General features: G+C 69.8%; 56 protein-coding genes, 2 tRNA genes and 3 pseudogenes. 37 read left to right on the top strand and 24 right to left on the bottom strand.

What is annotated here, in order from left to right:
* Positions 1–13 precede the first annotated feature (13 nt).
* Positions 14–88 (bottom strand) — tRNA-Cys (locus LJ657_RS34240).
* Positions 89–527: 439 nt separating this feature from the next.
* Between LJ657_RS34240 and LJ657_RS34245 the strand changes: the two are divergent.
* The 3 genes and pseudogenes from LJ657_RS34245 to LJ657_RS34255 form a co-directional block, all read left to right on the top strand.
* Positions 528–836 (top strand): annotated as a pseudogene (locus tag LJ657_RS34245) (type II toxin-antitoxin system death-on-curing family toxin); the annotation flags it as partial.
* Positions 837–960: 124 nt separating this feature from the next.
* On the top strand, positions 961–2,766 hold the full coding sequence (locus LJ657_RS34250; RefSeq protein WP_232652798.1) for a DEAD/DEAH box helicase: 1,806 nt from the start codon (positions 961–963) through the stop codon (positions 2,764–2,766).
* Between the two features lie 299 nt (positions 2,767–3,065).
* Positions 3,066–3,707: an IclR family transcriptional regulator gene (locus tag LJ657_RS34255; protein WP_232652799.1), complete on the top strand. Its 642-nt coding sequence runs from the start codon at positions 3,066–3,068 to the stop codon at positions 3,705–3,707.
* 152 nt (positions 3,708–3,859) lie between these two features.
* On the opposite strand, the gene LJ657_RS34260 is transcribed toward LJ657_RS34255, so the two are convergent.
* Positions 3,860–5,401, bottom strand: a complete 1,542-nt coding sequence (locus tag LJ657_RS34260) for a PucR family transcriptional regulator (RefSeq protein ID WP_232652800.1) — start codon at positions 5,399–5,401, stop codon at positions 3,860–3,862.
* A gap of 140 nt (positions 5,402–5,541) precedes the next feature.
* Here LJ657_RS34260 and LJ657_RS34265 point away from each other — a divergent pair, with 140 nt between their 5' ends.
* Genes LJ657_RS34265 through LJ657_RS34275 form a run of 3 tightly spaced genes read left to right on the top strand, consistent with a single transcriptional unit; the run spans position 5,542 to position 8,252 of the window.
* Positions 5,542–6,312, top strand: a complete 771-nt coding sequence (locus LJ657_RS34265) for a chorismate synthase (protein WP_232652801.1) — start codon at positions 5,542–5,544, stop codon at positions 6,310–6,312.
* Positions 6,309–7,439 (top strand): o-succinylbenzoate synthase, encoded by a 1,131-nt coding sequence (gene menC / locus LJ657_RS34270; RefSeq protein WP_232652802.1) that lies wholly within the window; start codon positions 6,309–6,311, stop codon positions 7,437–7,439. The genes LJ657_RS34265 and menC overlap by 4 nt, the downstream gene beginning before the upstream one ends.
* A 21-nt stretch (positions 7,440–7,460) precedes the next feature.
* Positions 7,461–8,252, top strand: coding sequence for a YlbL family protein (locus tag LJ657_RS34275; RefSeq protein ID WP_232652803.1), 792 nt, complete (start codon positions 7,461–7,463; stop codon positions 8,250–8,252).
* A 42-nt stretch (positions 8,253–8,294) separates the two neighbouring features.
* On the opposite strand, the gene LJ657_RS34280 is transcribed toward LJ657_RS34275, so the two are convergent.
* From LJ657_RS34280 to LJ657_RS34310, 7 genes are all read right to left on the bottom strand, one after another.
* Positions 8,295–8,732 carry a type II toxin-antitoxin system VapC family toxin gene (locus tag LJ657_RS34280; RefSeq protein ID WP_232652804.1) on the bottom strand — a complete coding sequence of 146 codons (438 nt, stop codon included), beginning with the start codon at positions 8,730–8,732 and terminating at the stop codon, positions 8,295–8,297.
* The gene (locus LJ657_RS34285) at positions 8,729–8,971 is read right to left on the bottom strand and encodes a ribbon-helix-helix domain-containing protein (protein ID WP_232652805.1); all 243 of its coding nucleotides are present in this window, start codon (positions 8,969–8,971) and stop codon (positions 8,729–8,731) included. The genes LJ657_RS34280 and LJ657_RS34285 overlap by 4 nt, the downstream gene beginning before the upstream one ends.
* 92 nt (positions 8,972–9,063) lie before the next feature.
* Positions 9,064–10,041, bottom strand: coding sequence for a glycine betaine ABC transporter substrate-binding protein (locus LJ657_RS34290; RefSeq protein ID WP_505016525.1), 978 nt, complete (start codon positions 10,039–10,041; stop codon positions 9,064–9,066).
* Complete coding sequence (locus LJ657_RS34295; protein ID WP_232652806.1) at positions 10,038–10,886, bottom strand: ABC transporter permease; 849 nt, start codon at positions 10,884–10,886, stop codon at positions 10,038–10,040. Before LJ657_RS34295 ends, LJ657_RS34290 begins: the two co-directional genes overlap by 4 nt.
* The gene (locus LJ657_RS34300; RefSeq protein ID WP_232652807.1) at positions 10,883–12,118 is read right to left on the bottom strand and encodes a betaine/proline/choline family ABC transporter ATP-binding protein; all 1,236 of its coding nucleotides are present in this window, start codon (positions 12,116–12,118) and stop codon (positions 10,883–10,885) included. The genes LJ657_RS34295 and LJ657_RS34300 overlap by 4 nt, the downstream gene beginning before the upstream one ends.
* Complete coding sequence (locus tag LJ657_RS34305) at positions 12,111–12,758, bottom strand: ABC transporter permease (protein WP_232652808.1); 648 nt, start codon at positions 12,756–12,758, stop codon at positions 12,111–12,113. Before LJ657_RS34305 ends, LJ657_RS34300 begins: the two co-directional genes overlap by 8 nt.
* 22 nt (positions 12,759–12,780) lie before the next feature.
* On the bottom strand, positions 12,781–13,260 hold the full coding sequence (locus LJ657_RS34310; protein ID WP_232652809.1) for an Lrp/AsnC family transcriptional regulator: 480 nt from the start codon (positions 13,258–13,260) through the stop codon (positions 12,781–12,783).
* Positions 13,261–13,388: 128 nt separating this feature from the next.
* Here LJ657_RS34310 and hppD point away from each other — a divergent pair, with 128 nt between their 5' ends.
* The 4 genes from hppD to nthA are packed head-to-tail and all read left to right on the top strand — an operon-like array spanning position 13,389 to position 15,705.
* A complete protein-coding gene (gene hppD, locus LJ657_RS34315) occupies positions 13,389–14,534 on the top strand; it encodes a 4-hydroxyphenylpyruvate dioxygenase (protein ID WP_232652810.1) in 1,146 nt (381 codons plus the stop codon).
* A 13-nt stretch (positions 14,535–14,547) separates the two neighbouring features.
* Positions 14,548–14,838: an SH3-like domain-containing protein gene (locus tag LJ657_RS48330; protein ID WP_269787245.1), complete on the top strand. Its 291-nt coding sequence runs from the start codon at positions 14,548–14,550 to the stop codon at positions 14,836–14,838.
* A complete protein-coding gene (locus tag LJ657_RS48335; protein ID WP_269787246.1) occupies positions 14,822–15,127 on the top strand; it encodes an SH3-like domain-containing protein in 306 nt (101 codons plus the stop codon). The genes LJ657_RS48330 and LJ657_RS48335 overlap by 17 nt, the downstream gene beginning before the upstream one ends.
* Positions 15,124–15,705, top strand: a complete 582-nt coding sequence (nthA, locus tag LJ657_RS34325; protein ID WP_232652811.1) for a nitrile hydratase subunit alpha — start codon at positions 15,124–15,126, stop codon at positions 15,703–15,705. The genes LJ657_RS48335 and nthA overlap by 4 nt, the downstream gene beginning before the upstream one ends.
* 163 nt (positions 15,706–15,868) lie before the next feature.
* Here nthA and LJ657_RS34330 read toward each other — a convergent pair whose 3' ends face one another.
* Positions 15,869–17,302, bottom strand: a complete 1,434-nt coding sequence (locus LJ657_RS34330; RefSeq protein WP_232652812.1) for a tetratricopeptide repeat protein — start codon at positions 17,300–17,302, stop codon at positions 15,869–15,871.
* Between the two features lie 101 nt (positions 17,303–17,403).
* Here LJ657_RS34330 and LJ657_RS34335 point away from each other — a divergent pair, with 101 nt between their 5' ends.
* Positions 17,404–18,819, top strand: coding sequence for an FAD-binding oxidoreductase (locus tag LJ657_RS34335; RefSeq protein ID WP_232652813.1), 1,416 nt, complete (start codon positions 17,404–17,406; stop codon positions 18,817–18,819).
* Positions 18,820–18,835: 16 nt separating this feature from the next.
* Here LJ657_RS34335 and LJ657_RS34340 read toward each other — a convergent pair whose 3' ends face one another.
* Entirely contained in the window at positions 18,836–19,249 is a 414-nt protein-coding gene (locus LJ657_RS34340; protein WP_232652814.1) for an SsgA family sporulation/cell division regulator, read from the bottom strand.
* 242 nt (positions 19,250–19,491) lie between these two features.
* Between LJ657_RS34340 and LJ657_RS34345 the strand changes: the two genes are divergently transcribed.
* Together LJ657_RS34345 and LJ657_RS34350 are read left to right on the top strand one after the other, a co-directional pair.
* The gene (locus tag LJ657_RS34345; protein ID WP_232652815.1) at positions 19,492–20,970 is read left to right on the top strand and encodes an RDD family protein; all 1,479 of its coding nucleotides are present in this window, start codon (positions 19,492–19,494) and stop codon (positions 20,968–20,970) included.
* Positions 20,971–21,059: 89 nt separating this feature from the next.
* Entirely contained in the window at positions 21,060–21,692 is a 633-nt protein-coding gene (locus LJ657_RS34350) for an RDD family protein (RefSeq protein ID WP_232652816.1), read from the top strand.
* A 158-nt stretch (positions 21,693–21,850) separates the two neighbouring features.
* Here LJ657_RS34350 and LJ657_RS34355 read toward each other — a convergent pair whose 3' ends face one another.
* The gene (locus LJ657_RS34355) at positions 21,851–22,135 is read right to left on the bottom strand and encodes a hypothetical protein (RefSeq protein ID WP_232652817.1); all 285 of its coding nucleotides are present in this window, start codon (positions 22,133–22,135) and stop codon (positions 21,851–21,853) included.
* A 333-nt stretch (positions 22,136–22,468) separates the two neighbouring features.
* Between LJ657_RS34355 and LJ657_RS34360 the strand changes: the two genes are divergently transcribed.
* The gene (locus LJ657_RS34360) at positions 22,469–24,820 is read left to right on the top strand and encodes an immune inhibitor A domain-containing protein (protein WP_232652818.1); all 2,352 of its coding nucleotides are present in this window, start codon (positions 22,469–22,471) and stop codon (positions 24,818–24,820) included.
* A 145-nt stretch (positions 24,821–24,965) separates the two neighbouring features.
* Positions 24,966–25,295, top strand: a pseudogene (locus LJ657_RS34365) (hypothetical protein); the annotation flags it as partial.
* Between the two features lie 111 nt (positions 25,296–25,406).
* Here LJ657_RS34365 and LJ657_RS34370 read toward each other — a convergent pair.
* Positions 25,407–25,997 (bottom strand): isochorismatase family protein, encoded by a 591-nt coding sequence (locus LJ657_RS34370; RefSeq protein ID WP_232652819.1) that lies wholly within the window; start codon positions 25,995–25,997, stop codon positions 25,407–25,409.
* A 126-nt stretch (positions 25,998–26,123) separates the two neighbouring features.
* Complete coding sequence (locus LJ657_RS34375; protein WP_232652820.1) at positions 26,124–27,470, bottom strand: nicotinate phosphoribosyltransferase; 1,347 nt, start codon at positions 27,468–27,470, stop codon at positions 26,124–26,126.
* 139 nt (positions 27,471–27,609) lie between these two features.
* Here LJ657_RS34375 and clpS point away from each other — a divergent pair, with 139 nt between their 5' ends.
* The 7 genes from clpS (at position 27,610) to LJ657_RS34405 (ending at position 32,345) form a co-directional block, all read left to right on the top strand.
* Complete coding sequence (clpS, locus tag LJ657_RS34380; RefSeq protein ID WP_030943626.1) at positions 27,610–27,927, top strand: ATP-dependent Clp protease adapter ClpS; 318 nt, start codon at positions 27,610–27,612, stop codon at positions 27,925–27,927.
* A gap of 12 nt (positions 27,928–27,939) precedes the next feature.
* Positions 27,940–28,542 (top strand): DUF2017 domain-containing protein, encoded by a 603-nt coding sequence (locus tag LJ657_RS34385; protein WP_232652821.1) that lies wholly within the window; start codon positions 27,940–27,942, stop codon positions 28,540–28,542.
* 345 nt (positions 28,543–28,887) lie between these two features.
* The gene (locus LJ657_RS34390; protein WP_232652822.1) at positions 28,888–30,321 is read left to right on the top strand and encodes an amino acid permease; all 1,434 of its coding nucleotides are present in this window, start codon (positions 28,888–28,890) and stop codon (positions 30,319–30,321) included.
* Between the two features lie 80 nt (positions 30,322–30,401).
* A complete protein-coding gene (locus tag LJ657_RS34395) occupies positions 30,402–30,824 on the top strand; it encodes a M67 family metallopeptidase (protein WP_232652823.1) in 423 nt (140 codons plus the stop codon).
* A gap of 79 nt (positions 30,825–30,903) precedes the next feature.
* Positions 30,904–31,005: a putative leader peptide gene (locus tag LJ657_RS49140; protein ID WP_313904860.1), complete on the top strand. Its 102-nt coding sequence runs from the start codon at positions 30,904–30,906 to the stop codon at positions 31,003–31,005.
* A 105-nt stretch (positions 31,006–31,110) separates the two neighbouring features.
* Positions 31,111–31,389 (top strand): MoaD/ThiS family protein, encoded by a 279-nt coding sequence (locus tag LJ657_RS34400; RefSeq protein WP_232652824.1) that lies wholly within the window; start codon positions 31,111–31,113, stop codon positions 31,387–31,389.
* Positions 31,390–31,394: 5 nt separating this feature from the next.
* Positions 31,395–32,345, top strand: coding sequence for a PLP-dependent cysteine synthase family protein (locus LJ657_RS34405; RefSeq protein ID WP_232652825.1), 951 nt, complete (start codon positions 31,395–31,397; stop codon positions 32,343–32,345).
* A gap of 34 nt (positions 32,346–32,379) precedes the next feature.
* Here the strand turns inward: LJ657_RS34405 and LJ657_RS34410 are convergent, their stop codons facing one another.
* The gene (locus LJ657_RS34410) at positions 32,380–32,835 is read right to left on the bottom strand and encodes a type II toxin-antitoxin system PemK/MazF family toxin (RefSeq protein ID WP_232652826.1); all 456 of its coding nucleotides are present in this window, start codon (positions 32,833–32,835) and stop codon (positions 32,380–32,382) included.
* Positions 32,836–33,068: 233 nt separating this feature from the next.
* On the opposite strand from LJ657_RS34410, the gene LJ657_RS34415 reads away from it, so the two are divergent.
* Positions 33,069–33,821 (top strand): MBL fold metallo-hydrolase, encoded by a 753-nt coding sequence (locus tag LJ657_RS34415; protein ID WP_232652827.1) that lies wholly within the window; start codon positions 33,069–33,071, stop codon positions 33,819–33,821.
* Positions 33,822–33,923: 102 nt separating this feature from the next.
* Here LJ657_RS34415 and LJ657_RS34420 read toward each other — a convergent pair whose 3' ends face one another.
* Positions 33,924–35,189, bottom strand: coding sequence for a PTS transporter subunit EIIC (locus tag LJ657_RS34420; RefSeq protein WP_232652828.1), 1,266 nt, complete (start codon positions 35,187–35,189; stop codon positions 33,924–33,926).
* Positions 35,190–35,451: 262 nt separating this feature from the next.
* On the opposite strand from LJ657_RS34420, the gene LJ657_RS34425 reads away from it, so the two are divergent.
* From LJ657_RS34425 to rdgB, 4 genes are all read left to right on the top strand, one after another.
* Complete coding sequence (locus LJ657_RS34425) at positions 35,452–35,685, top strand: PTS sugar transporter subunit IIB (RefSeq protein WP_030943649.1); 234 nt, start codon at positions 35,452–35,454, stop codon at positions 35,683–35,685.
* Between the two features lie 104 nt (positions 35,686–35,789).
* Positions 35,790–36,527, top strand: a complete 738-nt coding sequence (gene rph / locus LJ657_RS34430; RefSeq protein WP_232652829.1) for a ribonuclease PH — start codon at positions 35,790–35,792, stop codon at positions 36,525–36,527.
* Positions 36,528–36,669: 142 nt separating this feature from the next.
* Positions 36,670–37,068, top strand: a complete 399-nt coding sequence (locus tag LJ657_RS34435; protein ID WP_232652830.1) for a hypothetical protein — start codon at positions 36,670–36,672, stop codon at positions 37,066–37,068.
* Positions 37,069–37,103: 35 nt separating this feature from the next.
* Positions 37,104–37,706, top strand: a complete 603-nt coding sequence (rdgB, locus tag LJ657_RS34440; protein ID WP_232652831.1) for an RdgB/HAM1 family non-canonical purine NTP pyrophosphatase — start codon at positions 37,104–37,106, stop codon at positions 37,704–37,706.
* A gap of 53 nt (positions 37,707–37,759) precedes the next feature.
* On the opposite strand, the gene LJ657_RS34445 is transcribed toward rdgB, so the two are convergent.
* From LJ657_RS34445 to bcp, 4 genes are all read right to left on the bottom strand, one after another.
* Positions 37,760–37,834, bottom strand: a tRNA-Leu gene (locus tag LJ657_RS34445).
* 15 nt (positions 37,835–37,849) lie between these two features.
* Positions 37,850–38,530, bottom strand: coding sequence for an HNH endonuclease (locus LJ657_RS34450; protein ID WP_232652832.1), 681 nt, complete (start codon positions 38,528–38,530; stop codon positions 37,850–37,852).
* Positions 38,527–39,168, bottom strand: coding sequence for an HNH endonuclease signature motif containing protein (locus LJ657_RS34455; protein ID WP_232652833.1), 642 nt, complete (start codon positions 39,166–39,168; stop codon positions 38,527–38,529). Before LJ657_RS34455 ends, LJ657_RS34450 begins: the two co-directional genes overlap by 4 nt.
* A gap of 147 nt (positions 39,169–39,315) precedes the next feature.
* Positions 39,316–39,783, bottom strand: coding sequence for a thioredoxin-dependent thiol peroxidase (bcp, locus tag LJ657_RS34460; protein WP_232652834.1), 468 nt, complete (start codon positions 39,781–39,783; stop codon positions 39,316–39,318).
* A 133-nt stretch (positions 39,784–39,916) separates the two neighbouring features.
* On the opposite strand from bcp, the gene LJ657_RS34465 reads away from it, so the two are divergent.
* Together LJ657_RS34465 and LJ657_RS34470 are read left to right on the top strand one after the other, a co-directional pair.
* Entirely contained in the window at positions 39,917–40,246 is a 330-nt protein-coding gene (locus LJ657_RS34465) for a DUF3618 domain-containing protein (protein ID WP_030943668.1), read from the top strand.
* 54 nt (positions 40,247–40,300) lie between these two features.
* Positions 40,301–40,657 (top strand): GroES family chaperonin, encoded by a 357-nt coding sequence (locus tag LJ657_RS34470; RefSeq protein WP_030943670.1) that lies wholly within the window; start codon positions 40,301–40,303, stop codon positions 40,655–40,657.
* A 131-nt stretch (positions 40,658–40,788) separates the two neighbouring features.
* Here LJ657_RS34470 and LJ657_RS34475 read toward each other — a convergent pair whose 3' ends face one another.
* Positions 40,789–43,254: a transglycosylase domain-containing protein gene (locus LJ657_RS34475; protein WP_232652835.1), complete on the bottom strand. Its 2,466-nt coding sequence runs from the start codon at positions 43,252–43,254 to the stop codon at positions 40,789–40,791.
* Positions 43,255–43,457: 203 nt separating this feature from the next.
* On the opposite strand from LJ657_RS34475, the gene LJ657_RS34480 reads away from it, so the two are divergent.
* From LJ657_RS34480 to LJ657_RS34495, 4 genes are read left to right on the top strand one after another with little or no spacing between them, the layout of a single operon-like run.
* Positions 43,458–44,258: an ABC transporter permease gene (locus LJ657_RS34480; protein WP_232652836.1), complete on the top strand. Its 801-nt coding sequence runs from the start codon at positions 43,458–43,460 to the stop codon at positions 44,256–44,258.
* A gap of 49 nt (positions 44,259–44,307) precedes the next feature.
* Positions 44,308–45,072, top strand: coding sequence for an ABC transporter permease (locus LJ657_RS34485; protein ID WP_232652861.1), 765 nt, complete (start codon positions 44,308–44,310; stop codon positions 45,070–45,072).
* A 21-nt stretch (positions 45,073–45,093) separates the two neighbouring features.
* Positions 45,094–46,077 carry an ABC transporter ATP-binding protein gene (locus LJ657_RS34490; protein WP_232652837.1) on the top strand — a complete coding sequence of 328 codons (984 nt, stop codon included), beginning with the start codon at positions 45,094–45,096 and terminating at the stop codon, positions 46,075–46,077.
* 33 nt (positions 46,078–46,110) lie between these two features.
* Positions 46,111–46,926, top strand: coding sequence for a DUF1707 SHOCT-like domain-containing protein (locus tag LJ657_RS34495; protein WP_232652838.1), 816 nt, complete (start codon positions 46,111–46,113; stop codon positions 46,924–46,926).
* A gap of 175 nt (positions 46,927–47,101) precedes the next feature.
* Here LJ657_RS34495 and LJ657_RS34500 read toward each other — a convergent pair whose 3' ends face one another.
* A complete protein-coding gene (locus LJ657_RS34500; RefSeq protein WP_232652839.1) occupies positions 47,102–48,436 on the bottom strand; it encodes an SGNH/GDSL hydrolase family protein in 1,335 nt (444 codons plus the stop codon).
* A gap of 221 nt (positions 48,437–48,657) precedes the next feature.
* On the opposite strand from LJ657_RS34500, the gene LJ657_RS34505 reads away from it, so the two are divergent.
* Both LJ657_RS34505 and LJ657_RS34510 read left to right on the top strand, forming a co-directional pair.
* Positions 48,658–49,965, top strand: a complete 1,308-nt coding sequence (locus LJ657_RS34505; protein ID WP_232652840.1) for a DUF445 domain-containing protein — start codon at positions 48,658–48,660, stop codon at positions 49,963–49,965.
* Positions 49,966–50,246: 281 nt separating this feature from the next.
* Positions 50,247–51,785, top strand: a complete 1,539-nt coding sequence (locus tag LJ657_RS34510; RefSeq protein ID WP_232652841.1) for an MFS transporter — start codon at positions 50,247–50,249, stop codon at positions 51,783–51,785.
* A 24-nt stretch (positions 51,786–51,809) separates the two neighbouring features.
* On the opposite strand, the gene LJ657_RS34515 is transcribed toward LJ657_RS34510, so the two are convergent.
* Positions 51,810–53,264, bottom strand: coding sequence for an alginate lyase family protein (locus LJ657_RS34515; protein WP_232652842.1), 1,455 nt, complete (start codon positions 53,262–53,264; stop codon positions 51,810–51,812).
* A 301-nt stretch (positions 53,265–53,565) separates the two neighbouring features.
* Here LJ657_RS34515 and LJ657_RS34520 point away from each other — a divergent pair, with 301 nt between their 5' ends.
* Positions 53,566–54,291, top strand: coding sequence for an alpha/beta fold hydrolase (locus tag LJ657_RS34520; RefSeq protein ID WP_232652843.1), 726 nt, complete (start codon positions 53,566–53,568; stop codon positions 54,289–54,291).
* Here the strand turns inward: LJ657_RS34520 and LJ657_RS34525 are convergent.
* A pseudogene (locus LJ657_RS34525) lies at positions 54,257–54,995 on the bottom strand (alpha/beta fold hydrolase). The gene LJ657_RS34520 and the pseudogene LJ657_RS34525 overlap by 35 nt on opposite strands.
* 62 nt (positions 54,996–55,057) lie before the next feature.
* Here LJ657_RS34525 and LJ657_RS34530 point away from each other — a divergent pair.
* A complete protein-coding gene (locus LJ657_RS34530) occupies positions 55,058–55,480 on the top strand; it encodes a MarR family winged helix-turn-helix transcriptional regulator (protein ID WP_232652844.1) in 423 nt (140 codons plus the stop codon).
* Positions 55,481–55,514 lie beyond the last annotated feature (34 nt).

Raw genomic sequence — 55,514 nt, forward strand, 5'->3', positions numbered from 1 at the left:
CTCGTCGAGCCCATGGAGGCCGTGGCGGGAATCGAACCCGCGTAACTCGCTTTGCAGGCGAGTCCCTAAGCCACTCGGGCACACGGCCGGGTCGGGGTGGAGCGCTGGGCTCCGTTCCGAACTTGGTGAAACGACCGTACGACGGGGCCGGGTGAGGGCCCAAGGGAAACACGGGGGCTGCAACGGGACTGCCATACGCCGTTCATGAACGGGCGGCGAGTTCAACGGTGGTCTCGGGGGGGGGAGGGGCGGGCGTCGCGTGAGCCGGTTGCCGGACGGTCGCTTCGTCCTGGGCCGGGCGTGTGCCGTCGGCGTTGTACCGCAATTTGCGCGCCGCTCAAAGAGGCAGGCCTCGGGCTGATCGAGGCGGTGCGGATCGAGTGCTGCTGCCGGCGGCCGAGGAGGCCGGGTCACATCCGGCGGCGTTCGCGGCGGTGTTTCTGCCGATGGCGGGGGTGGCGTTGGTGGGGGCTTGGGTGAGTACGCGGCTCAGGGCTGCGCCCGGTGAGGCGGTACCAATCTGACCCGTCGTACGCGATGCCGGGCTGCTGGAGTCGGCCGTGCACCGGCCCTCGGCCTCCATGTTCGGGCAGGAGGCATACACCGACCTTTTCGACAAGGCCGCGGCGCTCCTGCAGTCACTCGCGATCAGTCGCCCCTTTGTCGACGGGAACAAGCGCACGGCGTGGACATCCTGCGTTGTCTTCCTGGCGATGAATGATGTGCGACTGCGTCCGGACATCGATGCCGCCGAGCGTCTGGTCATCGGCGTGGCCACGGGCAGCCTGGACGAGGTCAAGGTCATCGCCGAGGCGCTGCGGAGCTTGGCCGAGTAGCCGATGTGACGTGAGTCCCACCCGCGGGCGGCCCGGCATGGTTCGCGCGTTGGCAGCGTCGGCCCGCCGGTAGGGTGGCCCGGTTGTCATACCCAGCCGAGCCCCCGACCACCCCACGGAGACCGTGACTACCACCGCCGCCGCCAGCTCTGCCTCGCACTCCCACCACCTCTCTCCCGCCTTCCCCGGCCGTGCCCCCTGGGGCACCGCCAGCAAGCTGCGTGCCTGGCAGCAGGGGGCGATGGAGAAGTATGTCCAGGAGCAGCCACGCGACTTCCTCGCCGTAGCCACCCCCGGCGCCGGCAAGACGACCTTCGCGCTGACACTCGCCTCCTGGCTGCTGCACCACCACGTCGTGCAGCAGGTGACCGTGGTCGCGCCGACCGAGCACCTGAAGAAGCAGTGGGCGGAAGCGGCGGCGCGCATAGGCATCAAGCTCGATCCCGAGTACAGTGCGGGGCCGCTCGGCAAGGACTACCAGGGCGTGGCCGTCACGTACGCCGGTGTCGGTGTGCGCCCCATGCTGCACCGCAACCGCGTCGAGCAGCGCAAGACACTCGTCATCCTCGACGAGATCCACCACGCCGGTGACTCCAAGTCGTGGGGCGAGGCCTGCCTTGAGGCCTTCGAGCCGGCCACGCGGAGGCTCGCGCTCACCGGCACGCCGTTCCGCTCCGACACCAACCCCATCCCCTTCGTGACGTACGAGGAGGGAAACGACGGGATCCGGCGGTCCGCCGCCGACTACACGTACGGCTACGGCAACGCGCTCGCCGACCACGTCGTGCGGCCCGTCATCTTCCTCTCCTACAGCGGCAGCATGCGCTGGCGCACCAAGGCGGGCGACGAGATCGCCGCCCGGCTCGGCGAGCCCATGACCAAGGACGCGGTCAGTCAGGCCTGGCGCACCGCCCTCGACCCGCGCGGCGAGTGGATGCCCAGCGTGCTGCGCGCCGCCGACCAGCGGCTGACCGAGGTCAGGAAGGCCATCCCGGACGCGGGCGCCCTCGTCATCGCCTCCGACCAGGACTCCGCGCGGGCCTACGCCAAGCTGATCCGCGAGATCACGGGCAGCAAGGCGACCCTCGTCCTCTCCGACGACACCGGCGCCTCGAAACGGATCGACGACTTCAGCGGGAGCAACGACCGCTGGATGGTCGCGGTGCGGATGGTGTCCGAGGGCGTCGACGTGCCCCGGCTCGCGGTCGGCGTGTACGCCACCACCATCTCCACCCCCCTCTTCTTCGCCCAGGCCGTCGGCCGCTTCGTGCGTTCGCGCCGCCGCGGCGAGACCGCCTCCGTCTTCCTCCCCACCGTCCCCGACCTCCTCACCTTCGCCAACGAGATGGAGGTCGAGCGCGACCACGCCCTCGACAAGCCGAAGAAGGAGGGCGAGGAGGACCCGTACGCCGAGTCCGAGAAGGAGATGGAGGAGGCGAACAAGGAGGAGGACGAGGACACCGGCGAGCAGGAGCAGTTCGCCTTCGAGGCCCTGGAGTCCGATGCCGTCTTCGACCGCGTCCTCTACGACGGTGCCGAGTTCGGTATGCAGGCGCACCCGGGGAGCGAGGAGGAGCAGGACTACCTCGGCATCCCGGGCCTGCTCGAACCCGACCAGGTGCAGCTCCTCCTCCAGAAGCGGCAGGCGCGGCAGATCGCGCACAGCCGCAAGAAGCCGGACACCGAGGCGGACCTGCTGGAGCTGCCCGCCGAGCGGCGGCCCGTCGTCTCGCACAAGGAGATGATGGAGCTGCGCAAGCAGCTGAACACCATGGTCAGCGCGTACGTCCACCAGAGCGGCAAGCCCCACGGTGTCATCCACACCGAGCTGCGCCGCACCTGCGGCGGCCCGCCGAGCGCCGAGGCCACGGCGGGCCAGCTCCGGCAGCGGATCGCCAAGGTGCAGGAGTGGGCCACGCGCATGAAGTGACGGCCGTTGCGCGCCGGACCTTTCACGCCGTACGTATCGGGACATACGGAGGTACTCCCTCCCCGTATGTGCCCGGATTCTGGACGGAGCCTTCCGCTCAGCGAACCCCCTTCGCTACTGTCCGGCTACGCACACGCCCCGTGGCAGCGCCGCCGCGGAGCGCAGCCGTGAAGCGACGCGGCCCGGTACAGGCCGGGCCGCCGGCCGATCGGCGGCCTCTGTTGCGCGTCACTGACGGGACTCGGTGACGCACCGCCGCGCGGAGGTCGCCGACCTCACCACTTGGAGGAGTGGGCGTCGTGACCGCGGAGACTTCTCAGACGCTCGACCGAGGACTACGCGTCCTCAAGCTGCTGGCCGATACCGACCACGGGCTGACCGTCACAGAGCTTTCCAACAAACTGGGCGTGAACCGGACCGTGGTGTACCGGTTGCTCGCCACGCTGGAACAACATGCGCTCGTACGGCGTGACTTGGGCGGTCGCGCCAGGGTCGGGCTCGGGGTGCTCAGGCTGGGCCGGCAGGTGCATCCGCTGGTGCGGGAGGCCGCGTTGCCGGCGCTCCGGTCGCTGGCCGAGGACATAGGGGCGACGGCTCATCTGACGCTGGTGGACGGGGCGGAGGCGCTGGCCGTGGCCGTCGTCGAGCCGACGTGGACGGACTATCACGTGGCGTATCGGGCCGGGTTCAGGCACCCGTTGGACCGGGGGGCCGCGGGCAGGGCGATCCTTGCCGCGCGGGCCAAGCCGGCGGGGGAGTGCGGGTACACGTTGACGCATGGAGAGCTGGAGGCGGGGGCCAGCGGGGCTGCGGCGCCGCTCCTCGGGGTCACGGGGGTCGAGGGCAGTGTGGGGGTTGTGATGCTGGCTGATGCGGTGCCTGAGCGGGTGGGGCCGCGGGTGGTCGATGCGGCTCGGGAGGTTGCCGAAGCCCTTCGCTGAGCTGCCGGCCGGGGTGGTGCGGGCCAGGGGGTGCGCAGCCCGGGGGTGCGGGGTGCCGCCTCTCTTTCGGACGGGAGCCGGCCTTGGCGGCACGATGGCCCGCAGGCTGGGGCGGTGGATGTGCCCGCAGGCCGGGGCGGTCCTGGTCGCAGCTACGTCGTGGGTTCGCTGAGGGCCGCCAGTGTTCTCAGTTGGAGCCACAGGAGCAGGCGTTCGTCGGGGTCGGTGAGGTCGATTCCGATGTGCTGTTGGGCCTGCTTCAGGCGGTAGCGGCAGGTGTTCGGGTGGACGGCGAGCCGTTTTGCCGCGCCCGCCGTGTCGCAGCCCGCGTCGAACCAGCTGACCAGGGTGCGCGCGTAGTCGGTGCCGTGTGCCTCGTCGTACGCCAGCACCCGGCGCCATGACCCGGCGCTCAACTCCCGCCGTTCGCCCAGTACTTCGGCCAGACGCAACAGCGTCACCCGCGGGCGCACCTCGTCCACCGTCGCCACCGGCAGGTCCGGTCCGAGCACGCGCAGCACCAGCTCGGCGTCCTCCCGTGAGCCCACGACCTCCGCCGGACCCGCCACCAGCTCGCCCAGCGCCGCCCGCACGGGCACCCGCAGCGCCTGCCCCGCCCGCGTCACGATGTCCTCGGCGAGCCGCCTGTGGCGTTCCCCGGGCGCCGGAAGGACCGCGTACACCACCCCGTCGACCAGCACGCACGCGTGCCGCCCGTAACGCGCCTCGCACTGCAGTCGTACGACGTCCAGCAGGCGCAGTGCGGTCTGCTCGGCGTCCGGGAGGCTCGCGGCGTCCAGAACGAAGGCGGCCACCCGGACCGCCCCCTCAAGTCCCAGGCGGGCGAAGGCGGTTGACGGGTCCGCCGTGCCGTCGAGAAGACGGCGCAGCAGGTCGCTGTTCTGGTGGCGGGCCAGCTCCTGTGCCGCCCGGGCCCGCAGCAGGAGCAGTGCCGCCGTGGACGCGCCCTGTGCGAGGGTCTCCTCGGCGTCCGGGGCGAGCGTGCCGTCGTCGACCACCCAGACCGAGCCGAGCGTCTCGCCGCCCGCGCGGACGGCGACCGCGAGGCGCGGCAGGTCCCCGTCCCGGACCGCGGGCATCCGTACCGGCCCCGGGGCCGCGAACAGCGCCCGGTACTGCCCGGTGTTGGCCGGGCTGACCGGCACCCGGAGGCCGAGGATGCTCTGCCGCCGGTCCTCGTCGACCGGCTGGCCCGGGACCGTGGAGTAGGCGAGCACCCGCTGGCGGGGGTCCTCCACGGCCGTCGCCCCGCCGGTCGCCGCCGCGACGGCGTCCGCCAGAGCGAACAGGTCCCCGAGGCCGCCTGCCGACGGTGCGGGCCGGGCCGCGATCGCCGAGGACAGCAGCAGGTGCACGTGGTGCCAGGCCGCGTCCTCGTCGACCGACAGCAGCGCCACGCCGTGTGCCTCCGCCGCGCCGACCGGTCCGTCCGGGCCGCGTACGAGAAGCCCGGTCATCCCGGCCTCCGCCGCCGCCCGGACGAGGGGGCCGGCGGCCGCCGCCCGCACGCCCACCGCCAGCAGCAGCGCGCCCGGCGCATGCGGCATCGGGGCATGGGCGTCGTACAGCAGCGCCTCGGTGACCGGGGCGGCGAGCCCGGTGGGGGCCGTCTCCAGACGCAGGGAGGGGCCGCCGACGACGTCCAGGAGGTCGCCGAGGGTGCAGGCATCCATGGGGCTCCTCGATGCGGAATGGCGGATGGCAGATGGCGGATGGCGGACGGCGACATGATTGGCCGATCTCGAAACGAACGTACGCAGCTGTTGTGCGGGCGCACAACCCGGAGCGGCCCCGCAGCTCCGAAACTCGACCCATGACCCTCGACCGCCCGCCCGGAGTGAGCATCCGCACGGTCCACGACGTTGCCGGTCTCGCCGCCGTCAGCGACTACTTCAGCTTCGTCTGGCAGACCCCTCGCAGCGCCCCGCCCTACCCGGCCGAAGTGCTGCACAGCCTCGTCCACGCGGGCGGCGCCGTGCACGCCGCGTACGAAGGGGCCCGGCTCGCCGGGGCGTCGGTCGCGGTGTTCGGGCCGGACGGGGACGCCTACTCCCTGGTCGCCGCCGCCGACCAGGGCCGCGGGTACGCCGTCAAGCAGGCCCAGCGCGCCTGGGCCCGCGGCCTCGGCGCCCGCACCATGCGCTGGACCTTCGACCCGCTGGTCGGCCGCAACGCCCGCTTCAACCTGGTCAAGCTGGGCGCCACCGGCACCGAGTACCTCGTCGACTTCTACGGCCCGATGGCGGACGGTGTGAACGGCGGCGACGAGAGCGACCGGCTGACGGTGACGTGGGAGCTGGCGGCGCCGGCCCCCTCGTACGAGACCACGGACCGGGACACCGCCCCCGTCACCCACACCGCCCCCGACGGCGCGACGCTCGCCTGCCGTGATCTCGCCGGCCGTCACCTCTGGTGCCGCGTACCGGACGACATCGTCAGGCTCCGCGCCGCCGACCCGGAGCTCGCTCTGCGCTGGCGGTACGCCGTCCGTGAGGTGTTCACGGAGGCCTTCGCGCAGGGGTTCAGGGCGACGGGGATGTCCCGTGACGGCTGGTACACCCTTTCGAGAGAGGCGGCGGCATGAAGCTGGAACGCGTGGAGGTCGTCCATGTGGCGATACCGCTGGTCACCCCGTTCCGTACGTCCTTCGGCACGATGACGACGAAGGACACCTTCCTGCTCCATGTCGTGACGGACGCGGCCGAGGGCTGGTCGGAGTTCGCCGCCGACCCCGAACCCCGCTACTGCTCGGAGTTCGTGGCCGGTGCGGAGATCGTGCTGCGCGACTTCCTGCTGCCGCGGGTCGCCGCCCTTCCACGGCTCACCGCTGCCGCGCTCGCCCCCGCCGTGGCGAAGACCAAGGGCCATGAGCTGGCCAAGGCCGCCCTGGAGACGGCCGTCCTGGACGCGGAGCTGCGGTCGTACGGCATGCCGCTCGCCACGTACCTGGGCGCGGTGCGCGACCGCGTGCCCGCGGGGGTGTCCGTCGGCATCAAGGAGTCCGTCCCCGAGCTGCTGGACGACGTGGAGCGCTACCTCGACGAGGGCTATGTGCGCATCAAGCTGAAGATCGAGCCGGGCTGGGACGTGGAACCGGTCCGGGCGATCCGGGAGCGCTTCGGGGACGCGCTGCCCCTCCAGGTCGACGCCAACACGGCGTACACGCTCGCCGACGCCGAGCACCTGCGGCGTCTGGACTCCTTCGGGCTGCTGCTGATCGAGGAGCCGCTGGACGAGAACAACCTGTACGCCCACGCGCAGCTCCAGAGGCGTCTGGGGACCCCCGTCTGCCTCGACGAGTCCCTCCACAACGCCCGTGACACCGCCTCCGCGATCGCGATGGAGGCGTGCCGGGTCGTCAATGTGAAGCCCGCGCGTGTGGGCGGCTATCTGGAGGCCCGCCGCATCCACGATGTGGCGCACGCGCACGGGGTGCCCGTGTGGTGCGGCGGCATGCTGGAGACGGGAATCGGCCGCGCCCCGAACCTCGCCCTGGCCGCCCTGCCGGGATTCACCCTCCCTGGGGACACGTCCGCATCCAGCCGTTACTTCGCCGAGGACATCACTGAGCCGTTCGTCCTCAAGGACGGCCACCTGCCGGTACCGACGGCCCCTGGGATCGGTGTCGAACCGCTGCCGGACGTACTCCGGCGGTTCGCGCGGGAGCGACGAGACCTGTGGGTGAGCCGACCGGCACCTGGCCGGAAGTGACCCTCACGTTAGATTGATCCCGTGCTCTCTCGCCTCACACGCCCCCAGGCCCTCGCCGTCTGCGCCCTGCCCGTCGTGGCGCTGATCGCCACCGCGGTCTTCGCGCCGCTGCCGTTCTCGCTGGCGCAGCCCGGGCTGACAGCGAACGTGCTCGGGAACAACAAGGGCACCCCCGTGATCACGATCTCGGGGGCGAAGACCCGGCAGACGAGCGGGCAGCTGAGGATGACGACGATCGAGGCGACGAGCCCGGACACGCATGTCTCGCTCGGCGATGTGATCAGTGCCTGGTTCGCCACGGACCGGGCGGTCATGCCGCACGACTCGGTGTACCCGAGCGGTCAGTCCACCAAGGAGATCGAGCAGCACAACAGCGCGCAGATGAAGCAGTCCCAGGACGCGGCGACGCGGGCCGCGCTGGACTATCTGCACCTCAGCGACAAGAAGGTCAAGGTCACGCTGAAGCTCGCCGACGTGGGCGGCCCCAGCGCGGGCCTCCTGTTCACCCTCGGCATCATCGACAAGCTGGACGGGAACGGCAGCGGCGGCGACCTCACGGCCGGCCGGCACATCGCGGGTACGGGGACCATCGACGGCGACGGGACGGTCGGTGCCGTGGGCGGTGTGGCGCTGAAGACGCAGGCCGCACGCCGGGACGGGGCGACCGTCTTTCTCGTGCCGAAGGCCGAGTGCTCCGACGCCAAGTCCGAGCTGCCCAAGGGGCTGCGGCTGATTCCGGTGACCACGCTGAAGGGCGCGGTGAACTCGCTGGTGGCGCTGGAGTCGGGGAAGGGTTCCGTACCGAACTGCTGACCCGGCTCCCGTGGCAGCCGCGTCAGCGGGCGAGGCGGTGGTTCAGTCGGTGTCCTCCAGGGGGTGCTGCCAGCGGAGGCCGGGGAAGCGGGCGAAACCGCGGTCGGCGGAGTACAGGGTCGCCCCGTGCTCTGTGGCGAGGGCGGCGAAGTAGGCATCCGGAACGAGATTTCCGCGAGCCCCGGCCTTGAGACACAGGCGCTCGAAGATCTCCCAGTGCCGAGGCCCTTCCTGGGCCAGGGTGGCGACCGGTGCGCTGCGCATGTCCCGGAGGAACTCGAGCGCTCTCTCTGGCTCGCTCGGCGGCTGGTAGATCCGCTGGTGGGTGACGATGCGCAGGAAGCCGCTGTCGATCACACCGTTGTACCCGACGGGTTCGTCGCCCCGCAGCCGCTCGATGAGCCAAGCGTGGTAGCGGTCGTGGTCCTTGGCGTCCTCTCGGAACGCGTACACGAGGACGTTCACATCGCAGATGATCATTCGAAGCCGTCCATGAGGTCGCGCACGGAGGCGTTGTCGTCGAGATTGACGCCGGGGCGCACCCCTCTGCCGCCAGGATCAGTGGTGAGCTTGACGATGTTCTGCGCCGCCGCCACATCCCGCGCGAACGACGCCCTCAGCGCATCCTCTATCACCGCACTGACCGTGACGCGCCTGCGCGCCGCCCGCAGCTTGGCTTGCTGGATCAGGTCCTCGGAGAGGTCGACTGTAGTCCTCATGCACACAAGTGTAGGCACTCTGCATCATGATGCGCCAGGGTGAAGCGATGATGCGCGGAATTGACTCGTCCGTTTCGCCGGTCCGCGGCTCCCTACTTCACGAACCCCTCCGCCTTCATCCACTTCAGCGCCACCTGATGCGGATCCTCCCCGTCCACGTCCACCTTCGCGTTCAGTGTCCGCGCCACCGTGTTGTTCAGCTTCTTCGTCACCGGGTCCAGGACCTCCGCGATGGCCGGCCACTTCTTCAGTGCCTTGGTGTTGATCTCCGGCGCCGCGTTGTAGTTGGGGAAGAACTTCTTGTCGTCCGCCATCACCACCAGGTTCATGGACTTGATGCGGCCGTCGGTGGTGAACACCTCGCCGTAGGTGCAACTCCCCTTCTGCACCTGGGTGTAGATGATCCCGGTGTCCATCTGCGTGATGTTCTTCGCGGGCACGCTCATCCCGTACGCCTTCTCCATGCCCGGCAGTCCGTCGGCCCGGTTGGCGAACTCGCTCTCCACGCACAGCGTCACCGCGCCGGGGGTCTTCGTCGCCAGCGCGGCCACTTCGGACAGGGTCGTCGTGCCGTACTTCTTGAAGTTGGCCTGGTTCACGGCCAGCGCGTAGGTGTTGTTGAGCTGCGAGGGCGGCAGCCAGGTCAGGCCGTTCCCGAGGTCGGCGTCGTGCACCGCCTGCCACTGCTTCTGCGGGTCGGGGATCGGCTCGCTGTTGCCCTGGTACGTGATCCAGGCGGTGCCGGTGTACTCGTACATGCCGTCGGCGTCCCCCTTCTTGACCGCCTCCCGCGCACCGATCGAGCCCTGGATGCCCGTGCGGTCGAGCACGTCCGCGCCGGCCGCCTGGAAGGCGATGCCCATGATCGCGCCGAGGATGAGCTGCTCGGTGAACTCCTTGGAGGTGACGGTGAGATGGGCGCCCTTGAGGGGCTCGCCCTGAGCGATGGAGCCGGGTTTGACGTCGTCGACCATGGGCGAGCCGCTCGTCAGACCGCACCCCGAGGCGCCCACCACCAGGGCCCCGGCCAGCAGTGCGCACGGCAGCGGCAGCCGCGTACGCCCTCTCACGTCCCCACCTCCAGCCCCCGGGGTCTGAGCAGGAGTTCCGCCAGTGAGGCCAGCCAGTCCACCAGCAGCGCCAGGACGACCGTGAGGATGGAGCCCAGCATCAGCACCGGCATCCGCTGGTTGGTGATGCCGGTGGTGATCAGCACGCCCAGGCCGCCGCCTCCGCCGAAGGTCGCCAGGGTCGCCGTGCCGACGTTCAGGACCAGTGCCGTACGGACGCCCGCGAGGATCAGCGGTACGGCCAGCGGGAGTTCGACCCTGGACAGCACCCCCAGCGGGGTCATGCCGATACCACGGGCCGCCTCCAGCAGCGTCGGGTCGTTGGCCTTCAGACCGGCGATCGTGTTGGAGAGGACCGGCAGCACGGCGTAGATGATGATGCCGATCAGGGCCGCCTTCGTGCCGGTGCCGAGCCAGATCACCAGCAGGGCCAGCAGGCCGATCGCCGGGGTCGCCTGGCCCATGTTGGCGATCGTCATCGCGACCGGCGTGGCCTTCCGGAACGCCTTGCGGGTGAGCAGGATGCCCAGCGGGATCGCGATGATCAGCACGAAGAAGGTCGAGATCACCACGAGCTGGATCTGCTGCGAGAGGGCCTTCGACACCTGGCCGCCCGAGAGCGCGTTCTCGGAGATCGGGTCGAGGTCGGCCTGCCGGAACCACAGCCAGGTCGCGAGCAGGACGGCGACGAGCACGGCGGGCAGGAACGTCAGCTTCTGCCAGGTGATGCGTGACTTCCGGGGGCCCGGCGCCGGCGGCGGGGCCTCGGTCTCCTGCAAGGCCTCGGTCTCCTGCGGGGCCTCCTGTTCGGCCGGCCCGGCTTCCTCCAGCTCGGAAGCGGTCATGCCTTCGTCACCCCGCCGGGGCCCTCCTGCTCGGCGTGGGTCTGGGCCGCCCGCAGGTCCTCCAGCTCGTGCTGGGCCTCCAGCGCCTCCAGGCGGTCCGCCTCCAGCAGCTCGTGCACGGAGTTCATCAGTGTCTCCATGTCGACGACGCCCTCGTACTCGCCGCGCCGCCCGGTGACCGGGACCCGCCCCGCGTTGTCGGTCAGGACCGCCTCCAGGGCGTCCCGGAGCGTCGCGTCCCTGGTCACCGTGTCGCTCACCAGCGTGCCCGCCCGGGCGAGCGAGCCCCGCGCGCGCATGAGGTCGCCGCGCCTGAGCCACTTGTAGGGCCGGCCGCGCTTGTCGAGCAGCAGGATCTCGTCGGTCCCGCTGCCCCGGAGCCGGTTGAAGATCTCCTGGAGCGGGTCGTCCAGGGTGACGTTCGGGTAGTCGGTGATCTCCACGTCCCGTACGCGGGTGAGGTTCAGCCGCTTGAGCGCGGCCCCCGCGCCCACGAACCCGGACACGAAGTCGTCCGCGGGGTTGGTGAGGATCGCCTCCGGAGTGTCGAACTGGGCGATGTGCGAGCGTTCCCGCAGCACGGCGATGCGGTCGCCGAGCTTGATCGCCTCGTCGAAGTCGTGCGTGACGAACACGATCGTCTTGTGCAGCTCGTGCTGCAGTCTGATCAGCTCGTCCTGGAGATGGTCGCGGGTGATCGGGTCGACCGCACCGAACGGCTCGTCCATCAGCAGGACCGGCGGATCGGCGGCCAACGCCCTCGCCACGCCCACGCGTTGTTGCTGTCCGCCCGACAGCTGGCGCGGATAGCGGGCGCGGAACTCGCCCGGGTCGAGGCCGACGAGGTCGAGCAGTTCCTCGACCCGTGCCTTGATGCGCGCCTTGGGCCAGCCGATCATCTTCGGTACGAGGGCGATGTTCTGGGCGACGGTCATGTGCGGGAAGAGACCGGCCGACTGGATCGCATAGCCCACCTTGCGGCGCAGCTTGACCGGATCAATGTCGGTCACGTCCTCACCGTTGATCCGGATGCGGCCACCGGTCGGCTCGATCAACCTGTTGATCATCTTGAGTGTCGTCGACTTGCCGCATCCGGACGGGCCGACGAAGATGACCAGCTCGCCCGCCTTGATCTCCATGTTGACGTTGTCGACGGCGGGGCCCGGATTGCCCGGGTACCGCTTGCTGAGGTTCTCCAGCTCGATCGTCGCCCCATGGGTGGCCTCAGGCACGGATCCCCCTCGGGATGGTCAGCCGTCCGATCAGGACGTACGCGGCGTCGAACAGCAGCGCGAGGACGATGATCCCGAGCGTGCCGGCGAGGACCTGGTTGAGCGCGTTCTTGCTGCCCAGTGAGCCGATGCCGCGGAAGATCTCGTTGCCCAGGCCGGGCCCGGAGGCGTAGGCCGCGATCGCGGCGATGCCCATCAGCATCTGCGTCGAGACCCGGATCCCGGTCAGGATCGGCGGCCACGCCAGCGGGAGTTCGACCCGCATCAGCCGCATCAGCCGGGACATCCCGATGCCCCGCGCCGCGTCCACCAGCGACGGGTCCACCCCGCGCAGTCCCACGATCGAGTTCCGCACGATCGGCAGCAGCCCGTACAGCGTCAGCGCGATCACCGTGGGCGGCACGCCCAGGCCCACCATCGGGATGAGCAGACCGATCATGGCCAGCGAGGGAATGGTCAGGATGGTCGAGGTGGTCACGGTCGCGAGGCTGCCCGCCCAGTCGCTGCGGTAGGTGACGATCCCGATCAGTACGCCGATCAGGGTCGCCACGACCATGCACTGGAACACGGCGCTGGCGTGCTGGTAGGCGTCGGTGAGCAGCTGCTGGTGCCGGTTGCCCAGGTACTCCCAGAAGCTCATACGCGCTCACCCCGGCCGTCGGCTAGGTCCTCTCGGCGTCCGCCGCCGCCTGCTCCACCAGCGGGATGATCCGCAGCGGGACGGGGTTCTCCATCACGATCGCGGTGGCGGCCCGGACGATGCCATCAAAACCGACAACCAGGTCGATGACCCGCTGGAGATCGGCGTTGGAGCGGGCCACCAGCCGGCACAGCATGTCCCCGCTGCCGGTGGTGGTGTGCAGCTCCAGCACCTCGGGCACGGTCGCCAAGTGCGCCCGGACGTCGGCTCCTTGGCCCTGCCGGATCTGGAGGGTGGCGAAGGCGGTGACGGGGTACCCGAGGGCGGCAGGGTCCACCTGCGGTCCGAACCCGCGGATGACGCCATTCGACTGAAGGCGGTCCAGCCGCGCCTGCACCGTGCCGCGCGCCACGCCGAGCCGCCGGGACATCTCCAGCACCCCGATCCGCGGCTCCCGCGCCAGCAGCACGATGATCCGGCCGTCCAGATGGTCGATGGCCACAGCAGCCTCCCTGGTGTGGTGGTCATCCTGTACAGAAGCCCGGTGAATCCGGGCCCCCGACTGAACACATTGCTCAGCAAAAAAAGAAACTATTGCGCACCTTGCCGTATGAGGATGAGGCTGCCGCTATGACGCAGACCACACACCACACTCCCGACACCGCCCGGCAGGCCGACCCCTTCCCGGTCAAGGGAATGGACGCGGTCGTCTTCGCCGTGGGCAACGCCAAGCAGGCGGCGCACTACTACTCCACCGCCTTCGGCATGAGGCTGGTCGCCTACTCCGGGCCGGAGAACGGCAGCCGCGAGACCGCGAGCTACGTCCTCGAGAACGGCTCCGCCCGCTTCGTCCTCACCTCCGTCATCAAGCCCGCCACCACCTGGGGCCACTTCCTGGCCCGGCATGTGGCCGAGCACGGCGACGGGGTCGTCGACCTCGCCATCGAGGTCCCGGACGCCCGCCGCGCGTACGCCTACGCGATCGAGCACGGCGCGAAGAGCGTCGCCGAGCCGTACGAGCTGAAGGACGAGCACGGCACGGTCGTCCTCGCCGTGATCGCCACCTACGGCGAGACCCGCCACACCCTCGTCGACCGCTCCGGCTACGACGGCCCCTACCTGCCCGGCTTCGTCACCGCCGCCCCCATGGTCGAACCGCCCGCCCAGCGCACCTTCCAGGCCGTCGACCACTGCGTGGGCAACGTCGAGCTCGGCAGGATGAACGAGTGGGTGGCCTTCTACAACAAGGTCATGGGCTTCACGAACATGAAGGAGTTCGTGGGCGACGACATCGCCACCGAGTACAGCGCGCTGATGTCGAAGGTCGTCGCCGACGGCACGCTCAAGGTCAAGTTCCCGATCAACGAGCCCGCCATCGCCAAGAAGAAGTCCCAGATCGACGAGTACCTGGAGTTCTACGGCGGCGCCGGCGTCCAGCACATCGCGCTCAACACGAACGACATCGTGCAGACGGTACGGACGATGCGCGCGGCGGGCGTGGAGTTCCTGAACACCCCGGACTCGTACTACGACACCCTCGGCGAGTGGGTCGGCGACACCCGCGTACCGATCGACACGCTGCGGGAGCTGAAGATCCTCGCCGACCGCGACGAGGACGGCTATCTGCTGCAGATCTTCACCAAGCCGGTCCAGGACCGTCCGACCGTCTTCTTCGAGATCATCGAGCGGCACGGCTCGATGGGCTTCGGCAAGGGCAACTTCAAGGCGCTGTTCGAGGCGATCGAGCGGGAGCAGGAGAAGCGCGGCAACCTCTGAGTAGTCTGGCCGCATGGCCAGGATCAACGACGTGGGCGGTACGGAGGGCTTCGGCGCCGTCGACATCACCGACGACGCCGAGCCCTTCCACGCGGACTGGGAGGCCCGTGTCGTCGGGCTCCTCGGCGCCCTGCGCGCGCAGGGGATCTTCAACACGAACGAGTTCCGGGACGCGATCGAGTCGATGCCGCCCAGGGAGTACCTGTCGGCGTCGTACTACGAGCGCTGGTTCGAGGCGATCTGCACCCTGCTCGAACGCAAGGGCGTGATCAAGCCGGGTGAGCTGGATGAGCTCGATGGCTGACGGCGACCGCTTCCCGCCGGGCACGCGTGTGCGCACCTTCCACCACGACCCGCCGCACCACACCCGCCTGCCGCGGTACGCGCGCGGCAAGCGGGGCGTCGTCGTCGAGCCGGAGGGGCGGGCGGAACTGGCCGACGTCAGCGCGCAGGGACGCGGGGACGCGCCGGTCGAGCAGGTGTACGCGGTCCGGTTCGCGGCCCGTGACCTGTGGGGCGAGGGCGACCACCACGTCGTACTGGACCTGTGGGAAAGCTACTTGGAAGCGGACGAAGAAGGTGCGGCCCGATGAGCGGTGACCACTCCGACGCGACGATCGCGCGGCGGGTACGACGCCTGGAGACCCTGCTGGAGGACAAGGGCGTCCTGTCCGGTGCCCGGCTGGACGAGATCATCGACGCGTCCCTGACCGGCGCCTCGCCCGCGAACGGCGCGCGGGTCGTCGCGCGCGCCTGGACCGACGCCGACTTCAGGGCGCGGCTGCTGGCGGACGGCACCGCGGCCGTCCGTGAACTCGGCTTCATGGAGGGCTCGTACCAGCGCCTGCGGGTCGTCGAGAACACGGACACGACCCACAACGTCATCGTCTGCACCCTCTGCTCCTGCTACCCGCTGCGCCTGCTCGGCCCGTCCCCCAGCTGGTACAAGTCCGAGGCCTACCGCTCCCGCGTGGTCCGCGAACCCCGGGCCGTACTGGCCGAGTTCGGCCTCGAACTGCCCGCCGGCACAGAGATCACGGTGTGGGACTCCAGCGCGGAGACGCGCTACATGGTCCTGCCCCGCCGCCCGGAGGACACGGACGACCTGGGCGAGGAACAACTCGCGGCCCTCGTCACCCGCAACGCACTGATCGGAACGGCGGCCGTCTGACCGTTCCGGATGTCCTGGCGCCCTCGGTGAAGTCCAGTGCGGCGCGCCGGCCTCCCCCGGGGGCGCGGGCCGAATCGATGTGCGGCTCCGCCGCGTGGGCGCGACCAGCCACAACGACGCCGCAGACGAACGACGACCCAACGCGGCACAACCCGCCAAGCGCCTACTCGTCCCCGGCGCTCGGGCCGCCCGCCGGCAGCGGCTCGTCCGGTGGGTCACCCAGCGCCGCCAGCGCCTGTTTCGCCAGCGGCACCCTGAGCGGCGAGAAGTACGGATTGATCCGCAGCGCCTCCTGCAGATGCCGCCGCGCGGGCCACGCCAGCTCCAGCTCCTGCTCGATCATGCCCCGGTGGTACGCGTACAGCGCACTGCGTACGGCGCCCCCGTGCGCCCTGTCCGTCGCCGCCATGGCGAACTTCAGCGCCCCCTTGTCGTCCCCGGCCATGTGCAGCGCCCACCCCAGCGCATCCGCCACCTCGGTCCCCGGCTGCCGCCCCCACTCGGCGCGCAGCAGCCGCACGGCCACCCGCGGATCCCCGTGGTCCGCCTCGAAGACACCGAGCACCAGGTCGTCGTCCACGCCGCCCGCCACCTCGTCCTGCACCCGGGTGCCCAGCACGTCGTACTCCGCCCGGGCGGCCTCCGCCATCCCCAGCGACTCGTACAACTCGCCCAGTTCCAGGGCGTATTGGGGGCAGGGCTGCTTGTCGAGCGCCACCCGGTAGGCGTTCAGCGCCTCCGTCGTCCGGCCCAGTGCCGTCAGCGTCCGGCCCTCGCCGGCCTGCGCGGCCCGCTGGTCGGGGTCGAGCCGCACCGCCGCCTGGAAGCGCCTGAGCGCCTCCTCCAGATCCCCACGCTCGAAGGCCAGCTGCCCGGACCGCTCCAGCCAGGCCGCCTGCTCGGCCGGTGTGCCCGCTGCCGCCGCCGCGTCGGACAGGGCGGCCGCGGCGTCCTCGCGCCAGCCCCGGTCGCGGTAGAGGGCCGCGGCCCGCGCCCGCACCACGGCCGCCCCGGGGTGCAGCTCCAGCAGCCGGTCCAGCGTCTTCTTGGCCGCCTTGTAGTCGCCGAGCCCGGTGTAGGCGTCCATCAGCAGCGGATACGTCGTCCACCGTTTCGGCCGGAGCTTCAGCGCCGCCTGGCCCCAGGTCCGCGCGGATCGGAAGTCCCGGCGGGCGTCGGCCAGCGCCGCCATGCCGTCCAACGCCGCCGCGTTCCCCTTCTCCCGGACCTTCAGCGAGGTCCGCAGCGCATTCTCGGCCCGCGGATAGTTCGTCGCGTCCGCCGTGCGCCGCCCCTGTTCGACGTAGGCCGTCCCGAGCACCGCCCACGACTGCGCGTCCTCGGGGTGCGCCCGCACCCGGGCCTCACGCCCTGCGATCAGCATCGCCAGGTCGGGCAGCGCGGCCGGCACCCCGGCGGTGACCGCCGTCAGCGCCTGCGCCCCGGGTGCCGGCGCGGGCGCCACCGGCCGGGGTGCCGCCGCCCGCTCCCAGGGCCACACCGCCAGCGCCCCGCCGAGCACGGCGCACCCCGCGACGGCGGTGATCAGCACCCGCCGGACCAGACGCGGGCGGCGGCCCTCCGCTTGCTCATCCATGGCGATCACTGTGCGTCATTGCCGTCAATACGACGAGCACATCCCGGCATACGTCCAGTGCAGTGGACGGGGTTCACACCGATGGCCGCGGGTGCGACGCTGTGATCATGAGCCGTATCGAAGCGCGTCGCGATGAAGACTCCGCAGAGACCGGAAACCTCGTCGACCGGCTCCTGACCGGTCTGCCCGCCGAGGCCGTCCTGACCGACCCGGACGTGACGGCCTCGTACGCCAACGACATGGCCAGCTTCTGCCCGGCCGGCACCCCGGCGGTGGTCGTGCTGCCCCGCACGGTCGAGGAAGTCCAGCACGTCATGCGCATCGCCACCGAGCTGCGCGTCCCGGTCGTCCCGCAGGGCGCCCGCACGGGCCTGTCGGGCGGAGCCAACGCCTCCGACGGCTGCATCGCGCTGTCCCTGACCAAGATGGACCGCATCCTGGAGATCAATCCCGTCGACCGCATCGCCGTGGTCGAGCCGGGCGTCATCAACGCGACGCTCTCCCGCGCGGTCGGCGAACACGGCCTGTACTACCCGCCGGACCCGTCCAGCTGGGAGATGTGCACGATCGGCGGCAACATCGGGACGGCCTCGGGCGGTCTGTGCTGTGTGAAGTACGGGGTCACGGCCGAGTACGTGCTCGGTCTGGAGGTGGTCCTGGCGGACGGGCGGCTCATGTCCACCGGCCGCCGTACGGCCAAGGGCGTCGCCGGTTACGACCTCACCCGGCTCTTCGTCGGCTCCGAGGGCTCGCTCGGCATCGTCGTACGGGCGATCCTGGCGCTCAGGCCGCAGCCGCCTCAGCAGCTGGTGCTGGCGGCCGAGTTCGCGTCCGGCGCCGCCGCCTGCGACGCGGTGTGCCGGATCATGGAGGGCGGCCACGTACCGTCGCTGCTCGAACTCATGGACCGTACGACGGTCAAGGCGGTCAACGACCTGGCGCACATGGGCCTCCCGGAGACCACGGAGGCCCTGCTCCTGGCGGCCTTCGACACCCCTGACCCCGCCTTTGACCTCGCCGCCCTCGGCGCGCTGTGCGAGGCGGCCGGCGCCACCCAGGTGGTACCGGCCGACGACTTCGCCGAGTCCGAACTCCTGCTCCAGGCGCGGCGGTTGTCGCTCACCGCGCTCGAAGCCGTCAGCGGTACGACGATGATCGACGACGTGTGCGTGCCCCGGTCCAGGCTCGGCGAGATGCTCGAAGGCACCGAGCGGATCGCCGAGAAGTACCAGCTCACCATCGGGGTGGTCGCGCACGCCGGTGACGGCAACACCCATCCGACGGTCTGCTTCGACGCCGCCGACCCCGACGAGTCCCGGCGCGCCCGCGAGTCCTTCGACGAGATCATGGCCCTCGGCCTGGAACTCGGCGGCACGATCACCGGCGAGCACGGCGTGGGGGTCCTGAAGAAGGAGTGGCTGGCGCGCGAGATCGGCCCGGTGGGCGTGGAGATGCAGCGGGCGGTCAAGCAGGTCTTCGACCCGCTGGGCATCCTGAACCCGGGCAAGCTGTTCTGATCCGGCCCTGCCGGTGTCACCGGGCGAGCAGCTGGTCGAGCGCGTCGTCGATCCCGAGCTGCTCGCCCTCAGTCCCCGGGGGCACCACCCGCAGCGTCCGCTCCAGCCAGGCCGACACCTGGGCGGCCGGTGCCTCCAGCAGGGCGTCACCGTCGGGTGAACTCAGCGCCATCAGAACGACGCTGCGGCCCTCCGACTTGGTCGGCCACACCCGCACGTCCCCGTGCCCGCAGGCCCGGAACACACCCTCCACCAGGAGGTCGCGGGAGAACGTCCAGTACACGGGGTTCTCGGAGTTGGTGTGGAAGGTGATGTGGACGGCGTACGGGTCGTCGGTGCGGTAGCTCAGCCGGGCCGGCACCGGAATTCTGCGCTCCGGGGACAGGACGAGCTTGAGCTCCAGTTCGCGCTCCACCACGGTGTAGTGCATGTCGTGCGGTTCCTCTCTCGGGCAGGTGTACGGGGCCCTGCGGGTGGGCCCGTACACGTGGAGAGCGGAGAGAGGCGCGAGCATTACGCGGGTTCGGAGAATTTTTTTCGGAACGTGTGTGGACGGTGCACGGCATTGCCCGGAAAGGGGCGGGACCCGCGGGACTGTCGGTGGGGGTTGCGCGGGTCTGATAGATGTGGAGGCCTCTATATTGACCCCCGAGCAGATACGGGACGACGGACATGAGCGCCCCAACCCCGGCCCCCGGTGACAACAGGCCCCGCGAAGGGTATTACCCGGACCCGTCCATTCCTGGATATGTCCGGTACTGGAACGGTGCGTCCTGGGTACCGGGCACCAGCCGTCCGGCCCCGACGGACGGCGAGTCGCTCGCCCCGCCGCCCGGCAGCGACCAGGCTCCGGTCGAGGAGACGGGACCGCACTTCTTCGACGAGGACCCCGCGCAGCAGCCCGCCGCGGGCGCCGTGCAGCACGGCAGCCGTCCCGAACCCGCGACCGCCTGGGGCGCCGACAGCTCCCAGCAGTCCGGCTTCGGCGGCGACCAGGACCGCCGGGTGTCGTGGGGCAACCCGCAGTCCGCGGACCCGCGCCTCGCCGACGGTGCCGCGGCCCGGCAGGACGGCCACGCGTCCCGCACGGACGGCACGGCGACGATCCCGCCGACGGACTCGGACTCGGACTCGGACGACCCGGCCTCCGGCGGCACCTTCGTGTTCCGCAGGCCGCCGGCGCAGACCGGGGAGACACAGCCCCCGGCAGCGGCGGCCGGGCACGGTGTCCCCAGCCCCGGCGGCCCCACCGCCGACGAGGGCACCATGACATTCCGTGCGCTGTCCCAGCGCACGGGGCGGCAGGGTGGGGCGCAGACCGGCGGCACGGGGGCGCCCGGCTTCGGCGCGGGCAAGGCGGCCGCCGACCGCGCCGCCGCGGCGCAAGGGCAGCCGCCCGCAGCCGCTCCCGCCCCGGCCGCCCCTTCGGGCCCCCACCAGGCCACCCCGGTGATCCCTCCGCAGGGCGGCGCCGCCCGGCCCGCGGCGGCCGCTCAGCCTCCCGCCGCGCAGGCGCCCGCCACTCCCATGACCAGCGGCCCCGGCGGCGGTCAGCACTCCTGGGCGCAGCAGGTGCACCGGCTCGCCGGCGCCGACGAGGACCAGCCCGTCGCCCCCTGGAAGCCGCCGGTCGAGGACATCTTCCAGGCGGCCGCCAGGCGCCAGGCGGCGGCCCGCCCCGCAGGCCTCGGCAAGCGGCTGGCCGCCCGGCTGCTGGACACCGTCGTCCTCGCGGGCGTCACGGCCGTGGCCGCCGTGCCACTGGGCATCAAGGCGGTCGACCACGTCAACGAGAAGATCGACGAGGCCAGGCTCTCCGGCCAGACCGTGACCGTATGGCTGCTGGACGGCACGACGTCGGTGTACCTGGGCATCATCCTGGCCGTCCTGCTCGTCTTCGGCGTCCTCTACGAGGTGCTGCCCACCGCCAAGTGGGGCCGCACCCTCGGCAAGAAACTGCTGGGGCTGGAGGTGTGGGAGATCGAGGGGCACGAGCCGCCGTCCTTCGGCGGGGCGCTGCGCCGCTGGCTCGTGTACTGCGTGCCCGGCCTGCTCGGCGTCGGTGTCGTGGGCGTCCTGTGGTGCGTGTTCGACCGTCCGTGGCGCCAGTGCTGGCACGACAAGGCCGCGGGTACGTTCGTCACGGGCTGACCCGGTACGACGTACGCACCAGCCGATTCCGTACTCCGGACGGCCGTTCGCCGGATGCGGAGGCGGGGGGTTCGCGGTCCACTCGGGCCATGAGCACCGAACCGCCCTCCGGATCCGGCGGACCGCCGGAAGACGACCCGTTCAGGAAGCAGCCCCCTCCTGGCCAGGGGGCGGGCTCACCGTACGACGCGCCCCAAGGCGGCGGGCAACCCCCGCCGTACGGCGGCGGTGACCCCTACGGCGGCGGCCAGTACCCCACCGACCCCCTCGCCGGTATGCCCCCGCTGGCCGACAGCGGCAGGCGCACGCTCGCCCGGATCATCGACCTGATCCTCGTGGGCATCGTCGTCTGGCTGCTCACCTGGGCGTTCAACGTGCACGAGTACGACGTGAACGGCAACAACCTCTCCTACAGCAAGTCCTTCGTGCAGTCGCTGATCGCCGCCGTGCTCTACATCGGCTACGACACGTATCTGATCAGCAAGTCGGGACAGACGCTCGGCAAGAAGTGGCTGAGCATGCGCGTGGCCAACCTGGACAACGGCTCCAACCCCTCCGTGCAGACCTCACTGGTCCGCTCGGCGGTGCTGTGGATCCCGTTCGCGTTCTGCTGCGCGTGCATCTGGACCGCGATCTCAGGCGGCTGGAGCTACTTCGACCGCCCGTACAAACAGGGCCTGCACGACAAGGCCGCCAAGACGGTCGTGGTGAGCACCAGTTGAGGCAACACCCCATGGGGGCACGGGCCGTGTCGATATGCGGCTCCGCCGCGACGGGGGTCCCCCCGCTCGAGCGAAGCCGAGAGTGGGGGAGCGACAAGCCACGACGCACCCGCAGACGATCAACGGCCGATCGTGGCACCTGCCGCGGAGCGCCCGGCTCAGGAAGCGGCGCGCTCCCGCACCGGCTCGGCGGCCGCCGCCGAGGCGACCGCGGCCGGCACGGGCATCTCCTCCGCAACCGCCGGAGGCTGCTGCACAGCGACGACCCTCGGCCTCGGCAGCGGGACCGTCATGGCGACCAGGAGGCCGAGAGCGAGTGCCGCGAAGGCGATGACCGCGATCCCCACGCCCGAACTCGTCTGCGACAGCAGCAGCATGGCGAGCGTCGAGAAGATCACGGTGCACGAACCGTAGACGAGCTGGGCGGGCGTCGGACGAGGCATGGCAATCGTGTCCTCGGAAGTGGGGGTCCACTGGGGTGTCGGCCTGGTTTTCTGCCGATTTCCGGGCAGTCCGCCAACCGACTCTAATCGCGTGCATGCCCGAGTGGAACGAACGGTAAGCGTGACCTAACCAACAGTGCCGGTGCACAGGGGGCGCACGGAGTCATGGCGTCCATCAAGTGGACGTTCGAACGCGCCGGTCAGGGTGTTCGTAAAGCGAACCTCAGCTCCGCATAGTGCAATTGTTGTGTCCAAGTCAAGGTCTGTCTTTTCTTACCGACCTCTAGTCAAATTGCGTCACTTGACTTGCCACCTTGACCAAGAGGAACTCAAGTGACCCCAAAACCCTGGACGTTCAGAGCGACTGCGGTCGGTGTCGCGCTCGCGGCGGCCACCGCCACGTTCTCGACGTTCGCCGTGGCCCAGGCCGCCGACCCGGCCAGGACGGCCACCCATGACCGCCATGATCCGGCGGCGGTCAGGAGCATGGAGCAGGACGACCTCGACGGTCCGCTCTCCAAGACCCAGGATGCCCAGCGCCAGGAGGCCCTGAACCAGGTCATATCCGGCCAGGCCCAGGTCAAGGACCGGGGCGGCTCGAAGGTCGTCCAGCTGAAGGGCAAGAAGGGCGACCGCAAGTACGTGGAGCTGGGCCGGGAGAAGACCGACAGGATCTTCACGATCCTGGTCGAGTTCGGCGACAAGATCGACAGCACGTACGGCGGCACGACCGGCCCCGCGCACAACCAGATAGCCCAGCCCGACCGGACGAAGAACAACTCGACCGCCTGGCAGGCGGACTACAACCGGCAGCACTTCCAGGACCTCTACTTCGGCACCGGCACCGACTCCATGAAGTCCTTCTACGAGAAGCAGTCCTCGGGCCGCTACTCGGTGGACGGCGAGGTCGCCGACTGGGTCAAGGTCCCCTACAACGAGGCCCGCTACGGCAACAACGCCTGCGGCCAGACCAACTGCCCCAGCGTGTGGAACGTCGTCAGCGACGGCGTCACCGCGTGGGTCGCCCAGCAGAAGGCGGCCGGCAAGTCCGACGCCGACATCAAGACGGACCTGGCGAAGTTCGACCAGTGGGACCGCTACGACTACGACCACGACGGCAACTTCAACGAGCCCGACGGGTACATAGACCACTTCCAGATCGTGCACGCCGGCGAGGACGAGTCCGCGGGCGGCGGAGTCCAGGGCAAGGACGCGATCTGGGCGCACCGCTGGTACGCGTTCGGCAGCGACACGGGCGTCACCGGCCCCACGGGCAACAAGCTCGGCGGCGCGCAGATCGGCGACTCCGGCATCTGGGTCGGCGACTACACCATCCAGCCGGAGAACGGCGGACTCGGCGTCTTCGCCCACGAGTACGGCCACGACCTGGGGCTGCCGGACCACTACGACACCACCAACGCCGGGGAGAACTCGACCGGTTTCTGGACGCTGATGTCCAACGGGTCGTGGCTCGGCCGCGGCGAGGACACCATCGGTGACCTGCCGGGCAACTTCAACGCCTGGGACAAGCTGCAGCTCGGCTGGCTGAACTACGACACGGCGAAGGCCGCGACGAAGTCGAAGCACAAGCTGGGTGTCGCCGAGTACAACACCAAGAACAAGCAGGCGCTGGTGGTCTCGCTGCCCGACAAGGCGGTCACCACCGACGTGGTCACCCCGGCGCAGGGCTCGGCCCAGTGGTGGAGCGGCAGCGGCAACGACCTCAAGAACACGCTGACCCGCTCGGTCGACCTCACCGGCAAGTCCTCGGCCGCCCTCACCCTCGACGGCTACTACGACATCGAGGCCAACTTCGACTACCTCTACACCGAGGTGTCGACCGACGGCGGCGCCAACTGGACCACGCTCGACGGCACGGTGGACGGAAAGGCCATCCCGCGCGACGGCTCCGACAAGCCGGCGCTGACGGGGACGGCCGACGGCTACAAGAAGCTGTCGTACCCGCTGGACGCCTACGCGGGCAAGAAGATCGACCTGCGCTTCCGCTACCAGACGGACAGCGGCGTGGCGCAGAAGGGCTTCGCGGCCGACGAGATCTCGGTGACCGCGGACGGCACGGCGCTGTTCACCGACAACGCCGAGAGCGCGGACCCGGGTTGGACGGCCACCGGCTTCTCCCGCATCGGCGCGTCCTTCACCAAGGACTACAAGCAGTACTACATCGCCGAGAACCGCCAGTACGTGTCGTACGACAGGACCCTGAAGGTCGGCCCGTACAACTTCGGCTTCTCGCCGAGCCGTCCGGACTGGGTGGAGCACTTCCCCTACCAGAACGGCCTGTTGATCTGGAAGTGGGACACCTCGCAGCAGGACAACAACACCAGCCAGCACCCCGGTGTCGGCCTGGTCCTGCCGGTCGACTCGCACCCGGCGGCGCTCAAGTGGTCCGACGGCACGCTGATGCGCAGCCGTATCCAGTCCTACGACTCGCCGTTCAGCCTGTACCGCACGGACGGCGTCACGCTGCACAACGCGAACGTCGAGACGCGGATCCCGTCGTCGAAGGGCGTGCCGGTCTTCGACGATCACACGAGCACGTACTACGACGACTCGACTCCCGACGCAGGGGTCAAGATCACTGACACCAACACCAAGATCAGGATCGTCAAGGAGGCCAAAGATGGCTCGACGATCAAGGTCGAGGTGGGTCCCGCAGTGAAGTAGTCGGCATTTGCGCAGGTCAGAAGCGTATCGGCGGTGGCCCCCTGGCGGGTCGCCGCCGATCGTGTTTAGGTGCGTCCTGTGCTTCCCTTATTGACACCGACATCGACACCGACATCGATCCTGACTCGCACGGGGGTGTGACCGCATGGCTGCAGGAGGTTTCTGCAAGCTGCCGACAGGCAGCGTGGTGGTGGCGCTGAACCTGCCCAGCCCCACCGCCGACGGCACGGGCTGCATACGCTTCCTCGTGCACGCCCAGAACCGGGCGCGCGCCCTGACCAGGCTGCGCAATCTGGGCATGCGGGCGGTGTACCTGCGGGGCAACGCCGCCCCGCCGACCCCCGACGAGGTCACCGCGGTCCTGCACCACCCCGACGGCCTCATATGGCGCACGGCACCTGACAACGGTGTCGTCACGGGGCCGGAGCTCCCCCAGGAGCTGTGGCACCCGGTCAGGGCCCTGCTGAGGCGCCCTGAAGGGACGCGGGGCGGCATTGGATCTGCGGCTTCCGCCGCGCGGCCGCGACAAGCCACGACGAACCTGTAGGCGCCCGGCAGCCCGTCGCGGACACCAGACCGCGCACGCTCAGGCAACCACGGGTTTCCCGGACAACTCCACGCCCGCCGAGCGCAGCTCTTCCAGCGCCTGTTCCGTCGTCGCTTCGGCGACCCCCGCGGTCAGGTCGAGCAGCACCTGGGTGCGGAAGCCCTCCCGGGCGGCGTCCAGGGCGGTCGCGCGCACACAGTGGTCGGTGGCGATCCCGACGACGTCGACCTCGCTCACCTCCCTGGCGCGCAGCCAGTCCGCGAGCTTCACGCCGTTCTCGTCGGCCCCCTCGAAGCCGCTGTACGCCGCCGCGTACGCCCCCTTGTCGAAGACGGCGTCGACCGCGCCGGAGGCGACGGCGGGTGCGAAGTTCGGGTGGAAGCCGACGCCCTCCGTGCCCGCGACGCAGTGCGCGGGCCAGGAGTGCCGGAAGTCGGGGTTGTCGGCGAAGTGGCCGCCGGGTGCGACGTGGTGGTCGCGGGTGGCCACCACGTGCCGGTAGCCGGAGCCGCCCGCCTGCCCGATCAGCTCGGTGATGGCGGCGGCCACATCGGCACCCCCGGCCACGGCGAGGCTGCCCCCCTCACAGAAGTCGTTCTGCACGTCAACGACGATCAAGGCGCGGCGCATGGTGGGTGTCCTTCTCGACGATGGGGTCGGGGGGAGGGTGCGGGCCCGGCCATTGAACCTCCGAGCCTATTGAGTTCCCGGGCCGTTCGGGAGGGGCGTCACAGGGCGTATCCGGCCGCACCTGCTTTAGCTACCCGAGCGCCCGTGCACGTACTCCGTCGGAATGACCGGTTCCCCGCGCGAGAGCTGGGTCGCGGACAGCGGCAGGTTGGCGCGCGCGGCCGTGTGCCGGTCGCGCACGGTGTCCAGCGGTTCACGCGCCACCACGTCACCGCCCTTGACCAGCTCGACCAGCAGCTGCCGGTCCGCCAGCTCGGCCGGCACCGATCCGGTGCCGACGACCTCGGCCTCCGCGACCCCGTCCGCGTCCAGCCGCCGCGCCGCCCACTTGCGGCCCCCGATGGACGTCTTGCCGCCGCTGGACTTCTTCGCCACCGGCACCAGCGGCGCCTTCGGGTCGGCGGACTCGGCGCGGGCGACCAGCTTGTACACCATCGAGCAGGTCGGATGTCCGGACCCGGTCACCAGCTGCGTACCGACGCCGTACGCGTCCACGGGCGCCGCGGCCAGCGAGGCGATGGCGTACTCGTCGAGGTCCGAGGTCACGATGATCTTCGTTGCCGTCGCGCCCAGCTCGTCAAGCTGCTGCCGCACCCGGTGCGCGACCAGCAGCAGGTCGCCGGAGTCGATGCGCACGGCGCCCAGCTCGGGCCCGGCGACCTCGACGGCCATACGGACGGCCTCGGCGACGTCGTACGTGTCCACGAGCAGGGTGGTGTTCCGGCCGAGCGAGTTCACCTGGGCCTGGAAGGCGTCCCGCTCGTGGTCGTGCAGGAGGGTGAAGGCGTGCGCGGAGGTGCCGACGGTCGGGATGTTGTAGCGGAAACCGGCCGCCAGGTCGGAGGTGGAGGCGAAGCCGCCCAGGTACGCGGCGCGGGAGGCGGCGACGGCGGCGAGCTCGTGCGTACGCCGGGCGCCCATCTCGATCAGCGGGCGGTGGCCGGCGGCCGAGGACATCCGGGAGGCGGCCGCGGCGATCGCGGAGTCGTGGTTGAGGATGGAGAGGATCACCGTCTCCAGCAGCACGCACTCGGCGAACGAGCCCTCGACCCGCATGATCGGTGAGCCCGGGAAGTACACCTCGCCCTCGGGATAGCCCCACACGTCACCGGAGAAGCGGTAGGAGCCGAGCCAGTCGAGTGTCGTCTCGTCGACTATGTTGCGCTCGCTCAGGAAGCCCAGGACACCCGCGTCGAAACGAAAGTTCTCCACGGCGTCCAGCACCCGCCCGGTGCCGGCCACCACGCCGTAGCGCCGCCCCTCCGGCAGCCGCCGGGTGAAGACCTCGAAGACGCTTCGCCGTTCGGCCGTACCGGCCTTGAGGGCGGCCTGCAGCATCGTCAGCTCGTACTGGTCCGTGAAGAGCGCCGTCGAGGGAACGTCCACCGGCAGCCCAAGGTCCGCTACATCCACGACAGCTCTCCTAGCTATGACTCTCAGGGTGCCCCCAGGTCGGCCGGGGGTCCGGGGGTCGTCCCCCGGCGTATGCAGCACGACGACAGATGCTACACCCCTTTGTGTCAGTGTGACGATTTGTGGGGCCCGTGGCAGCATGGGCTGTGTGACGTCACCCGCTCCCCTTGAGATCGAACGGACCGAATCCGCGGAAGAGGTCTTCGCCGTACCCGAGCCGGACGTCCCCTGGGTCACCATCGTCCACAACGACCCGGTCAACCTCATGAGCTATGTGACGTACGTCTTCCAGACGTACTTCGGCTACACCAAGGACAAGGCCACCAAGCTCATGCTCGATGTCCACCACAAGGGCCGGGCGGTCGTCTCCAGCGGCACTCGCGAGGAGATGGAACGCGACGTGCAGGCCATGCACGGCTACGGACTGTGGGCCACCCTCCAGCAGGACCGGAAGTAGCGACTCAACCTGATGCCAGGACACTTCGAACCGCTCCCCGGCGGCGGCGCGGCCGTCGCGCTCGACGACGTCGAGATCTCCATCATCCGGTCGCTGGCCGTCCAGCTCCTGGAGCTCGTCGGACCCGGCCCCGGCGAGGACGCCCCCGACGACCCGCTGGCCGAGCTCTTCGCCGAGGGCCCGAGCGAGCCCCCGAAGGACCCCGTGCTCAAGCGGCTCTTCCCGGACGCCTACAGCGACCCGGAGGGCACCCCCGGGCCCAAGGAGGCCGAGGAACAGCAGGCGCACTCCGCCGAGTTCCGCCGTTTCACTGAGAACGACCTGCGCGCCGCCAAGCGCGAGAGCGCCCTCGCCGTGATCCGCTCCCTGGACTCGCTGACCCCGGGCGGCGACGGCGGTGCGGTCCTCCAGCTCTCGGCCGACGAGTCCCGCCAGTGGCTGGGCGCCCTCAACGACCTGCGCCTGGCGATCGGCTCCCGTCTGGAGATCACCGACGAGGACGACACCGACCTCCTCTACCGCCTCCCGGACGAGGACCCGCGCAAGCCGATGGTGATGGCGTATCTGTGGCTGGGCGGCCTCCAGGAGACGCTCGTCTCGACCTTGATGCCCTGATCTGTGACGGTTTTGTGTTCGCTCAGAGGACGCTCAAATCCGGATAACGATGAGGTCACCAAGGTCGCCTTCTATGCGCCCGTGGGGTGGCCTTTGTCCGGTTCTCCCTGTGGCGTGCGCCACATCTCGCTCGGACGATCAATATTGCGGCCGTGATAAATCTTCACGACCGCCCGGCGAACACCACCCATGTTCGGCCGGGTGCGCCACCGAGCCGGCGGATCGCCGGCCAGGCACGGGCGGGTCCGCAAGAACCCGCCCAGCTCCATCTATCCGGGGGGATCGAGACCCGATCCGGGGCCGACGAGAGGCCCGGGGTCGGAATGGAGAAAGGCGCACCACCACATGACCTCCGCTCAGGTCGGTACGGACAACGCCCCCGACGGGGCCGAAGAGGGGTACGAGCGCGGACTCGGCAGCCGCCAGGTCCAGATGATCGCGATCGGCGGCGCCATCGGCGTCGGCCTCTTCCTGGGCGCCGGGGCGAACATCGCCAAGGCCGGCCCCAGCCTCATCTTCATGTACGCCCTCGCGGGCGTGATCATCTTCTTCATCATGCGGGCGCTCGGCGAGCTGCTCCTCTACCGCCCCGTCTCGGGCTCCTTCGCGGAGTACTCCCGCGAGTTCCTCGGCCCGTTCTTCGGCTACTTCACCGCCTGGACGTACTGGCTCATGTGGGTCGTGACCGGCATGGCCGAGCTGACGGCCGCCGCGATCTACGTCCACTACTGGTTCCCGCACATCCCGCAATGGACGACCGCCCTGGTCTTCCTGGTGATCCTCTTCGGGGTCAACCTGATCTCCGTGAAGCTCTTCGGCGAGCTGGAGTTCTGGTTCTCGATGGTCAAGGTCACCGCCCTGATCGGCATGATCGTGATCGGCCTCGGCGTCCTCACCTTCGGGTTCAGCGCCGCCGGCGACACCGCCTCCGTGGCCAACCTCTGGCAGTTCGACGGCTTCTTCCCCAAGGGCGTCGGCTCGTCCCTGATGACCCTGCAGGGCGTCATGTTCGCCTACCTCGCCGTCGAGCTGGTCGGCGTCACGGCCGGCGAGTCCGAGAACCCGGAGAAGACCCTCCCCAAGGCGATCAACACCCTGCCCTGGCGCATCGCGCTGTTCTACGTCGGCGCGCTCACCGTCATCCTCTGCGTCGTCAAGTGGACCGAGTTCGCCGACGGCGTCAGCCCCTTCGTGAAGGCGTTCGCGCTGATCGGCATCCCGGCCGGTGCGGGCATCGTCAACTTCGTCGTCCTGACCGCGGCCCTGTCCTCCTGCAACTCGGGCATGTACTCCACCGGCCGCATGCTGCGCACGCTCGCCGACAACGGCGAGGCCCCGCGCGCCTTCTCCAGGCTGTCCGCCTCCAAGACCCCGGCCCTCGGCATCACCGTCTCCGTCGCCTTCATGGGCATCGGCGTGGTCCTCAACTACATCGTCCCGGAGAAGGCGTTCGGCTACGTCACCTCGGTGGCCACCGCGGCCGGCATCTGGACCTGGCTGATGATCCTGATCAGCCACGTCCTCTACCGCCGCGCGGTCGTCGCGGGCCGGCTGCCCGCCTCGTCCTTCCCGGCGCCGGGCGGCGCGGTGTGCTCGTACATCGCCATCGTGTTCCTGCTCTTCGTCACCGGCCTGATCGCCTACGACGCCGACTCCCGCATCTGCCTCTACGTGATGGCCGGCTGGGCGGTCCTTCTCGGCATCGGCTGGGCGATCCTCAAGGCGAGCAACCCGGAGGTCACCCGGCGCCGCGAGCCGGAGCTGGAGAAGGTCGGCTGACCCCGGCCCCACCGTTCGGCATCCGGGCCGTCCCGTACCACCCATCGGTACGGGACGGCCCTCTGCTTATCCTGGCGAACATGCTGACCATCACCCAGGCCCTCGTCGACCAGATCGTCGCCCACGCGCGCAAGGACCACCCCGACGAGGCGTGCGGCGTCGTCGCGGGCCCGGCCGGCTCCGACCGCCCCGAGCGGTTCATCCCGATGCTGAACGCGGCCATGTCACCCACGTTCTACGAGTTCGACTCCGGCGACCTGCTCAAGCTCTACCGCGAGATGGACGACCGCGACGAGGAGCCGGTGGTCGTCTACCACTCCCACACCGCGACCGAGGCCTACCCGTCCCGCACCGACATCTCCTACGCCAACGAGCCCGGCGCCCACTACGTCCTGGTCTCCACCGCGGACACCGACGGCCTCGGCGAATTCCAGTTCCGCTCGTACCGGATCGTGGAGGGCGAGGTCACGGAGGAGGAGGTCAGGGTCGTAGAGGCCTACTGATCTCGCGGCTCGGTCAGAATTCGTCCAGCATGCAAGATGACACTCCGGGACCCCGACCGGGAATCGATACGATGACCCCATGGTTTCCCACGACGTGAGCGACAAGACGCCGGGCATGCTGCTCGTGGCGCGGCTGCACGTCGACCTGTGCAGGCTGCAGAGCGCCATCTGTACGCGCTGATTCCTGCCGCCGTACGGCCGTGAGCCGCGGCGCCTCACGCACCACATGCTGTACTGCGCTGCCGCGCGCCCACCGACTGACTACTCCCGACAGGAGCCCTGAGCCATGGCCATCGAGGTCCGCATCCCCACCATCCTTCGCACCTACACCGACGGCCAGAAGGCGGTGGAGGGCAACGGGGACACCCTCAGCGAGCTCTTCGCCGACCTCGAGACCCGGCATGCGGGCATCCAGGCCCGCATCGTGGACAACGGCGAACTGCGCCGCTTCGTCAACGTCTACCTGAACGACGAGGACGTCCGCTTCCTCGAGGGCATCAACACCAAGCTCGCCGACGGCGACAACGTCACGATCCTGCCGGCCGTGGCCGGCGGCATGGCCTGATCCGCATGCGCTACGACTCCCCGCTGGCCGCGGTGGGCAACACCCCTCTGGTGCGCCTGCCGCGGTTGTCGCCGTCCGAGGACGTCCGCATCTGGGCCAAGCTGGAGGACCGCAACCCCACCGGCTCGGTCAAGGACCGCCCGGCCCTGCACATGATCGAACAGGCGGAGAAGGACGGCCGCCTGACCCCGGGCTGCACGATCCTGGAGCCGACGAGCGGCAACACCGGCATCTCGCTCGCCATGGCCGCGAAGCTCAAGGGCTACCGCATCGTGTGCGTGATGCCCGAGAACACCTCGCAGGAGCGCCGCGACCTGCTCGGCATGTGGGGCGCGGAGATCATCTCCTCCCCGGCGGCGGGCGGCTCCAACACCGCGGTCCGGGTGGCCAAGGAACTCTCGGCCGAGCACCCGGACTGGGTGATGCTCTACCAGTACGGCAACCCGGACAACGCGGGCGCGCACTACGCGACGACCGGCCCCGAGATCCTCGCAGACCTCCCCTCGATCACCCACTTCGTGGCGGGCCTGGGCACGACGGGGACGCTGATGGGCGTCGGCCGCTTCCTGCGCGAGAACAAGCCGGACGTCAGGATCGTCGCCGCCGAACCGCGCTACGACGACCTGGTGTACGGGCTCAGGAACCTCGACGAGGGCTTCGTACCGGAGCTCTACGACGCCTCCGTCCTGACCACCCGCTTCTCCGTCGGCTCGGCGGACGCCGTCACCCGCACCCGTGAACTCCTCCAGCAGGAGGGCATCTTCGCGGGCGTCTCCACCGGCGCGGCCCTGCACGCGGCGATCGGCGTCGGCAACAAGGCGGTCAAGGCCGGCGAAAGCGCGGACATCGTGTTCGTCGTGGCCGACGGCGGCTGGAAGTACCTGTCGACGGGCGTCTACACGGCGGCCACGACGGAGGAAGCGATCGAGACGCTGCACGGCCAGCTCTGGGCGTAGTCCCTCGTGACTCTCGTGAACCTGCTCGACGGGCTCACGTCGCCAGGTGACGGACCTGGTCCCACAGGACCGGGTCCACCACACCCACCCGCCGCCGGAACTCCCACACCGGCACCTCGCGCAGCTCGTCCGTCTCCAGGAAGCTCGCGCGCCCCTGCGCATCGCCGACGGCGCCAGGAGGCAACGGGATCACCCCGGCCCGCTCGTCGTGGTACTTGCTGGTGATCTTCGCGACGGTCGCCCGCTCCCCGTGCACCACCAGCACCAGACAGGGCCGGTCCTTGTTGCCCGGCCTGTCCTCGTAGGGAACGTTCGCCCACCAGATCTCCGCGGGCTTGGGCCGCCCGCCCCCACCCCGCGCCCCCGGCCGGCCCGGCGGCCGCGTCCGGCGCCCTCCGGGCCGCCGCCCCCGCCCCCAGCCGTCGACGAGCGTGGCGACCAGCGCGAGCAGTATCACCGCGACGAGCGCGAGCCACCATGACGTGTCCATATGAAGACGTTACCGGCGCACGATTGGCCACGCGCGCCCTCTGCGCAACCCGTGCCCGCTCCCTCGCGCCTCACCCGCCCCGCTTCCAGCCGAACCGGTGACACCACAGGTGAGTTCGCCCACAACAGCCCTTGCTTGAGGAGCGACCCGACCTTTTGCGCCTTACGCTCGACGCACCGCACGACCCCCGTCTCCTTCCCGGAAAAGTTCCCGCCAGCGGAGGTTTCTGCTACATGAAGCTCACCGTCGTCGGTTGCTCGGGGTCGTTCCCGTCCGCGGAATCGGCCTGCTCGAGCTACCTCGTAGAGGCCGACGGCTTCCGGCTGCTTCTCGACATGGGCAACGGTGCCCTTGGCGAGCTGCAGCGCCACTGCGGTCTCTACGACCTCGACGCGATCTTCCTCAGCCATCTGCACGCCGACCACTGCATCGACATGTGCGCCTACTTCGTGGCGCGCTACTACCGGCACGACGGCGGCCGCTGCGACCCCATCCCGGTCTACGGACCCGAGGGCACCGAGCACCGGCTCACCACCGCCTACGCCGACACCCCCACCGCCTCCTCCATGAGCGAGGTCTTCGACTTCCACACGGTCAAGCCGTCCACGTTCGAGATCGGCCCGTTCACGGTGCACACGGAACGCGTGGCCCATCCCGTGGAGGCGTACGCCATCCGCATCGAACACGGCGGGACGTCCCTGACGTACTCCGGCGACTCCGGTATCACCCCCGTACTCGACGAACTCGCCCGCGACACCGACCTGTTCCTCTGCGAGGCCGCGTTCACGCACGGCAAGGAGAGCATCCCCGACCTGCACCTCAACGGCCGCGAGGCGGGCGAGACGGCGGCCCGGGCGGGTGCCCGGCGCCTGGTCCTGACCCACATCCCGCCGTGGACCGACCCGCAGGTCAACCTCGCCGACGCCCAGGCGGTCTTCGACGGCCCGGTGGCCCTGGCGGCGCCGAGGCAGACGTACGAGATCTAGTAGAGCTACGAGCTCCAGAGCTACGAGATCCAGTCGCACCGAACATGCGGAAGGCTCCCGGAACCAGGGGTGCCGGGAGCCTTCGTACACGGTGGAGCGGGGCTACTTGGCCTCCGCCTTCTGCAGTTCCGCCAGTTCCTCGTCGGACTCGCGGCCCGGCGTCGGCAGGTTGAACCTGATGATCGCGAAACGGAAGACCACGTAGTAGACCACCGCGAAGCACAGGCCCACCAGGATCAGCCCCAGCGGGTTGGTCGCGATGCCCCAGTTCAGGCCGAAGTCCACCACGCCCGCCGAGAAGCCGAAGCCGTCCTTCATGCCCAGCGCCCACGTCAGCGCCAGCGAGACACCCGTGAGGACCGCGTGGATGGCGTACAGGACCGGCGCGATGAACATGAACGTGAACTCGATCGGCTCGGTCACACCCGTCACGAACGACGTCAGCGCGATCGAGAACATCATGCCGCCGACCACCTTGCGGCGCTCCGGACGGGCGCAGTGCACGATCGCGAGACAGGCCGCCGGCAGACCGAACATCATGATCGGGAAGAAGCCGGTCATGAACTGACCCGCGGACGGGTCGCCGGCCAGGAAGCGCGCGATGTCACCGCTCTTGCCGTGGTAGTCGCCCGCCTGGAACCACGGGAACGAGTTCAGCAGGTGGTGCATGCCGATCGGGATCAACGCACGGTTGGCGACACCGAAGATGCCCGCGCCGACCGCGCCCGAACCGACCAGCCACTCACCGAAGCTGTGCAGACCCGTGCCCAGGACCGGCCAGATGTAGCCGAAGACGATGCCGATGACCAGGCCCGCGAAGGCCGACAGGATCGGTACGAGCCGGCGGCCGCCGAAGAAGCCCGCCCAGTCCGGCAGCTTCGTGCGGTAGAAGCGCTGGTAGAGCAGCGCGACAACGAGACCCATCACCACGCCGCCGAGCACCTTGGCGTCGACCGGCGCGTTCACCATGACGACCTTGCCGTCGACGGCCGTGGCCACCTTCGGCAGGTTCTTGTCCGTGAACGTGCCCAGCACGTTCTTGAAGACCAGGTAGCCGACGACCGCGGCCAGCGCCGTCGAGCCGTCCGACTTCTTCGCGAAGCCGATCGCGATGCCCACGGCGAACAGCAGCGCCATGTTGTCGAGGATCGCGTTGCCCCCCGCCGCCATGAACCCCGCGATCTTCGTGAGGAACGTGGGGAAGGACGGGCGCCCCAGCATGTCCGTGTTGCCCAGCCGCACCAGGAGGGCGGCGGCGGGCAGGACAGCCACCGGGAGCATCAGGCTGCGGCCGATACGCTGGAGCACAGCCATCGCGCCGGGGCCCTTCTTCTTCTCGGCCGCGGGAGCGGCGCTGGCCGTGGTCACAAGTTCCTCCAGGGGGCAGAGCGCCGCCCGGGGACAGGGGAAGGGACGGCGGCGTCGCTGGTCCGAACCATTGTGGAACGCTCAGTGGTTTAGACCTGTGGTGTAGACCTGTTGTAGCACGGTGAAGGCCGGATAAGGAACCCGCTGTTTTCTGGTGGCCAGTCAGGCCCCGGCGGCGAAGCACGACCCCAGGTTGGCGACCACCTCCCGGGTGGTGTAGACCAGCTACCGGCGATAGCCAACCGCGCGTGAGGAGACTGACATGGCCAGCAAGGCTGAGAAGATCGTTGCCGGGCTCGGCGGCATCGACAACATCGAGGAGATCGAAGGCTGCATCACTCGGCTGCGCACCGAGGTCAGCGACGCCTCACTGGTCGACGAAACCGCCCTCAAAGCCGCAGGCGCCCACGGCGTCGTCAAGATGGGCACCGCGATCCAGGTCGTCATCGGCACCGACGCCGACCCCATCGCCGCGGAGATAGAAGACATGATGTGAGACGGACGTGAGATGAGCCACGGCCCCTGGCCGGCCCTCACTCGCCGGGGCCCCTTCCCACCGCGGGAGGGGCCCCTCCCGCATGTACGGCTAGGCTCGTCGCCATGTCTCGAATCGACGGCCGCACCCCCGAACAACTCCGCCCGATCACCATCGAACGCGGCTGGAGCAAGCACGCCGAAGGCTCCGTCCTCATCGCCTTCGGCGACACCAAGGTCTTCTGCACCGCCTCCGTCACCGAAGGCGTCCCCCGCTGGCGCAAGGGCAGCGGCGAGGGCTGGGTCACCGCCGAGTACTCCATGCTGCCCCGCGCCACCAACACCCGCGGCGACCGCGAATCCGTACGCGGCAAGATCGGCGGCCGCACCCACGAGATCAGCCGCCTCATCGGCCGCTCCCTGCGCGCGGTCATCGACTACAAGGCACTCGGCGAGAACACCATCGTCCTCGACTGCGACGTACTGCAGGCCGACGGCGGCACACGTACGGCCGCGATCACAGGCGCGTACGTGGCACTCGCCGACGCCGTCGCCTGGGCCCAGGGCAAGAAGCTGATCAAGGCCGGCCGACAGCCGCTCACCGGCACCGTCTCGGCGGTCTCCGTCGGCATCGTCGGCGGCGTCCCCCTCCTCGACCTCCGCTACGAGGAAGACGTCAGGGCCGACACCGACATGAACGTCGTCTGCACCGGCGACGGCCGCTTCGTCGAGGTCCAGGGCACCGCCGAAGCCGAGCCGTTCGCCCGCGAAGAGCTCAACTCCCTTCTGGACCTGGCGGTTTCGGGCTGCGAGGAACTCACTGTCCTTCAGCGCAAGGCACTTGATACGGTCCTCGAAAAGTAAAGGACGCATCAAGCGGAACGGCGGCCCCGGGCAACCACGCCGCCCGTCCCGGCGTCCCTACGAAAGCGGGCGCACGGCACACCACCGTGCGCCCGACCAGTACGGGGGGCCCACGGGCCTGGACGACGGAGGGACCACAGTCATGGCCGCGAGCCGAGGCCGCCGCATCACGACCACCATCGCAGCACTGGCAGCCATAGGGCTGACCGCAGGCCTCACCACCGGCTGCGACGCCGTCAACAAGGCCCTGGACTGCGTCCAGACCGCCGACACCATCGCCGACAACGTCACCAACCTCCAGCAGGCCGTCGAAAACGCCTCCAACGACCCGACCCAGCTCGACCAGTCCCTCGCCTCCATCGACAAGAACCTCGACAAGATCGGCGACAAGACCGACAACGCCGACGTCAACAAGGCGGTCGACGACCTCAACAAGGCCGTCTCGAACGTCCGCACCGCCATCAAGAACGGCGACAAGACCCCGGACGTCAGCCCGGTCACCGACGCGGCGGGCGAACTCACCAAGGTCTGCACCTCGTAGGAGACCGGCGGCCGGGAACCGGAATACTGGTCCCCATGACGCGCTTGATCCTCGCCACCCGCAACGCCGGAAAGATCACCGAACTGAGGGCCATCCTCACGGACGCAGGCCTCAGCCACGAGCTGGTCGGCGCGGAGGCCTACCCGGACGTCCCCGACGTCAAGGAAACAGGCGTGACGTTCGCCGAGAACGCCCTCCTGAAGGCCCACGCCCTGGCCCAGGCCACCGGCCTCCCCGCCGTCGCCGACGACTCCGGCCTCTGCGTCGACGTCCTGAACGGCGCCCCGGGCATCTTCTCGGCCCGCTGGGCGGGCCGCCATGGGGACGACAAGGCCAACCTCGAGCTGCTGCTGGCCCAGCTGGCCGACATCGCCGACGAACACCGGGGCGCACACTTCGCGTGCGCGGCGGCACTGGCACTGCCGGACGGGCGGGAGCGGGTGGTCGAGGGACAGCTGCGGGGGGTACTGCGACACACGCCGGTGGGCACGAACGGGTTCGGGTACGACCCGGTTCTGCAGCCGGAGGGGGAGTCGCGGACTTGCGCGGAGCTGAGTGCGGAGGAGAAGAACGCGATCAGCCATCGGGGGAAGGCGTTCAGGGCACTTGTGCCGGTGGTGCGGGAGTTGTTGGGCTGATAGCGACAGGGCCCGACGCCTTGGATTCAAAGGCGTCGGGCTCCTTTCTCCTGTGGGCCCGGTGGGACTCGAACCCACGACATACCGGATCTAAACCGGCATCCTCTTGCCAGCTGGGATACGGGCCCGCAGCGCTGCCTACTCTACTGGGCGCTGGGCACCGCTCGCTGTTTACCTCCCCTGCACCAGGTGCTCGTGATCGCATGGCAGTTGGGACACAGCAGCCGCAGGTTCTCCCGCCGGTCGTCGCTCCAGTCCCCGTTGGCGTGATCGACCTCCAGGGTCATGGGCTTGCCGAGCCACTCGGGACCTGTTCCGCATTCGGCGCACTCCTCGGGTACGCCCACCTCCAAGAGTGCCCGGCGGAGCAGATGGGTCCTGGTCCGGCGCTGGCCGTCATGCTGGATCAGGATGTCCTCGGCGCGCCTGAGCGGTGTGGTGCCTGGCCCACCGCGTTGATGGGCCTGTCCAAGGAAGTGGGTGGTGTCGAGGCCGACCTCGTTCACCCAGCATCGGAGCTGAGCGCGCAACCTGCTGTTGTAGGGCTTCATCCCCAGGGCGCGCAGCGTATCGGCGATGGACGTTGCTCCTGCGACCGCTCGGCGCAACTCGTCGGCTGCTGGTCTGGCGGGCACTCCGCTCGCTCGCCTCTGGCGGGGCATGTGCGAGACGTCGATTCCGAAGTGGTCGAAGCGCCGGAAGAGATGACGGCGCAGTTGGCCGTATGGCCGAGTGCAGAAGAAGGCGATGACTTCGTCGATGTCCGAACACTGCGCGGCGGCTTCTGCAAGCCGTTCCCGGGTGTACTGTACGCCGCTGCTCATGGAGTCCTGCCTTTGCCGCGTCCCCGGTAACTATCCGTTGTTGAGTGGCAGTTGGGGCACAGGAACCGCAGGTTCTCGATGCGGTTGTCGCGCCAGTTGCCGTTGATGTGGTCGACCTCCAACGGGAGCGGATGCCCTCGCCAGACCGCTTCCGTCCCGCATTGGGCGCACCGTTCTTGCGTCCCCAGGGCCGTCATCGCCCACTTGAGCCGATCGCTAGGGATGCGCCGAGCCTGGCCGACGGGCTGCTCGACGAGTAGCCCCTCAGGTGTCCGGGGGCGCCACGCTTTGCCGCGTCGGGTCGGCACCTGAAAGTGCGAGGTGTCGATGTCGTACGCCTTGATCCGCCGACTGATGTGAGTGTGATGCCCGCCGACGACCTCAAGTCCCAGATGCCGTAGTACCTCGCACATGTTCGTCGATGCCGAGACCGCCCCCTGCAGGATCTCCCGCGTCCACTTGACCCCTTCGCGCTCGAAGTGCGAGGTGTCCACCCCCAGCTTCTTCATCCGCTCTAAGACATACCTCCGCGTAGAACTCCCCGGATCCACCCCCAACCTCCCGCACGCCTCGGACAACGTCCGCGCCCCCCGAGCCGCCTCCTCCAGCCGCTCCTTGGTGTACGCGCTGGCCCCCATCAAGTTCCCTCCGTTCCGGCCACACGTTCGCAGCCCGTACGGAGTAACGAACAGCTCATCCGACAGTCACGCCCGAAACGTAGAGCGGCTCGCACCGGGTCATCCCGGCGCGAGCCGCTCAAGCAGCAGAAACGGAGCCTCGGCTCCTCAGATCCCCAGGTCCTTGATGATCTTCGCCACGTGGCCCGTCGCGCGGACGTTGTACAGCGCGCGCTCGACCTTGCCCTCCTCGTCCACGATCACCGTGGAGCGGATGACGCCCAGGTACGTCTTGCCGTAGTTCTTCTTCTCGCCGTAGGCGCCGTACGCCTCGGTGACCGTCTTCTCCGGGTCGGCCGCCAGCGTGATCTTCAGGGACTCCTTCTCGCGGAACCTCGCCAGCTTCTCCGGCTTGTCCGGGGAGACGCCGATGACGTCGTAGCCGGCGCCGGCCAGGAGTTCCAGGTTGTCCGTGAAGTCGCAGGCCTGCTTGGTGCAGCCGGGCGTCAGGGCCGCGGGGTAGAAGTAGACGATCACCTTGCGGCCCTTGTGGGCCGAGAGGGACACGTCGTTGCCGTCGGCGTCGGGGAGGGTGAAGTCGGGGGCCACGTCCCCCGGCTGGAGTCGCTCGCTCATCGGACCAGCGTAACCGGGGGTCCTGACAGCGCAGGGGCGGGCGGAGCTGACAGACTGTCCGGAACAAGTAGTGGCAACAGGTATCACCAGCAGGTATCAGCAGCAGGCATCAGGCGACTTCGGAGGCCCCACGGTGGCGGACACGTCGGACACCAGAACCCCGGCGCAGATCGAGGCGGACATCAGGCGCCGCCGCGAAGTGCTGGCCGAGACCCTCGACGAGATCGGGGTGCGGGTGCATCCGAAGACGATCGTCGGGGATGCCAAGGCCAAGGTCGTGTCGAACATCGACCAGACCCTGGGGCGGGCGTACGTCGGGGTCAACAAGGTCGTGAGCGATGTGAAGGCGCAGTTCGTGGACGAGGAGGGCGCGCCCCGGCTGGAGCGGATCGTGCCGGTCGCGGTCGTCGCCGTCGGACTGGTGGGGCTGCTCGCGCTCGGCACCCGGCGGCGCAGGGACTGAGCGGGCGTCGACCCGGCGGCGCACGGACCGCTCGAAGGCAGGTAGGTTCAAGGCGTGAGCGCCAAGAGAAACGAGCACAGTACCCAGCACGACAAGCTGCCCATCCGGATGCTGCACGACCGGGTCCTGGTCAAGCAGGAGAGCGGTGAGGGCGAGCGGCGGTCGGGCGGGGGCATTCTGATCCCCGCCACGGCGGCGGTCGGGCGTCGGCTGGCCTGGGCCGAGGTCGTTGCGGTGGGCCAGAACGTACGCACCGTGGAGCCGGGAGACCGGGTTCTGTACGACCCGGAGGACCGTGCCGAGGTGGAGGTGCGGGGCGTCGCCTATGTGCTCATGCGTGAGCGTGATCTGCATGCTGTGGCCGCGGACCGGTTCGAGGGGTCCGAGGACACCACGGGCCTGTACCTGTAGGACCTTGCACCTGTAGGGCCCTGCGCCTGTAGGACCTTGCACCTGTAGGGCCCTGCGCCTGTAGGGCCCTGCGCCTGTAGGACAGCGGCGAAGAGGGCTGGTGACCGTCGTCACCAGCCCTCTTCGGCGTGTCAGGTCGGCGGGCCGCCGGTGCCCGCCGACGTACCCACGTCTGTGCCGGCCGTCGTGCCGCCGTCGGTCGTGCCTCCGGTGTCCGTGCCCGCCGTCGTCCCGCCGTCGGTCGTGTCGCCGGTCGTCCCGCCCGTCGTGGTGGTTCCGCCGTCCGTCGTGCCGCCGGTCGTGTTGCCGCCCGTGGTGCCGCCGGTCGTGGGGTTGCCCGTGGTGGTGGTTCCGCCGTTGGTCGTGCCGCCGTTGTTCTGGCCCTGGGTCTGGCCCTGGTTGGTCGGGCCGTTCGTGGTGGGCGTGGGGCCGGTGGTGCCGCCCGTGCCCGGCTGCTGCGGGGGCTCGCTGGTGGCGGGCGGCTGGGTCTCTTCGGCGCCCGCCTGGAGCTGGAGGTCGAAGTCCGTCGCCGGCTTCCCCTTCAGGGCGTCCTTCGTGTACTGCGCCCAGATGTCCCCGGGCGGGCCGCCGCCGTTGACGCGGGGCAGGCCCAGCGCGCCGTACAGCGGCTTGTGGGCGGCCGTGACCGGGTCCTGGCCCATGACGGAGACGACGGTCGCGAGATCGGGTGTGTAGCCGGCGAACCAGGCGGCCGTGTCCTCCTCCGCGGTGCCCGTCTTGGCGGCGGCGGGGCGGCCCGCGTCCTGGGCCGCGGTCGCGGTGCCGTTGTCGACGACGCTCTGCAGGATGGAGGTGGTGGTGTCGGCGGCCTCGCGGCTGACGGCCTTCGTGGTGGTGTCCTTCGGCAGCTCCACGACGTCCTTGCCGTCCTTGGTGATCGAGTCGATCATCGTGAACGCGCTGTGCTCGCCGTGGTTGGCGAGTGTCGCATAGGCCTCGGCCATGTCGAGGACGCTGGCGGTGTTCACGCCGAGCGCGATGGAGGGGGTGCCGGTCAGGTCGGGGGTGTCGGACGGGATGCCGAGGGCGACCGCCGTGTCCTTCACCTTGTCGGGGCCCACGTCCACGGCCATCTGCGCGTACACCGAGTTGACGGACTTGTCGGTGGCGGTGCGCACGGTGATGTCGCCGTACGAGCGGTCGTCCTCGTTCGCGGGGGAGTAGCTGCCGCCGGACCAGCCCTGCACGGGGCGCTTGTCGGTGCCGTCGTAGTAGGTGTTCGGGGTGATGGTCTGGTCGTCCTGCGTCGTGGAGTGGTTCTGGACGGCGGAGGCGAAGACGAAGGGCTTGAAGGTGGAGCCGACCTGGAAGTCGCCGCGGGTCGCGCCGTTCGTGTACTGCTTGACGTAGTCGATGCCGCCGTACATGGCGACGACCTTGCCGGTCTTCGGGTCGACGGAGGCGCCGCCCGCGCGGACGTAGTTGTCGACCTTGTTGTTCTTCTTGTCGAGCTTGGAGATCAACTTGTCGTTGACGGCCTTCACGAAGGCGTTCTGCTTGCTCTTCTGCAGGGTGGTGGTGATGCGGTAGCCGCCGGCCTCGAGGTCGTCCGTGGTGACGATCTTGTTCTTGGTGAGGTAGTCCCTGATGGCGGTGACGATGTAGCCGCGCTGCCCGGACATGCCGGTGGAGACGGTCTGTTCCTTCGGCATCGGGAACTTGAGGCCGGAGCGCTTGGCCTCGGTCAGCCAGCCCTTCTTGACCATGCCGTCCAGGACGTAGTTCCAGCGGGCGACGGCCGCGGCCTTGTTCTCGGGGTGCGCGACGACGTCGTACTCGCTGGGGGCGTTGACGAGGGCGGCGAGGTAGGCGGCGTGGGCGGGGTCGAGGTTGGTGGCGTTCTGGCCGTAGTAGGCCTGGGCGGCGGCCTGGATGCCGTAGGCGTTGCGGCCGAAGTAGCTGGTGTTTAGGTAGCCCTCGAGGATCTTGTCCTTGGGCTGCTCCCGGTCCAGCTTGATCGAGATGAAGAACTCCCTGGCCTTGCGGGTGAGCGTCTGCTCCTGCGCGAGGTAGTAGTTCTTGACGTACTGCTGGGTGATTGTCGAGCCGGACTGCTTGCCCTTGCCGGTGGCGGTGTTCCAGGCGGCGCGCAGCATCGCCTTGGGGTCGATGGCGGACTCGGAGTAGAAGTCGCGGTCCTCGGCGGCCAGGACGGCGTGCTGGGCGTTCTTGGAGACCTGGGCGAGCGTCACGTTCTCCCGGTTGATGTCGCCGTCGCGGGCGATCTGGGAGCCGTCCGCGTACAGGTAGACGTTGGCCTGCTTCATGGCGAGGGCGTTGGCCGGCGGGATCTTCACCAGCGAGTAGCCGAGGAAGAACAGGCCGATCAGCAGCAGGACGCCGATGACGAAGGTGCCGAGCACCGTGCGCCAGGTCGGGATGAGCCGGCGCCAGCCGGTGCGTTTGGGCCGCTTCGGCTTCTTGCCGTCTGCGGGACCGCCTGCGGGGACGCCCCCTGGACCGGCCGCCGGACCGCCGCCCTGGCCGACCGCCTGGCCGCCCGCCCGGTCGGCAGCCTGCGGGTCTCTGGGGGTCCACCCCGGGGTCGGCTGCTTCGGCTGCGGCTCGTCGCTCATCTCGTGCACGGACTCCTGTTTCGCGTCGTACGTTCCCGTACGCCCTCGTACGCCTTCTGCGCCCCCTCTTGAAGACTCTCGCACCATGCGTTCCGTTCCCGGATCCCGGCACGCGTCCCCTCGGGAAAATGCGTGGCGTACGTCACTGCCGGCGGACTAGGCTCCTGCGCTTCGGTGTCGGGCGGTCCGGGAGGTTGACTTACGTGGGCTCGGGACGGTTGTACGTGGCCGTCGTAGCGGGCGGTTTCAGACGTTACGCGACGTATCGGGCGGCCACTGCGGCAGGGGTGTTCACCAACACCGTCTTCGGGTTGATCCTCGTCTACACGTATCTGGCGCTGTGGGACGAGAAGCCGCACCTCGGAGGGTACGACCAGGCGCAGGCCGTCACCTATGTGTGGCTGGGCCAGGCGATCTTCGCGGCGATGGCGATCGGGGGCGGCGGGGTCGAGGGCGAGTTGATGGAACGCATCCGGACGGGGGACGTCGCGATCGACCTGTACCGGCCCGCCGATCTTCAACTGTGGTGGCTGGCGGCCGACGTGGGGCGTGCGCTGTTCCAGCTGCTCGGGCGGGGTGTGATCCCGTTCGTGTTCGGTGCGCTGGTCTTTCCGGTGGCGCTGCCGGGGGATGTGGCGACCTGGGGTGCGTTCCTGGTGACCCTGGTGCTGGCCATGGCGGTGGGTTTCGGTATCCGGTACCTGATCGCTCTGTTGACGTTCTGGATGATGGACGGCACCGGCATGACGCACATGACCATGCTCGCCGGGTTCTTCTGCTCGGGGATGATGCTGCCGCTCAATGTGTTCCCGGGCGCGCTCGGCGATGTCGTACGGGAGTTGCCGTGGTCGGCGCTGCTGCAGAAGCCGGCGGACGTGCTGCTCGGGGAGGCCGATCCGTGGAGGACGTTCGCCTTCCAGGGTGCGTGGGCGGTGGTGCTGCTGGGGGCCGGGCGGCTGCTGCAGTCGGTGGCGACGCGGAGGGTGGTCGTTCAGGGTGGCTGAGGTGAGCCGGGTGGTGGACGGGCTGCGGGCCTACCGCCTGATCGGCGGGATGTGGATCCGTTCCACGATGGCGTACCGGGCGTCCTTCGCGATGACCACGTTCGCGAACTTCGCGGTGACCGCGCTGGACTTCGTGGGGATCCTGCTGATGTTCTCGCGGGTGAAGGTGCTGGGCGGCTGGCCGCTGCCCGAAGTCGCCTTCCTGTACGGCCTGTCGAGCGTCGCGTTCGGTTTCGCGGATCTGGCGATCGGCTCGATGGAGCGGCTGGGGCGGCGGGTGCGCGACGGCACGCTGGACACGCTCCTGGTGCGTCCGGCGCCGGTGCTGGCGCAGGTCGCGGCAGACCGTTTCGCGCTGCGCCGGCTGGGGCGGATCATGCAGGGCGCGCTGGTGCTCGGATATGCGCTGACCGCCGTCGACATCCACTGGACGCCGCTGAAGGCGCTGTTGATGCCGGTGATGGTGCTCAGCGGTGCGGGGATCTTCTGCGCGGTGTTCGTGGCGGGCGCGGCCTTCCAGTTCGTCGCGCAGGACGCCTCCGAGGTGCAGAACGCGTTCACGTACGGCGGTGCGACGCTGCTGCAGTATCCGCCGACGGTGTTCGGCAGGGAGCTGGTGCGCGGGGTGACGTTCCTGCTGCCGCTGGCCTTCGTCACCTGGCTGCCCGCGGCCTATGTGCTGGGGCGGCCGATGCCGCTCGGTCTGCCGCACTGGGTGGCCTTCGCGCCGCCCCTGGTGGCGGTGGCGTGCCTCGCGCTGTCCGGTGTGGCGTGGCGGGCGGGGCTCAGGTCGTATCGGAGTACGGGGAACTAGCCGGGAGTTGGCAGGGTGACGATGGACGCCTTCATTGAACTGGACCGCGTCGAGAAGGTCTTCGACGTACGCAAGAAGACCGGCTTCCTCAAGCGTGAGCGGCGGCAGGTGCGTGCCGTCGACGGCATCTCCTTCACGGTGGCGCGCGGCGAGATGGTCGGCTACATCGGCCCGAACGGCGCCGGGAAGTCGACGACGATCAAGATGCTGACGGGGATTCTGACCCCGTCCGGTGGCCGGCTGCGGGTCGCCGGCATCGACCCGTCGCGCGAGCGCACGCGCCTCGCGCACCGCATCGGGGTGGTGTTCGGGCAGCGTACGACGCTGTGGTGGGACCTGCCGCTGATCGACTCGTACAAGCTGATGCACCGCATGTACCGGATCCCGGACGCCCGTTACCGCGAGAACCTCGACCGCTGCGTCGAACTCCTCGAACTGGCCGAGCTGTTGGACGTCCCGGTACGGCAGCTGTCCCTCGGGCAGCGGATGCGCGGGGACATCGCGGCGGCGCTGCTGCACGATCCGGAGGTGCTGTACCTGGACGAGCCGACGATCGGCCTGGACGTCATCTCGAAGGCCAAGGTGCGGCGGTTCCTGCGGGAGTTGAACGCCGAGCAGGGCACCACGGTGCTGCTGACCACGCACGACCTCCAGGACATCGAGCAGTTGTGCTCGCGGGTGATGGTCATCGACCATGGACGGCTCATGTACGACGGTGCCCTCGCCGGGCTGCACGAGGTGGGGGAGAGCGAACGCACATTGGTGGTGGACCTGGAGCGGGAGACGGCGCCGATCGACGCGGCGCCCGCGCGGGTGGTGAAGGTGGAGGGGCCGCGGCAGTGGCTGGCGTTCCCGGCGGGGGAGTCGGCGGCGGCGCTGGTGGCGCGGATCGCGGCGGAGTATCCGCTGGCGGATCTGTCGGTACGGGAGCCGGACATCGAGGACGTGATCGCTAAAATGTATGCGGGCTCCACCCCGGGCCACACCGAGAAAGCGGTCTCGTAGCCGCGCGGCGGGGGAACTCGTAGGCTGATTCGTATGACGGACGACGCCGCAGTCCCGGAGCTTCGCGCATCCGACGCCGATCGTGAACGAGTTGCCGAGGTCCTGCGGGACGCCCTCGCCGAGGGCCGTCTCGACATGGAGGAGTTCGAGGAGCGGCTGGAGGCCGCCTACAAGGCGCGGACGTACGGCGAACTCACGCCGATCACCCGTGATCTGCCGGTCGCCGGGGTCACCCCGCCGCCTCCCGTGTCGCTGGTCAAGGAGCCTGTGCGGAGCGGGAGTTGGGCCGGGCGGATCGTCGGCGGCGAGGGGTCCTCGTCCTGGGCCGTTGCCGTGATGTCGGGGTTCCAGCGCAAGGGGCGCTGGACCGTGCCGAAGGTGTTCAACTGCTTCGCCTTCTGGGGCGGCGGGGAGATCGATCTGCGCGAGGCGAACTTCGCCGACCATGAGGTCGAGATCAACTGCGTTGCGATCATGGGCGGGATGAACATCATCGTGCCGCCGGGAGTCGAGGTCGTGGTGCGCGGCATCGGGATCATGGGCGGCTTCGACCACAGTGAGGAAGGCGTGCCGGGGGAGCCCGGGGCGCCCCGGGTGATCGTGAACGGGTTCGCCTTCTGGGGCGGGGTGGGGGTTGAGCGGAAGCTGACTCGGGAGGAGCGGCGGCGGCTCAAGGAGGAACGGCGGCAGGAGAAGCTGGAGCGCGGGGGCGCGCATCAGCCGGGGGAGGGGTTTGCGGATCACCGCCGGATGCTGGAGGAGCATCGGGAGTGGCGGCGGGAGATGCATGAGGAGCGGCGGGAGCGGCATCGGGAGCGCCGGGATCGGCGGCGGGGCGGGGGGTACTGAACCGGCGGTGGGGCTGGGGTTCGTGCCGGGCGGGGAGCAGCCCGCGTAGCCTGCGGGCAATCGTGCCGCCTAAGGGCGGCACGGGTGGGCGCAGGCGGCACCCGGCAAGCGCCGGCAAGCGACCCCGCCGTCAGTGCCCTGCGCGGCACGATTGCCCGCGGGCTGTGTCGGTCGGCTAGAGCTCCGCCGGGGCCGAACCCTTGAACTCCTCCAGGTCGAAGGTCTGGGCCATCCTTGCGAAGCCCTTGTCGGTCGGGTGGAGGTGGTCGCCGGAGTCGTAGTCGGAGCGGAGTCTGCGGAGGTCGTAGGGGTCCCTTATGGCCTTGTCGAAGTCGACCACGGCGTCGTAGACGCGGCCGGAGCGGATTTCGGCGTTGATCTGTTGCCGTACCGCCTCGCGGGCCTGGGTGTAACCCCGGTGGCCCTGGAAGGGCATCAGGGTGGCGCCGATGACCTTGATGCCGTGGGAGTGGGCCTCGCGGACCAGGGTGCGCAGACCGTCGAGGATCTTGTCCGGGTCGGCGAGGCGGGGGTTGCGCAGGATGTCGTTGACGCCGAGGTCGATGACGACGACCTTGACGTTCGTACGGGCGAGGGCGTCGCGGGAGAAGCGGCTGAGGCCGCTTGGGTTGTCGGCGGGGCGGCCCAGGCCGTCGGCCAGGACCTGGTTGCCGCTGATGCCCTCGTTGACGACGCTGTAGCGGGGCAGGTCCTGGCCGGACCGGATCGCCGTGCGCAGCCGTTCCGAAAGGAAGTCCGTCCAGCGGTGGTTGGCGTTCTGCGTGGACGTTATGCCGTCGGTGAGGGAGTCGCCGAACGCGACGACGGTGCCGTCCGACTCGTTGCTCAGCACGTCCAGCGCGGTGAGGTAACGCCAGAACGGCGTCTGCTCGGTGTACCCGGTGCCGGTCACGTCCTCGGTGAGGTCGCCCTCGGCGACGTAGGAGATCTGGCGGGCGTGCGGGTGGTAGGTGACCGGACCGGACGGGCTGGGCGAGTACGTGGTGACCAGTACGTCGCCGCCTTCCGGGATCACGATGCGGACGGCGTCGCTGAGGATCTGCTGTCCGGCGGGGATGACGACCGCGGTGCTGCCGCCGAAGGTCAGCCGTCGCATGGTGTCCGCGGACGCAGCCGCGGTGTCGGAGGCGACGGCCACGGCGATCGAGGCGTGCGTGACGGTCAGCGCGGTCTGGCCGTAGAGGTTGGAGAGGGTGATACGGGCACTCGTACCGCCCACGCTCGTGTGCACGACGTTGCGGACCGAGCGGCCCGCCATGCCGAACGTCTCGGTGCCGGGCTCGGCGGCGGCCGGGGCCGCCGACCAGGAGCCGACCCAGACGCCGGTGGAGGCGGGGGCGGCGGGATTGTGCGGGGAGCGGCCCCCGTCAAGGGTGTTCTTGCCGTTGCTGCCGTCGCCGGCTGCGACCCCGACGTATATGGCGGTCGAAAGGCCCACGATCACGGCGATGATCGCGCAAAGCAGGGCATAACCGTGACGCTTGGTCATGCGGTGCGGGTCTCCTCGGACGAAGGGGAGCCCGAAGCTCCGGAATGATCAGGCCCATGATGCGGCATGGGGTGAGGGGTGGCCGAACAGGACCCCCCTTTGGGCCACCGGAGTTCACGAAGAGCCTCCCCCTCCTGACGGACGCCGGGAACTCTTGTTCCGTTCCAGGAGTCGGTCAGGAAGGGACAATGTGTGCAGGGGATCACGAACGGGTGGAGTGTATGGAGCGCACGAATCCGGATGAGAAGGGTGTCACCGCCCGCGCCATGACGACGTTCAGCGCCGCCGACGAGGAGAAGCAGCGCGGGGTGCGCCGCATGAAGCTCACCGCGGCCGGGCTGCTGCTCTTCGTGGCGTTGGTGTACGTCCTGGCCACGTGGGCGGACAACTCCGGGGCCGGACCCTGGGCGGGCTATGTCGCCGCGGCCGCCGAGGCGGGCATGGTCGGCGCGCTCGCCGACTGGTTCGCGGTCACCGCGCTCTTCCGGCACCCCCTGGGCCTGCCGATCCCGCACACGGCGATCATCCCGAACAAGAAGGACCAGCTGGGGGTGTCCCTGGGGGAGTTCGTCGGTGAGAACTTCCTCTCCGAGGAGGTCGTACGGCAGCGGCTGCGCGCCGTCGGCATCGGCAGCCGGCTGGGTGCGTGGCTCGCCGACCCCGAGCATGCGGACCGGGTGACGGCCGAGTTGTCGGCGGCGCTGCGGGGTGCGCTGACCGTGCTGCGCGACTCGGATGTCCAGGCGGTGGTCGGCGAGGCGATCACCCGGCGCGCGGACGCCCAGGAGATCGCGCCCGGCATCGGGAAGATGCTGGAGAAGGTCGTCGCGGACGGCGGCCACAAGCGGGTCGTCGACCTGATCGTCACCCGCGCGCACGACTGGCTGGTCTGGCACGACACCGAGATCATGGACGCCGTCCAGGGCGGCGCCCCCGGCTGGACGCCCCGTTTCGTGGACAAGAGAGTCGGCGAACGCGTCTACAAGGAGCTCCTCCGCTTCGTCACCGAGATGCGCGACATGCCCTCCCACCCGGCCCGCGGCGCCCTCGACCGCTTTCTCACCGACTTCGCCTCCGACCTGCAGTCCGACACGGACACCCGCGCGCGCGTGGAGCGCCTCAAGGGCGATGTGCTGGGCCGCGGCGAGGTGCAGGACCTGATCGCGTCCGCCTGGACCGCCGTACGGTCGATGATCGTGTCGGCGGCGGAGGACGAGCGAAGCGAGCTGCGGCTGCGCGTGCGGGCCTCGCTGCTGTCGCTCGGCGCGCGGATGGCCGTGGAACCCAAGCTGCAGGCGAAGGTCGACGGCTGGGTGGAGGGCGCGGCGGTGTACGTGGTCACGACCTACCGCAAGGAGATCACCTCCCTGATCACCGACACGGTGGCCGGCTGGGACGCCGAGCACACCACCCGCAAGATCGAGGCCCACATCGGCCGTGACCTGCAGTTCATCCGGATCAACGGCACGGTGGTGGGCTCGCTGGCGGGGCTGTTGATCTACACGGTGTCGCGGGCGCTGGGGGCGTAGGGGCGGGGCCACCTGTCGGCCCGGGTTCGCTGATCCAGGGCCGTCCGGCGTTCGCTGATCCAGGGCCGTACGGCGTCTGCTGATCCAGGGCCGTACGGCGTCTGCTGATCCAAGTCCGTCCGGCGTTCGGGGACGAGGCCCTTCAGAGCCGGCGCGGGGGAGCTGGGGACGGCAGCGCCCCCGCGAGGGCCATGCCACCGCCGGGTGACTGACCGACCGCCGGGCGTAGTGCCGCCGGTCCGGGATACCCGCTACCGGTTCGCTCGATGAGGAGGGAGCCCATGCCCAGCGCCCAGCCCAGCGGCAGCGTGACCGCCGCAACCGGCCACACCGTGACCACCGACATCCCCGCCCGTCTCGACCGTCTCCCATGGTCGCGCTGGCACTGGACGATCGTCATCGGCCTCGGCACCGTCTGGATCCTCGACGGCCTGGAGGTCACGGTCGTCGGCAACATCGCCAGCCGGCTGTCCGAGTCCGGCAGCGGTCTGCCGATCTCCTCGGGCCAGGTCACCGGCATCGCGGCCGCCCTGTACGTGGCGGGAGCGTGTGCCGGTGCCCTGTTCTGGGGCCGGCTGACCGACAAGTGGGGCCGCAAGAAGCTCTTCATGATCACCCTCGCCGTGTATCTAGCGGCGACCGCCCTGACCGCCGTCTCCTTCTCGAGCTGGTGGTTCTTCGCCTTCCGGTTCCTGACCGGCTTCGGTATCGGCGGTGAGTACGCGGCGATCAACTCGGCGATCGACGAGCTCATCCCGGCCTTCCACCGCGGCCGGGTCGACCTGATCATCAACGGCAGCTTCTGGCTGGGTGCGGTGGGCGGCTCGCTGCTGTCGATCGTCGCGCTGAACACCGCCATCCTGCCCAAGGACGTGGGCTGGCGTCTGACGTTCGCGCTGGGCGCGGTCCTCGCGTTCGTGATCCTTCTCGTACGACGGCACGTCCCGGAGAGCCCGCGGTGGCTGCTGATCCATGGCAGGGACCGTGAGGCGGAAGAGATCGTGACATCGATCGAGGAACGGGTGGAGGCGGAGAAGGGACAGCCGCTGGAGCGTCCCGAGGGCGAGATCACGATCCACCAGCGCCGCAGCGTGACCTTCGTGGAGATCGCCCGCACGCTGTTCTCCGACTACCGTCGGCGCTCGATCCTCGGCTTCTCGCTCTTCATCGGCCAGGCCTTCCTCTACAACGCGATCACCTTCGGCTTCGGCGCGATCCTGACGAAGTTCTTCGGTGTCCCGACGGGCGACACCGGCTACTACTTCGCGGTGATCGCGATCGGCAACTTCTGCGGTCCGCTGCTGCTCGGCAAGCTCTTCGACACGGTCGGCCGCCGGGTGATGATCTCGTCGACGTACCTGCTCTCGGGCCTGCTCCTGTTCGGCACGGCATGGCTGTTCGACCAGGGCTCGCTGAGCGCGGGCACGCTGACGGCCTGCTGGTGCGCGGTCCTGTTCTTCGCCTCGGCCGGCGCGTCCAGCGCCTACCTGACGGTCTCCGAGGTCTTCCCGATGGAGACCCGCGCGATGTCCATCGCCTTCTTCTACGCCCTCGGCACCGCGGCCGGCGGCATCAGCGGCCCGCTGCTGTTCGCCGACCTCACCGGCACGGGCAAGGTCGGCGACACCGTCCTCGCCTTCCAGATCGGTGCGGCCCTGATGTGCGCGGCGGGCCTGGTCGCGGCGTTCCTGGCGGTACGAGCGGAACGCCGCTCCCTGGAAGACATTGCGAAGCCGCTCACGGCGGTGGCGTCGACGGTGACCGGGAAGGCCCGGTCGGCGAAGGAGGGGCGGGGGAGTTCGCGACCGGCCACGGCGTAGGACCACGACGCAGGGCTACGACCGTCACTGGGCGTCGCCCTGCCGGACCCGGTCACGGCGCCGCAGGAACAGCAGCCCACCGGCGACGGCGGTGACCCCCGCCGCGGCCGCCCATCCGACGACGTCCCCGGAACCGGTGGCGGCGAGGCCGCCGCCGGCGGGGGAGGCCGACGCGGTGGCCGCGGTCTGGGGCCGGGGCCCGGATCCGGCATCGGAGGCCGAGGGCGTAGGCGTGGCGGCAGCGGTCACTCCCCTGTCCCGGGTGAACGCCAGGGTCCCGAAGCCGAGTTGGTCGTACCCGCCGCTGTTGGGCCCGTAGTCCCCACCGCCGCCCTCGGGCGCGGCCTTGGCGGCGATCTGCGTGAGGTAGGTGGCGGACAGCCCGCGCCGCTTGGTGTAGTGATTGGCGATCATGGCCCAGACCGGCCGCATCTGCGCCGGGTCGGCGGGGGCGACCTGGGTGGGCTGCTGGATCCCCGGCCGACGGTCCACGAGGGCGTAGGGCGTGTACGGCACATTCCCGCCCAGGCTCCACTTGGCCACGTACTGAGCGCCCTTGAGGAAGCGGTTGTCGTCATAGCCGTACAGGTCGATGCCCTGGTTCCAGGCCATCTCGCAGACGGTGCCCATCAGGCCGACGCCCAGCAGCGAGTGCCCCTGGTCGCGCCCGGCCTCCATCCACTGGGCGAGCCCGTCGTCCTGCACGACCGGGATGACGTGCTTGATCGAGCCCATGCCGACGCCGTGCTTGAAGTACTCGACGGCCTGCTCGACCTTGGCCTGGTCGTCGCAGAAGATGCCCGTGGCCAGCGCGCAGGCCATGTTGCACAGGTCCCAGTTGGGCCAGTAGTGGGGGGCGGGAGTGCCGTTGTGGCGGAGGAGGAAGTCCTCACTCATCGAGTAGAAGACGTCGACCAGCATCTTCTGGAATCTCTCGAGTTGGAAGTCCTTGTGGTCGCGGACGAGCTCGGCCGCGTTGGCGGCCTGGTACCCGTATATCCCGGAGGCCAGCCACCGGTCGGCGCTGCCGCTGACCTTCGTCAGCTTCGCCGACCAGGCGTTGAGGATCGCGACGGCGGTGTCGGCGTGGGCGCTGCCGCCACTGACGTGGTAGCGCAGGGCGTTCTGGTACGCGGCGTGGATGTCGTTGTAGAGGATTCCGTAGTTCTGCGGCCACGTGCTTTGGGGGCGCAGTTCCACGCCCCGGTACACGATGGCCTGCGGATTGGGTATCCAGTCGCTCTGCGCATGCCGGTTGGCGGTCAGCTTCGCGTACCCGGCGGTGTAGGGGGCGGCACCGGCCTTCACTTTGGCGGCCATACGCGCGAGGTCGGCGCCGGTGTGGAGGAGTCCGGGATGCGCGAAGGCCCCGCCCGCGGCCACCGCGGGGGTGGTGACAGTGGTGAGGCCGACGGCTCCGGCTGCGGCGCCCGTGGCCTTGAGCACGGTGCGCCGGCTGATCTGTCGTGTCACATGCATGCCACGGAGACGGCCGGGACGGGGCCCGATAACGAAAACTGACCGAGCGGCCGCCGCACCGGGCGCCGGCCACGGCTCACAGGGGCGCGGGGCGGTGTCTGATGTGTGGCTCCGCTGCGTGGGCGCGCCCCGGGTGCCGGGCGCGGCTTTCAAGGGGCGGGGGGAACTGCGCGACCGGCCACGACGGCGCCGCGGCCGAAGACAACCCACCCCCGCACAACCAGCAAATTCGCCGGCGGTCCCCACCACCGCCGGGGGAAGCTGCCGACCGCGACGTCAACGGCCGGGAGGAGACACACGGTTGACCCGCCTGACACGCCCCGACGGCACAGAGATCGCATACCGCGACCACACCCCACCGCGCCCCCGGCAGCAGATCCTCCTCCTGCACGGCCTGGCGGGCCGCATGGCCGAATGGGACGACCTGGTCCCACGGCTGCTCGCCGACGGCCACCGCGTGGTGCTGTACGACGCCCGGGGCCACGGCGAGAGCACCCGCCGCCCGGCGACGGTGACCCGGGCCGCCCACGTAGCGGACGCGATGACCCTGATCAGGGAGCTGTCGCTCGCCCCCGTCACCCTCATCGGTCAGTCCCTGGGCGGTCATACGGCGATGCTGCTGGCGTCGGCCTACCCGGACCTGGTGCGATCCCTGATCCTGGTGGAGGCGGGGCCGGCCGGACCGAGTCCGAACCTGCCTTACCTCATCGCGAGTTGGCTGGCCGACTGGCACCCACTGGACCGCGCCACCATGGTCGAGTCGATCTCCGAACTCGCCACCCACGCCTACTGGCGGGAATGGACGGCCGTCCGCTGCCCGACCCTCCTCGTCCAGGGCGAGAACGGCACGATGCGCGCCACTGAACCCACCGACATGCTGGCCGCTCGCCCGACCGCCACCCACCACACCGTCGTCCCGGACGCGGGCCACGACGTACACCTGGACCAGCCGGAACGCCTGTACGAGGCGATCGCGGCCCACATCAGGTTCCTCAAGCAGCCGTCCGCCGGAGATGCTCGTCGATGAGGCCGAGCGTGGCCTTCGGCTGCTCGACCTGGGGCAGGTGTCCGGCCTCGGGGACGACCTCGAACCGGGCGTCGCCGAAGGCGGCGGCGTACGCGGTCCCGTAGGCGGGCGTCACGATGCGATCGCTCTCGCCCCACACCAGCAGAGCCGGCGTCTGCACACGCCCCAGCCGGTGCAGCAGCTTCGGGTCGTGCATGTACGGGTCGCCGGCGAGGAGGCGCATGGTGGCCATGTTGGCCTGGCGGACGGCGAGTTGGTCGGCGGGCAGCGCGGCGGGGTCGACGTAGTAGCGGTCCGGGTCGTGCCAGGAGAGCTCCGCCGCGGCGCGCGGGTCGAGGGCGAAGTAGTCAGCGATCGGCTCGGACTCGACGTGCACGCCGACGGCGTCGATCAGCACCAGCCCGCTGATGCGCCCCGCGGTGTCCCGTACGGCCATCTCGGCCGCGATCCAGCCGCCGAGGGAGGAGCCGACGACCAGCACGTCGTGCAGGTCGCGGTCCTGGAGGAGGTGCAGGTAGGAGAGGGCGAGGTCGTCGACGCCGGTGCACCAGTCGGGGCGGGGGGGTGCCGTTCCAGCCGGGGTGGACGGGGGCGAGGACCTGAGCGGTGCGGGACAGGTGCTGGGCGATCCCGGTGACGGTGGCGGGGCCTCCGCCGCCGTGGAGGACGAGGACGGGGCGGCCGGTGGTGTCATCTGTAGGCATGCCCGAGAGCCTAACTAAAGATGCTTATATAAGCTAGCTTAGTTTTCGCATAGACTCCCTCCATGCATGCTGACCTGCAACTCCTCGGCCGGGCGGTCAAGCAAGCCCAGTACCGCCAGCACCGCGCGCTGGACAGCGCCCTGACGGCGGTCGGCTCGACCCTCGCCCAGTGGGACGCGCTCCGCGCGATCAGCCGTACACCCGGCGCATCGGCACGCGAACTCGCCGCGGCCACCTTCCAGACCGAGCAGGCCTTCGGCGCACTGATGGGCCGCCTGGCCGCACAGGACCTGGTCGACCGCCGCCCGGGACGCGGCCGCCGCATCGAACACCACCTGACCCCTGCGGGCGAACGGGTCCTGAAGGCCGGACACCAGGTGGCCGCCGAGGTGCTGGCCGAGTGCTTCGCCCCGCTGCCCGAGCCGGACCGCGCGACACTGCTGGAGCTGCTGCACCGCCTGAACGGAACGGTCGAAAGTCCCTGAACGGACGGCGGGAAGTCCCTGACGCGCGGCGGTC

The organism is Streptomyces guryensis (genome assembly GCF_021261325.1).
In the GTDB taxonomy this organism is placed as follows: Bacteria; Actinomycetota; Actinomycetes; order Streptomycetales; family Streptomycetaceae; genus Streptomyces; species Streptomyces guryensis.

Coding starts and splice junctions, on each gene's coding strand:
- LJ657_RS34260 (WP_232652800.1), bottom strand. CDS start 5,401: ATGGATGCCTGCACCCTCGGCGACCTCCTGGACGTCGTCGGCGGCCCC.
- LJ657_RS34265 (WP_232652801.1), top strand. CDS start 5,542: ATGACCCTCGACCGCCCGCCCGGAGTGAGCATCCGCACGGTCCACGAC.
- menC (WP_232652802.1), top strand. CDS start 6,309: ATGAAGCTGGAACGCGTGGAGGTCGTCCATGTGGCGATACCGCTGGTC.
- LJ657_RS34280 (WP_232652804.1), bottom strand. CDS start 8,732: ATGATCATCTGCGATGTGAACGTCCTCGTGTACGCGTTCCGAGAGGAC.
- LJ657_RS34285 (WP_232652805.1), bottom strand. CDS start 8,971: ATGAGGACTACAGTCGACCTCTCCGAGGACCTGATCCAGCAAGCCAAG.
- LJ657_RS34295 (WP_232652806.1), bottom strand. CDS start 10,886: ATGACCGCTTCCGAGCTGGAGGAAGCCGGGCCGGCCGAACAGGAGGCC.
- LJ657_RS34305 (WP_232652808.1), bottom strand. CDS start 12,758: ATGAGCTTCTGGGAGTACCTGGGCAACCGGCACCAGCAGCTGCTCACC.
- hppD (WP_232652810.1), top strand. CDS start 13,389: ATGACGCAGACCACACACCACACTCCCGACACCGCCCGGCAGGCCGAC.
- LJ657_RS48330 (WP_269787245.1), top strand. CDS start 14,548: ATGGCCAGGATCAACGACGTGGGCGGTACGGAGGGCTTCGGCGCCGTC.
- LJ657_RS48335 (WP_269787246.1), top strand. CDS start 14,822: ATGAGCTCGATGGCTGACGGCGACCGCTTCCCGCCGGGCACGCGTGTG.
- nthA (WP_232652811.1), top strand. CDS start 15,124: ATGAGCGGTGACCACTCCGACGCGACGATCGCGCGGCGGGTACGACGC.
- LJ657_RS34330 (WP_232652812.1), bottom strand. CDS start 17,302: ATGGATGAGCAAGCGGAGGGCCGCCGCCCGCGTCTGGTCCGGCGGGTG.
- LJ657_RS34340 (WP_232652814.1), bottom strand. CDS start 19,249: ATGCACTACACCGTGGTGGAGCGCGAACTGGAGCTCAAGCTCGTCCTG.
- LJ657_RS34345 (WP_232652815.1), top strand. CDS start 19,492: ATGAGCGCCCCAACCCCGGCCCCCGGTGACAACAGGCCCCGCGAAGGG.
- LJ657_RS34350 (WP_232652816.1), top strand. CDS start 21,060: ATGAGCACCGAACCGCCCTCCGGATCCGGCGGACCGCCGGAAGACGAC.
- LJ657_RS34355 (WP_232652817.1), bottom strand. CDS start 22,135: ATGCCTCGTCCGACGCCCGCCCAGCTCGTCTACGGTTCGTGCACCGTG.
- LJ657_RS34370 (WP_232652819.1), bottom strand. CDS start 25,997: ATGCGCCGCGCCTTGATCGTCGTTGACGTGCAGAACGACTTCTGTGAG.
- clpS (WP_030943626.1), top strand. CDS start 27,610: ATGGGCTGTGTGACGTCACCCGCTCCCCTTGAGATCGAACGGACCGAA.
- LJ657_RS34385 (WP_232652821.1), top strand. CDS start 27,940: ATGCCAGGACACTTCGAACCGCTCCCCGGCGGCGGCGCGGCCGTCGCG.
- LJ657_RS34390 (WP_232652822.1), top strand. CDS start 28,888: ATGACCTCCGCTCAGGTCGGTACGGACAACGCCCCCGACGGGGCCGAA.
- LJ657_RS34395 (WP_232652823.1), top strand. CDS start 30,402: ATGCTGACCATCACCCAGGCCCTCGTCGACCAGATCGTCGCCCACGCG.
- LJ657_RS49140 (WP_313904860.1), top strand. CDS start 30,904: ATGGTTTCCCACGACGTGAGCGACAAGACGCCGGGCATGCTGCTCGTG.
- LJ657_RS34400 (WP_232652824.1), top strand. CDS start 31,111: ATGGCCATCGAGGTCCGCATCCCCACCATCCTTCGCACCTACACCGAC.
- LJ657_RS34405 (WP_232652825.1), top strand. CDS start 31,395: ATGCGCTACGACTCCCCGCTGGCCGCGGTGGGCAACACCCCTCTGGTG.
- LJ657_RS34410 (WP_232652826.1), bottom strand. CDS start 32,835: ATGGACACGTCATGGTGGCTCGCGCTCGTCGCGGTGATACTGCTCGCG.
- LJ657_RS34415 (WP_232652827.1), top strand. CDS start 33,069: ATGAAGCTCACCGTCGTCGGTTGCTCGGGGTCGTTCCCGTCCGCGGAA.
- LJ657_RS34425 (WP_030943649.1), top strand. CDS start 35,452: ATGGCCAGCAAGGCTGAGAAGATCGTTGCCGGGCTCGGCGGCATCGAC.
- rph (WP_232652829.1), top strand. CDS start 35,790: ATGTCTCGAATCGACGGCCGCACCCCCGAACAACTCCGCCCGATCACC.
- LJ657_RS34435 (WP_232652830.1), top strand. CDS start 36,670: ATGGCCGCGAGCCGAGGCCGCCGCATCACGACCACCATCGCAGCACTG.
- rdgB (WP_232652831.1), top strand. CDS start 37,104: ATGACGCGCTTGATCCTCGCCACCCGCAACGCCGGAAAGATCACCGAA.
- LJ657_RS34450 (WP_232652832.1), bottom strand. CDS start 38,530: ATGAGCAGCGGCGTACAGTACACCCGGGAACGGCTTGCAGAAGCCGCC.
- LJ657_RS34455 (WP_232652833.1), bottom strand. CDS start 39,168: ATGGGGGCCAGCGCGTACACCAAGGAGCGGCTGGAGGAGGCGGCTCGG.
- bcp (WP_232652834.1), bottom strand. CDS start 39,783: ATGAGCGAGCGACTCCAGCCGGGGGACGTGGCCCCCGACTTCACCCTC.
- LJ657_RS34475 (WP_232652835.1), bottom strand. CDS start 43,254: ATGAGCGACGAGCCGCAGCCGAAGCAGCCGACCCCGGGGTGGACCCCC.
- LJ657_RS34485 (WP_232652861.1), top strand. CDS start 44,308: ATGTGGATCCGTTCCACGATGGCGTACCGGGCGTCCTTCGCGATGACC.
- LJ657_RS34490 (WP_232652837.1), top strand. CDS start 45,094: ATGGACGCCTTCATTGAACTGGACCGCGTCGAGAAGGTCTTCGACGTA.
- LJ657_RS34495 (WP_232652838.1), top strand. CDS start 46,111: ATGACGGACGACGCCGCAGTCCCGGAGCTTCGCGCATCCGACGCCGAT.
- LJ657_RS34500 (WP_232652839.1), bottom strand. CDS start 48,436: ATGACCAAGCGTCACGGTTATGCCCTGCTTTGCGCGATCATCGCCGTG.
- LJ657_RS34505 (WP_232652840.1), top strand. CDS start 48,658: ATGGAGCGCACGAATCCGGATGAGAAGGGTGTCACCGCCCGCGCCATG.
- LJ657_RS34510 (WP_232652841.1), top strand. CDS start 50,247: ATGCCCAGCGCCCAGCCCAGCGGCAGCGTGACCGCCGCAACCGGCCAC.
- LJ657_RS34515 (WP_232652842.1), bottom strand. CDS start 53,264: ATGCATGTGACACGACAGATCAGCCGGCGCACCGTGCTCAAGGCCACG.
- LJ657_RS34530 (WP_232652844.1), top strand. CDS start 55,058: ATGCATGCTGACCTGCAACTCCTCGGCCGGGCGGTCAAGCAAGCCCAG.